The sequence below is a fragment of the Acidovorax sp. JHL-9 genome (assembly GCF_000426205.1).
Lineage (GTDB): Bacteria > Pseudomonadota > Gammaproteobacteria > Burkholderiales > Burkholderiaceae_C > Acidovorax > Acidovorax soli.
In genome coordinates, this window is record NZ_AUEX01000035.1 from 1 (window position 1) to 40,804 (window position 40,804).

Annotated in this window: 44 protein-coding genes, 2 tRNA genes and 1 pseudogene; 18 read left to right on the forward strand and 29 right to left on the reverse strand. The window is 62.9% G+C overall.

Features of this window, described 5'->3' with window-relative positions; translation table 11 throughout:
* Window positions 1–524 precede the first annotated feature (524 nt).
* Window positions 525–803: a hypothetical protein gene (locus tag K225_RS0117240; RefSeq protein ID WP_026437544.1), complete on the reverse strand. Its 279-nt coding sequence runs from the start codon at window positions 801–803 to the stop codon at window positions 525–527.
* Between the two features lie 72 nt (window positions 804–875).
* Between K225_RS0117240 and hemA the strand changes: the two genes are divergently transcribed.
* The 5 genes from hemA to K225_RS0117265 all read left to right on the forward strand — a co-directional run bounded on the left by hemA (window position 876) and on the right by K225_RS0117265 (window position 6,174).
* Window positions 876–2,183, forward strand: a complete 1,308-nt coding sequence (gene hemA, locus K225_RS0117245; protein ID WP_026437545.1) for a glutamyl-tRNA reductase — start codon at window positions 876–878, stop codon at window positions 2,181–2,183.
* A gap of 99 nt (window positions 2,184–2,282) precedes the next feature.
* Entirely contained in the window at window positions 2,283–3,371 is a 1,089-nt protein-coding gene (gene prfA, locus K225_RS0117250; RefSeq protein WP_026437546.1) for a peptide chain release factor 1, read from the forward strand.
* A gap of 76 nt (window positions 3,372–3,447) precedes the next feature.
* A complete protein-coding gene (prmC, locus tag K225_RS0117255; RefSeq protein WP_026437547.1) occupies window positions 3,448–4,290 on the forward strand; it encodes a peptide chain release factor N(5)-glutamine methyltransferase in 843 nt (280 codons plus the stop codon).
* A gap of 49 nt (window positions 4,291–4,339) precedes the next feature.
* Window positions 4,340–4,663: a Grx4 family monothiol glutaredoxin gene (grxD, locus tag K225_RS0117260; RefSeq protein ID WP_026437548.1), complete on the forward strand. Its 324-nt coding sequence runs from the start codon at window positions 4,340–4,342 to the stop codon at window positions 4,661–4,663.
* Window positions 4,664–4,833: 170 nt separating this feature from the next.
* Complete coding sequence (locus K225_RS0117265) at window positions 4,834–6,174, forward strand: hemolysin family protein (protein ID WP_026437549.1); 1,341 nt, start codon at window positions 4,834–4,836, stop codon at window positions 6,172–6,174.
* 28 nt (window positions 6,175–6,202) lie between these two features.
* Here the strand turns inward: K225_RS0117265 and K225_RS0117270 are convergent, their stop codons facing one another.
* Together K225_RS0117270 and K225_RS0117275 are read right to left on the reverse strand one after the other, a co-directional pair.
* A complete protein-coding gene (locus K225_RS0117270) occupies window positions 6,203–6,880 on the reverse strand; it encodes a lytic transglycosylase domain-containing protein (RefSeq protein WP_026437550.1) in 678 nt (225 codons plus the stop codon).
* On the reverse strand, window positions 6,877–8,619 hold the full coding sequence (locus K225_RS0117275; protein WP_026437551.1) for a proline--tRNA ligase: 1,743 nt from the start codon (window positions 8,617–8,619) through the stop codon (window positions 6,877–6,879). Before K225_RS0117275 ends, K225_RS0117270 begins: the two co-directional genes overlap by 4 nt.
* Before the next feature lie 91 nt (window positions 8,620–8,710).
* Between K225_RS0117275 and K225_RS0117280 the strand changes: the two genes are divergently transcribed.
* Window positions 8,711–9,391 carry an RNA pyrophosphohydrolase gene (locus tag K225_RS0117280; RefSeq protein WP_026437552.1) on the forward strand — a complete coding sequence of 227 codons (681 nt, stop codon included), beginning with the start codon at window positions 8,711–8,713 and terminating at the stop codon, window positions 9,389–9,391.
* A 107-nt stretch (window positions 9,392–9,498) separates the two neighbouring features.
* On the opposite strand, the gene proB is transcribed toward K225_RS0117280, so the two are convergent.
* The 4 genes from proB to rplU all read right to left on the reverse strand — a co-directional run bounded on the left by proB (window position 9,499) and on the right by rplU (window position 12,553).
* Window positions 9,499–10,638 (reverse strand): glutamate 5-kinase, encoded by a 1,140-nt coding sequence (proB, locus tag K225_RS0117285; protein WP_026437553.1) that lies wholly within the window; start codon window positions 10,636–10,638, stop codon window positions 9,499–9,501.
* A 93-nt stretch (window positions 10,639–10,731) separates the two neighbouring features.
* On the reverse strand, window positions 10,732–11,802 hold the full coding sequence (gene cgtA / locus K225_RS0117290) for an Obg family GTPase CgtA (protein ID WP_026437554.1): 1,071 nt from the start codon (window positions 11,800–11,802) through the stop codon (window positions 10,732–10,734).
* Window positions 11,803–11,968: 166 nt separating this feature from the next.
* The gene (gene rpmA / locus K225_RS0117295; protein ID WP_026437555.1) at window positions 11,969–12,226 is read right to left on the reverse strand and encodes a 50S ribosomal protein L27; all 258 of its coding nucleotides are present in this window, start codon (window positions 12,224–12,226) and stop codon (window positions 11,969–11,971) included.
* A 15-nt stretch (window positions 12,227–12,241) separates the two neighbouring features.
* The gene (gene rplU, locus K225_RS0117300) at window positions 12,242–12,553 is read right to left on the reverse strand and encodes a 50S ribosomal protein L21 (protein WP_005794184.1); all 312 of its coding nucleotides are present in this window, start codon (window positions 12,551–12,553) and stop codon (window positions 12,242–12,244) included.
* A gap of 230 nt (window positions 12,554–12,783) precedes the next feature.
* On the opposite strand from rplU, the gene K225_RS0117305 reads away from it, so the two are divergent.
* The 8 genes from K225_RS0117305 to K225_RS0117340 all read left to right on the forward strand — a co-directional run bounded on the left by K225_RS0117305 (window position 12,784) and on the right by K225_RS0117340 (window position 19,491).
* Window positions 12,784–13,713, forward strand: coding sequence for a polyprenyl synthetase family protein (locus K225_RS0117305; RefSeq protein ID WP_202900059.1), 930 nt, complete (start codon window positions 12,784–12,786; stop codon window positions 13,711–13,713).
* Window positions 13,714–13,758: 45 nt separating this feature from the next.
* A tRNA-Pro gene (locus K225_RS0117310) sits at window positions 13,759–13,835 on the forward strand.
* A gap of 125 nt (window positions 13,836–13,960) precedes the next feature.
* On the forward strand, window positions 13,961–15,697 hold the full coding sequence (gene pilB / locus K225_RS0117315) for a type IV-A pilus assembly ATPase PilB (protein ID WP_026437557.1): 1,737 nt from the start codon (window positions 13,961–13,963) through the stop codon (window positions 15,695–15,697).
* A 20-nt stretch (window positions 15,698–15,717) separates the two neighbouring features.
* Window positions 15,718–16,938, forward strand: a complete 1,221-nt coding sequence (locus K225_RS0117320) for a type II secretion system F family protein (RefSeq protein ID WP_026437558.1) — start codon at window positions 15,718–15,720, stop codon at window positions 16,936–16,938.
* Entirely contained in the window at window positions 16,935–17,804 is an 870-nt protein-coding gene (locus K225_RS0117325) for an A24 family peptidase (protein ID WP_026437559.1), read from the forward strand. The genes K225_RS0117320 and K225_RS0117325 overlap by 4 nt, the downstream gene beginning before the upstream one ends.
* Window positions 17,805–17,806: 2 nt before the next feature.
* Window positions 17,807–18,415, forward strand: a complete 609-nt coding sequence (gene coaE, locus K225_RS0117330; protein ID WP_026437560.1) for a dephospho-CoA kinase — start codon at window positions 17,807–17,809, stop codon at window positions 18,413–18,415.
* A gap of 88 nt (window positions 18,416–18,503) precedes the next feature.
* Entirely contained in the window at window positions 18,504–19,259 is a 756-nt protein-coding gene (gene zapD / locus K225_RS0117335; RefSeq protein WP_026437561.1) for a cell division protein ZapD, read from the forward strand.
* Window positions 19,260–19,272: 13 nt separating this feature from the next.
* Entirely contained in the window at window positions 19,273–19,491 is a 219-nt protein-coding gene (locus K225_RS0117340; protein WP_026437562.1) for a DNA gyrase inhibitor YacG, read from the forward strand.
* Window positions 19,492–19,573: 82 nt separating this feature from the next.
* On the opposite strand, the gene K225_RS0117345 is transcribed toward K225_RS0117340, so the two are convergent.
* From K225_RS0117345 to secA, 4 genes are all read right to left on the reverse strand, one after another.
* Complete coding sequence (locus K225_RS0117345; RefSeq protein ID WP_026437563.1) at window positions 19,574–20,047, reverse strand: NUDIX domain-containing protein; 474 nt, start codon at window positions 20,045–20,047, stop codon at window positions 19,574–19,576.
* The gene (locus tag K225_RS0117350) at window positions 20,025–20,897 is read right to left on the reverse strand and encodes an ATP-binding protein (RefSeq protein WP_026437564.1); all 873 of its coding nucleotides are present in this window, start codon (window positions 20,895–20,897) and stop codon (window positions 20,025–20,027) included. Before K225_RS0117350 ends, K225_RS0117345 begins: the two co-directional genes overlap by 23 nt.
* Before the next feature lie 54 nt (window positions 20,898–20,951).
* Window positions 20,952–22,181, reverse strand: coding sequence for a bifunctional glutamate N-acetyltransferase/amino-acid acetyltransferase ArgJ (gene argJ / locus K225_RS0117355; protein ID WP_026437565.1), 1,230 nt, complete (start codon window positions 22,179–22,181; stop codon window positions 20,952–20,954).
* 96 nt (window positions 22,182–22,277) lie between these two features.
* Complete coding sequence (gene secA, locus K225_RS0117360) at window positions 22,278–25,031, reverse strand: preprotein translocase subunit SecA (RefSeq protein ID WP_026437566.1); 2,754 nt, start codon at window positions 25,029–25,031, stop codon at window positions 22,278–22,280.
* Between the two features lie 368 nt (window positions 25,032–25,399).
* Here secA and K225_RS0117365 point away from each other — a divergent pair, with 368 nt between their 5' ends.
* Window positions 25,400–25,699 carry a DciA family protein gene (locus tag K225_RS0117365; RefSeq protein ID WP_026437567.1) on the forward strand — a complete coding sequence of 100 codons (300 nt, stop codon included), beginning with the start codon at window positions 25,400–25,402 and terminating at the stop codon, window positions 25,697–25,699.
* A 153-nt stretch (window positions 25,700–25,852) separates the two neighbouring features.
* Here K225_RS0117365 and K225_RS0117370 read toward each other — a convergent pair.
* From K225_RS0117370 to petA, 6 genes are all read right to left on the reverse strand, one after another.
* Window positions 25,853–25,928, reverse strand: a tRNA-Thr gene (locus K225_RS0117370).
* A gap of 51 nt (window positions 25,929–25,979) precedes the next feature.
* Complete coding sequence (locus K225_RS0117375; RefSeq protein ID WP_026437568.1) at window positions 25,980–26,498, reverse strand: ClpXP protease specificity-enhancing factor; 519 nt, start codon at window positions 26,496–26,498, stop codon at window positions 25,980–25,982.
* Window positions 26,499–26,538: 40 nt separating this feature from the next.
* Entirely contained in the window at window positions 26,539–27,150 is a 612-nt protein-coding gene (locus K225_RS0117380) for a glutathione S-transferase N-terminal domain-containing protein (protein WP_007854512.1), read from the reverse strand.
* A 99-nt stretch (window positions 27,151–27,249) separates the two neighbouring features.
* Window positions 27,250–28,011, reverse strand: a complete 762-nt coding sequence (locus tag K225_RS0117385) for a cytochrome c1 (RefSeq protein ID WP_026437569.1) — start codon at window positions 28,009–28,011, stop codon at window positions 27,250–27,252.
* An 18-nt stretch (window positions 28,012–28,029) separates the two neighbouring features.
* Window positions 28,030–29,445: a cytochrome b N-terminal domain-containing protein gene (locus K225_RS0117390; RefSeq protein ID WP_026437570.1), complete on the reverse strand. Its 1,416-nt coding sequence runs from the start codon at window positions 29,443–29,445 to the stop codon at window positions 28,030–28,032.
* 11 nt (window positions 29,446–29,456) lie between these two features.
* A complete protein-coding gene (gene petA / locus K225_RS0117395; protein ID WP_026437571.1) occupies window positions 29,457–30,053 on the reverse strand; it encodes a ubiquinol-cytochrome c reductase iron-sulfur subunit in 597 nt (198 codons plus the stop codon).
* A 144-nt stretch (window positions 30,054–30,197) separates the two neighbouring features.
* Here petA and mscL point away from each other — a divergent pair, with 144 nt between their 5' ends.
* Window positions 30,198–30,626, forward strand: a complete 429-nt coding sequence (gene mscL, locus K225_RS0117405; protein WP_026437572.1) for a large conductance mechanosensitive channel protein MscL — start codon at window positions 30,198–30,200, stop codon at window positions 30,624–30,626.
* Between the two features lie 79 nt (window positions 30,627–30,705).
* Here the strand turns inward: mscL and pdxA are convergent, their stop codons facing one another.
* Both pdxA and K225_RS0117415 read right to left on the reverse strand, forming a co-directional pair.
* Complete coding sequence (gene pdxA, locus K225_RS0117410) at window positions 30,706–31,734, reverse strand: 4-hydroxythreonine-4-phosphate dehydrogenase PdxA (protein WP_026437573.1); 1,029 nt, start codon at window positions 31,732–31,734, stop codon at window positions 30,706–30,708.
* Between the two features lie 96 nt (window positions 31,735–31,830).
* Window positions 31,831–32,580, reverse strand: coding sequence for a Nif3-like dinuclear metal center hexameric protein (locus K225_RS0117415; RefSeq protein ID WP_051249052.1), 750 nt, complete (start codon window positions 32,578–32,580; stop codon window positions 31,831–31,833).
* 369 nt (window positions 32,581–32,949) lie between these two features.
* On the opposite strand from K225_RS0117415, the gene K225_RS0117425 reads away from it, so the two are divergent.
* Window positions 32,950–34,095 (forward strand): S1C family serine protease, encoded by a 1,146-nt coding sequence (locus tag K225_RS0117425; RefSeq protein ID WP_026437575.1) that lies wholly within the window; start codon window positions 32,950–32,952, stop codon window positions 34,093–34,095.
* Window positions 34,096–34,251: 156 nt separating this feature from the next.
* On the opposite strand, the gene tatC is transcribed toward K225_RS0117425, so the two are convergent.
* The 10 genes from tatC to galE all read right to left on the reverse strand — a co-directional run bounded on the left by tatC (window position 34,252) and on the right by galE (window position 40,525).
* Entirely contained in the window at window positions 34,252–35,046 is a 795-nt protein-coding gene (gene tatC, locus K225_RS0117430) for a twin-arginine translocase subunit TatC (protein WP_026437576.1), read from the reverse strand.
* Window positions 35,047–35,099: 53 nt separating this feature from the next.
* Complete coding sequence (gene tatB / locus K225_RS0117435) at window positions 35,100–35,561, reverse strand: Sec-independent protein translocase protein TatB (RefSeq protein WP_026437577.1); 462 nt, start codon at window positions 35,559–35,561, stop codon at window positions 35,100–35,102.
* A gap of 20 nt (window positions 35,562–35,581) precedes the next feature.
* Entirely contained in the window at window positions 35,582–35,824 is a 243-nt protein-coding gene (tatA, locus tag K225_RS0117440) for a Sec-independent protein translocase subunit TatA (protein ID WP_026437578.1), read from the reverse strand.
* A gap of 88 nt (window positions 35,825–35,912) precedes the next feature.
* Window positions 35,913–36,269 carry a histidine triad nucleotide-binding protein gene (locus K225_RS0117445; protein WP_026437579.1) on the reverse strand — a complete coding sequence of 119 codons (357 nt, stop codon included), beginning with the start codon at window positions 36,267–36,269 and terminating at the stop codon, window positions 35,913–35,915.
* A 44-nt stretch (window positions 36,270–36,313) separates the two neighbouring features.
* Window positions 36,314–37,345, reverse strand: coding sequence for a patatin-like phospholipase family protein (locus K225_RS0117450; RefSeq protein ID WP_026437580.1), 1,032 nt, complete (start codon window positions 37,343–37,345; stop codon window positions 36,314–36,316).
* Window positions 37,338–37,724 carry a membrane protein gene (locus K225_RS0117455; RefSeq protein WP_026437581.1) on the reverse strand — a complete coding sequence of 129 codons (387 nt, stop codon included), beginning with the start codon at window positions 37,722–37,724 and terminating at the stop codon, window positions 37,338–37,340. The genes K225_RS0117450 and K225_RS0117455 overlap by 8 nt, the downstream gene beginning before the upstream one ends.
* Entirely contained in the window at window positions 37,721–38,119 is a 399-nt protein-coding gene (locus K225_RS0117460; protein WP_026437582.1) for a phosphoribosyl-ATP diphosphatase, read from the reverse strand. The genes K225_RS0117455 and K225_RS0117460 overlap by 4 nt, the downstream gene beginning before the upstream one ends.
* A gap of 5 nt (window positions 38,120–38,124) precedes the next feature.
* Window positions 38,125–38,523, reverse strand: coding sequence for a phosphoribosyl-AMP cyclohydrolase (hisI, locus tag K225_RS0117465; protein WP_202900060.1), 399 nt, complete (start codon window positions 38,521–38,523; stop codon window positions 38,125–38,127).
* A 112-nt stretch (window positions 38,524–38,635) separates the two neighbouring features.
* Window positions 38,636–39,436, reverse strand: a complete 801-nt coding sequence (gene hisF / locus K225_RS0117470; protein WP_026437584.1) for an imidazole glycerol phosphate synthase subunit HisF — start codon at window positions 39,434–39,436, stop codon at window positions 38,636–38,638.
* A 78-nt stretch (window positions 39,437–39,514) separates the two neighbouring features.
* Window positions 39,515–40,525 (reverse strand): UDP-glucose 4-epimerase GalE, encoded by a 1,011-nt coding sequence (galE, locus tag K225_RS0117475; RefSeq protein WP_026437585.1) that lies wholly within the window; start codon window positions 40,523–40,525, stop codon window positions 39,515–39,517.
* Between the two features lie 144 nt (window positions 40,526–40,669).
* Here galE and K225_RS22300 point away from each other — a divergent pair.
* Window positions 40,670–40,804: pseudogene (locus tag K225_RS22300) on the forward strand (IS110 family transposase); the annotation flags it as partial.

Below are 40,804 nucleotides of genomic sequence, written 5' to 3' on the forward strand. Positions count from 1 at the left end.
ACTTCGAGTGCGCTGAACCGATAGGACATTCACCAGCGACTCCCATCAGGGACCGTGGCTGGCGCCACAGAAAGTCCGGATATACGGGTGCAATCTTTACTGTCTTGACTTCAGTGAGTGAGGGCTTGGCTTATTCGGGGCGTCCATATAAGGCTCTTACGGCCAACTGGGCTTCAAACCGTCCGTTGCGCCCGCACATAGCCGGCAACCACGTCCAGCAGCTGGTCCAGGTGCTGCTGCGGCCGATGAGATGGATGAATTCGGGCGCGCAGGTGGTACCGTCGCGGTCGCCCAGCACTGCCTGGTGGAAAAAGACCTGGCGGCCGGCCGTATTGCCATTGCAGTGCGCAACCTGTGGTGATCGACCGTGGCTACTATCTGTGCCAGCCAGCCAGCGGGCCGGGCCGCCCCGGCCGCGTTGCAGGATTTTCGGCTGTGGCTGCTGGCACAGGCCCAACCAGGGTATGCATGGCCCCCGTGCGGCAGCAAGGCGAACGCAGCGAAACGGCCCCGAGACCCCGCCCCTACGCGCGCCAGCCGCGCACCAGCACCCATTGGCAACTGGCACAGGCCAGCACCAGCGCCGCATAGGTGAGCATCTTGCCGTCGCGGCCCAGCACCACCAGCCCGGCCACCAGCACAGCACAGCCAACCACGAAATTAATAGCTATCTGCGCCCGCCACATGAACATCGGCTGGCCTTTGGGCCGTATCCACCGTCCACCCAGCACCAGCAGCAGGGCCAGCGCCGCAGCGGGTGCCATGAAATTCACAGCGTGGTAAAGCGCGTCCAGAGGACCCATAGAACATGACCCAGATCAAGGCTTGAGCAGACACGGTGCCCGGTGCTGCGAACAATTTTATAATCGACGCTTATGGCAGTCTGGGCCCTCGGCATCAACCACACCACCGCGCCGCTCGACCTGCGCGGCCGGTTTGCGTTTGCGCTCGATCAGATCACACCCACGCTACAGGGCCTGCGCCAGTCGCTGGGCCAGAGCAGCCGCCACCCAGGCGTTGAAACCGCCATCATTTCCACCTGCAACCGCACCGAGATCTATTGCGCGGGCGAGCAGGCTGCCATGGACCACACACTGGGCTGGCTGGCGCAAAGCGGCGGCGTGAGCCCTGCGCTGCTGCGCTCGCACTCCTACACCCTCGAAGACAGCTTGGTGGCGCGCCACGCCTTTCGCGTGGCCAGCGGGCTCGACTCGATGGTGCTGGGCGAGGCCCAGATCCTGGGCCAGATGAAAAACGCCGTGCGCGCCGCCGAAACCGCCGGCGCCCTGGGCACCACGCTCAACCAGCTGTTCCAGCGCAGCTTTGCCGTAGCCAAAGAGGTGCGCACCAGCACCGAAATCGGCGCGCACAGCATCAGCATGGCCGCCGCCGCCGTGCGGCTGGCGGGCCAGCTGTTTGAAGACCTGTCCAAGATCCGCGTGCTGTTTGTCGGCGCGGGCGAAATGATCGAGCTGGCGGCCACGCACTTCGCCGCGCGCAACCCCCAATCGATTGCCATCGCCAACCGCACGCTGGAGCGCGGCGAGAAGCTGGCCACCCGTTTTGGCGGCGAGGTGATGCGACTGTCGGACCTGCCCGAGCGGCTGCACGAGTTCGACGCCATCATCAGCTGCACCGCCAGCACCCTGCCCATCATCGGCCTGGGCGCCGTGGAGCGTGCCCTTAAGAAGCGCCGCCACCGCCCCATGTTCATGGTCGACCTGGCCGTGCCGCGCGACATCGAGCCCGAGGTCAAGGCCCTGGGCGACGTGTACCTCTACACCGTGGACGACCTGGCCAGCGTGGTGCAGACCGCCCAGGCCAATCGGCAGGCGGCTGTAGCGCAAGCCGAGGCCATCATCGATGCCGGCGTGCAAAGCTTCATGCACTGGATGGAGCTGCGCAGCCCCATCGGACAGGTCGGCGGCGTAGTACCCCTGATCCAGCAGATCAACGCCCAGACCGACGAGTGGCGTACCCTGGAGATCGCCCGTGCCAAGAAGCTGCTGGCCAAGGGCGAGGATGTCGATGCCGTGCTGGAGGCCCTGTCGCGCGGCCTGGCCCAGAAGATGCTGCACGGCACCATGGCCGAGCTGCGGGCCGGCGACGCCGACATGCGCGCACAAACCGCGCAGACCGTCTCGCGCCTGTTCCTGCGCTCGCAAAGCAAGACCAGGCTGTAGCGGCGCCCGCCTGCTCCGAATTTCAAGCCAGATCAGCCCTGACGCCCGATCGACAGGCGCATTAAGCTACACATTCAGTAGCATTCACTTCCTCCTCGCATGAAACCCTTTCTCCGAAGCCAGCTGGAACGCTATGCACAGCGTCTGGGCGAACTGGACTTTCTGCTCTCGCGCGAGGACATCATGGCCGACATGGCGCAGTACCGCGCCATCTCGCGTGAGCACGCCGAGGTCACACAGATTGCGGGCCGCTATGCCCGCTACCAGCAACGCGAGGCCGACCTGGAGGGCGCGCGCGAGATGCTGGCCGACCCCGACATGGCCGAGATGGCGCAGGAAGAAATCACCTCCGCCGAGACCGAGCTGCTGCAGCTCGAAGACGAACTGCAGCGCCTGCTGCTGCCCAAGGACCCCGACGACGCACGCAATGCGTTTGTGGAAATCCGCGCGGGCACGGGCGGCGACGAATCGGCCCTGTTTGCCGGCGACCTGACGCGCATGTACACGCGCTACGCCGACCGCGTGGGCTGGAAAGTCGAAGTGGTCAGCGAGAACGCGGCCGAGCTGGGCGGCTACAAGGAAATCGTGCTGCGCATCGAAGGCGACCATGTGTATGGCGCCCTCAAGTTCGAGTCCGGCGGCCACCGCGTGCAGCGCGTGCCCGCCACCGAAACGCAAGGACGCATCCACACCAGCGCCTGCACCGTGGCCGTGATGCCCGAGCCCGACGAGACCGAGGCCATCCAGCTCAACCCGGCAGATCTGCGCATCGACACCTTCCGCGCGTCGGGTGCGGGCGGGCAGCACATCAACAAGACCGACTCGGCCGTGCGCGTGGTGCACTTGCCCACCGGCATCGTGGCCGAATGCCAGGACGGGCGCAGCCAGCACAGCAACAAGGCCAAGGCGCTGCAGGTGCTGCAGGCGCGCATCCAAGAAAAAGAACGCAGCGAACGCGCCGCCAAGGAGGCCGCGCTGCGCAAGGGCCTGATCGGCAGCGGCGACCGCAGCGACCGCATCCGCACCTACAACTTCCCGCAGGGGCGCCTGACCGACCACCGCATCAACCTCACGCTCTACAAGCTGCAGTACGTGATGGACGGCGACCTGGCCGACGTACTGCAGGCCCTGGCCCACGCACGCGAGGCCGAACAGCTCGAAGAGCTGGAGATGGGCGCCACGGGCTGACGCTCTTCCACCAATATTCGAATCAGACGGACCTCTGGCGCTCATTCACCAGGCGCCAACAGCTATCAAAACAAGAGTGACCGACACAACCTCCACCCTGGCGCAGGCACTGGACCAGGCCCGCACCCTGGGCCTGGAACGCATCGATGCCCAACTGTTGCTGCTGCACGCCCTGGCCCGCCCCGACGCCGGCCGCGCCTGGCTGCTGGCGCACGACACCGACGCCCTGGACCCCGCGGTGCACGCGCAGTTCCTGGCCCTGTGCCAGCGCCGCACCGCAGGCGAGCCCGTGGCCTACCTCACGGGTCGCAAGGAGTTTTACGGCCTGCCCCTGCAGGTGGACGCCCGCGTGCTCGACCCACGCCCCGATACCGAAACGCTGGTGGACTGGGCCCTGGAAGTGATCACCCGCCTGCCCGCCCCGAGCGTGCTGGACCTGGGCACCGGCAGCGGCGCCATTGCGCTGGCCCTGCAACACCAGTGCCCCACGACCCAGGTGCTGGCGGTGGATGCCAGCGCCGATGCACTGGCCGTGGCACAGGCCAATGCGCAGCGGCTGGCACTGCCCGTGCGGTTCCTGCAGGGCCACTGGCTGGCTGCAGTGCAAGGCCGGTTCGAGGCCATCGTTTCCAACCCGCCCTACATTGCTGCCGCCGACCCGCACCTGGCCGCGCTGACGCACGAGCCCCTGCAGGCCCTGGCCAGCGGTGCCGACGGCCTGGACGACATTCGCACCATCATCGCCCAGGCCCCGGCGCACCTGCAGCCAGGCGGCTGGCTGCTGCTGGAGCATGGCCATGACCAGGCCGGCGCCGTCAGAGCGCTGCTGCAGGCGCAGGGTTTTGCACAGGTGCAAAGCCGCAATGACCTCGCCGGCATCGCGCGTTGCACCGGCGGGCAGTGGCCAACAGTGAAATAATCCCCCCATTGCGGGCCTGCGCCCGTCAGCCCCTTCAAGGAGAACCCCCATGAGCGACACCCAACAACGCATCGACGCCCTCGTGAAGTCCAACGACATCCTGCTGTTCATGAAAGGCAATGCCAGCTTTCCGATGTGCGGCTTCTCGGGCCGCGCCATCCAGATCCTCAAGGCCTGCGGCGTGGACACCAAGGCGCTGACCACCGTCAACGTGCTGGAAGACGAGGAAATCCGCCAGGGCATCAAGGAATACAGCAACTGGCCCACCATTCCCCAGCTGTATGTGAAGGGCGAGTTCATCGGTGGCTCGGACATCATGATGGAGATGTACGAGTCGGGCGAGCTCAAGCAGGTGCTGGGCACCGAGGGCTGACAGCCCGCCGGGCCCTACCGCCCGCCCATCCTGCGCTGCAAGGCCGCCCCCGGGCGGCCTTTTGCATGATGGCAGCCACCGGTGCCGCACCGCAGGGGCCGCGCACGCGCGCCGCTACACTCACAGAGCCCCGTGGCAGCGCCGCCCGGAGTTGCCCGTTGTCCACCACCATGACCCTGACCCAAAGCCTGCTCGTCATAGGCCTGCTCATCGCGGCCAGTGCCTTCTTTTCGATGGCCGAGATTTCGCTGGCTGCAGCGCGCCGGCTGCGCCTGCGCCAGATGGCGGACGAGGGCGATGCCCGCGCCGACCGGGTGCTGCGCCTGCAAGAGCAACCGGGCGACTATTTCACCGTGGTGCAGGTGGGCCAGAACGCGGTGGCCATCCTGGGGGGCATTGTGGGCGAAGGCGCACTGAGCCCGCATTTCACGGCATTGCTCGGGCTCTGGTTGTCAGAGGGCAGCGCGCAGAACATCGGTTTTCTGGTGTCGTTCGTGGCCATCACCTCGCTGTTCATCCTGTTTTCCGACCTGTTCCCCAAACGCCTGGGCATGGCCGATCCAGAAAACACCGTGGTGCGGCTGGCGCAGCCCATGGTGTTTCTGATGACCTTGCTGCGCCCGCTCGTATGGTTCTACAGCAAGGGCGCAGATGCCCTGTTTCGCCTGCTGGGCATGTCCTCGCTGCGGGACGACCGCATCACCTCCGACGACATCCTGGCGATGATGGAAGCCGGCGCGCGCGCGGGCGTGCTGGCTGCGCGCGAGCAGCAGGTCATCACCAACGTGTTCGAGCTCGACACGCGCACGGTGTCCAGTGCCATGTCCCCGCGCGACCGTGTGGCGTTCTTCCTGCGCGATGAGCCCGACGCCGTCATCCGCCTGCGCATCGCGGCCGAGCCCTTCTCGACCTACCCGGTATGCGAGGGCGACATCGACCATGTGGTGGGTTACGTGGACGCCAAGGACCTGTTCCAGCGCGTGCTGAACAACCAGCCGATCTCGCTGGCCGACGACAGCCTGGTGCGCAAGGTGCTCATCGTGCCCGACCGGCTCACCCTGTCCGAGGTGCTGGAGCAGTTCCGCCAGGTGCACGAGGACTTTGCCGTGATCGTCAACGAATACAGCCTGGTGGTCGGCGTGGTCACGCTGAACGACGTGATGAGCACCGTGATGGGCGATCTGGTGGGCCCGGCCGATGAAGAGCTGATCGTGCGTCGCGACGAAAACTCGTGGCTCATCGATGGCGTCACCCCGGTGGAAGACGTGCTGCACGCGCTGGGTCTCGATGAACTGCCGCACAGCGACGAATACAAAACCCTGGCCGGCTTTCTGATGGTGATGCTGCGCCGCGTCCCCCGGCGCACCGACAGCGTGGTCTGGGGCGGCTACAAGTTCGAGGTGCTGGACGTGGACAGCTTCCGCATCGACCAGGTGATGGTGTCACGCCTGACGCCTGCGCCGGCAGGCAGTGGCAGCGCTGCGCCCCCTGCAGAGCCGGCGGCACCCTAGATCTTGCGCGCCGCTCCGCCCTGGTGCATCAGGCCGCTGCGGGGTTTTCGTTGAACAGCCAGTTGCGCTGCGCCCCAAACACGGCATCAGGATAGGGCGAGCGCCCCCGGCTGCCGTTGTAGCGCCCCAGCGCCATGAACAGGTCGCCCCGTTCGCGATCAATGTAGTGGCGCAGGATGACGCAGCCAAAGCGCAGGTTGGTCTGCATGTGAAACAGCTTGCCCGGATCGCCGTCGCCGATCACGCGCGTCCAGAACGGCATGACCTGCATGTAGCCCCGCGCACCCACGCTGGACACGGCAAACTTGCGAAAGGCGCTCTCTACCTGGATGAGCCCCAAGACCAGCGAGACATCCAAGCCCGCACGTTTGGACTCGTACCACACGGTCTGCAGAAAATCGCGACGCACTTCCCACTCGGGTTTGCGACGGCGCAGACGGTCGCTCATGGTGGCCAGCCAGCGCAGGTAGTGCAGCCGGGACTCGGTGGTGAAAAACTCCGGCTCGGGCGGCGCGTAGTTGCCCACGGCCGAGGTCAGCGCCGTGCGCACCGAATCCATCAATGGCTCTTCCAGCTGCCCGCCTGCGTGGGCCTGCGCCGGTGCCACCAGCCATGCAGCCGGCGCGGCCAGCGAAACCAGGCAGGCACGGCGGGACACGCCGTTCAGGGCGGATGCGCTGGCAGGCCGGTCTCGCTCACTCGTCATACGGCCATACGCCCCTTCACATGGGCCAGAATGTCGGCGACCGCCACCTTGGTGGCAGCCGCATCACGGCGGTGCTGGTACTCAACCACGCCGTCTTTGAGGCTCTTGTCGCCAATGGTCACGCGGTGCGGCACACCAATCAGTTCCCAATCGGCAAACATGGCACCCGGGCGCTCGCCACGATCGTCCAGGATCACGTCGACGCCGGCGGCCAGCAGACCGGCATAAAGCTGCTCGGCCGTGGCCTTGACGGCTTCGCTGCGGTCCATGCCCACCGGGCAGACCACCACGGTGAACGGCGCAATGGCGTCGGGCCAGATGATGCCGCGCTCGTCATGGTTCTGCTCGATGGCGGCGGCAGGCAGGCGCGTGACACCAATGCCGTAGCAGCCCATCTCCAGCGGCTGGGGCTTGCCGGTTTCGTCCAGGAAGGTCGCATTCATGGCCCGGCTGTACTTGGTTCCCAGGTAGAACACATGGCCCACCTCGATGCCACGCTCAATCGCCAGCTCCCCCTTGCCGTCGGGCGAGCGGTCGCCCGCCACCACGTTGCGCAGGTCGGCCACAGCATCCGGCTCGGGCAGGTCGCGGCCCCAGTTCACGCCGGTGATGTGGAAGTCGGGCGCATTGGCGCCGCAGATCCAGTCGGCCATCAGGGCGACTTCGCGATCCACCACGATCTTCAAAGGCTTTTTCAGGCCGATGGGCCCCAGATAGCCCGGCTTGCAGCCAAAGTGTTCGTCGATTTCACCCAGCGTGGCAAAGCGGAAGCCCGCCAGGCCGGGCACCTTGCCGACCTTGATCTCGTTCATGTCATGGTCGCCGCGCAGCAGCAGCAGCCAGACCTGGCTTTTGATGATCTCGCCCGCCTCGTTGGTCTCGTCGGTGGCCAGAACCAGCGACTTGACGGTGGTACTCAATGGCACGCCCAGCAGCTGTGCCACATCGGCACAGGTGGCCTTGCCGGGGGTGGCGGTCTTTTCCATCGCCTTGGCGGGTGCGGGACGCGGACCCGCGGGCGCCAGGGCCTCGGCCTTTTCCATGTTGGCAGCGTAGTCGCTCCCCGGGCAATAGACGATGGCGTCCTCGCCCGTGGCGGCGATCACCTGGAACTCTTCGGAGAGGTCGCCACCAATGGCGCCGCTGTCGGCGGCCACGGCGCGGTAGGTCAGGCCGAAACGGTCAAAGATGCGGCGGTAGGCCTGCGCCATGACCTGGTAGCTGGCCTTGGCGGCCGCCTGGTCCTTGTCAAAGCTGTAGGCGTCTTTCATGGTGAATTCGCGGCCGCGCATGAGGCCGAAACGCGGACGGCGCTCGTCGCGGAACTTGGTCTGGATCTGGTAGAAGTTCTTCGGCAACTGCTTGTAACTCTTGATCTCCTGGCGCGCAATGTCCGTGATCACTTCTTCGCTCGTAGGCTGCACCACAAAGTCGCGGCCATGGCGGTCCTGGATGCGCAGCAACTCGGGGCCCATCTTGTCAAACCGCCCCGTCTCCTGCCACAACTCTGCCGGCTGCACCACGGGCATGGTCAGTTCCACGGCACCGGCACGGTTCATTTCCTCGCGCACGATGGCCTCGACCTTGCGAATCACCCGAAGGCCCATGGGCATGTAGTTGTAGATGCCTGCGCCCAGCTTCTTGATCAGACCTGCCCGCATCATGAGCTTGTGGCTGACCACTTCAGCGTCGGCCGGGGCTTCCTTGAGGGTGGAAATGAAGAATTGGGAGGCTTTCATCGGGATCGGCTTCGGGCGGAACAGAATGGTCCACTTGCCGCACAGTAGGCGCCGTGCATAATGGACACAGTTTAAAAATTGGGGTTTGATTATGCTTGACCGGGACGGCTTTCGGCCGAACGTCGGCATCATCCTGCTCAACCAGAAGAACCAGGTGTTCTGGGGCAAACGCATTCGCACCCACAGCTGGCAGTTTCCGCAAGGTGGCATCGACCGGGGCGAAACCCCCGAGCAGGCCATGTTCCGGGAGCTGCACGAAGAGGTGGGACTGCATCCCAACCATGTGCGCTTGGTCGCACGAACACGGGACTGGTTGCGCTATGAGGTGCCTGACCGGTACATCCGGCGCGACGCGCGCGGACATTACAAGGGCCAGAAACAAATCTGGTATCTGCTGCAGCTCGTGGGCCATGATTGGGATCTGAACCTGCGGGCCACCGATCACCCCGAGTTCGATGCCTGGCGCTGGCACGACTATTGGGTTCCGCTGGATGTGGTGGTCGAATTCAAGCGGGGCGTCTATGAGATGGCCCTGACCGAGCTGGCCCGTTACCTTCCACGCCACGAGCAGCGCAACCGGTATCTGCGCAGCGGCATGCGCGCGCGCGACACGGAGCCGCAAGGCAGCCCCATGCACCGTGCGGGCTCCCTGCTGTTGAATCCAGGGGTGGAACTGCCTCCGGGCGCAAGTTTTGACCCGGATCCGCAAAACAGTGCGCCGGCAGAACTGGAAGCCCTGCCGCCCCCCAAGCTGGTACCGCGACCGGTCTAGGGAGACTGCCAGAAAGAGCCCGTCGGCATGCAGGGCCTGCCGAAAGGCCTGATGGCGGCCTCCCCTGCGGCAAGCTGACCCAGGCCCCCTGGGTCAACAGGGAACCATCAGCCTGTGGTGAGCACCAGGTTGTCGCGGTGCACCATTTCCGACTCGGCGACATAACCGAGCAGCTTTTCAAACTCGGAGGATGGCTTGCGGCACAAGAGCCGGGCCTCCGCACTGGCGTAGTTGGCCAGCCCGCGTGCGATCTCCCGCCCCGACGGATCACGCACGGCAATCACTTCGCCACGCGAGAAATCTCCCTCCACCGCCGTCATGCCGATGGGCAGCAAGCTCTTGCCCTCATCGCGCAGCTTGGCTGCCGCACCGGCATCGACCACAACGGCGCCCCGCATCTGCAGGTGATCGGCCATCCACTGCTTGCGGGCCTGCTTTTTGGCCGTCTGGGCCACCAGCAAGGTGCCCAGCGCCTCGCCATGCACCAGACGCAGCAGCACGTTTTCTTCCCGCCCCCACGCAATCACGGTGGAAGCCCCGGATCCCGCCGCCCGCTTGGCGGCCAGGATTTTGGTGATCATCCCACCTTTGCCAATGCTGGAGCCCGCCCCGCCGGCCATGGCTTCCAGGGCCGGATCACCCGCCTGGGCTTCGTGCACGAACTGCGCGGCCGGGTCTTTGCGCGGATCGGCCGTATAAAGACCTTTCTGGTCCGTGAGAATCACCAGCGCATCCGCCTCCACCAGATTGGCGACCAGCGCACCGAGGGTGTCGTTGTCGCCGAACTTGATTTCGTCATTGACCACGGTGTCGTTTTCGTTGATCACCGGCACCACCCCCAGGCGCAGCAGGGTCAGCAGGGTCGAACGCGCATTGAGATAGCGCTCACGGTCTGCGAGATCGGCGTGCGTGAGCAGCACCTGCGCACTGCCCATGCCCTGCTCGCGCAGCTTGGTCTCGTACATCTGCGCCAGCCCCATCTGTCCCACAGCGGCGGCGGCCTGCAGCTCGTGGACTTCCTGGGGGCGCACCGTCCAGCCCAGGCGCTTCATGCCCTCAGCGATCGCGCCGCTGGACACCATCACCACCTCGCGGTGCGCGCCGCCCTCTCCGCGCACCAGGGCCGCCAGCTGGCGGCTCCACTCGCCGATGGCGGCTTCATCCAGGCCACGCCCCTCGTTGGTAACGAGACTGGAACCCACTTTCACCACAATGCGGCGGGCATCGCGCAATACGCTGGCAACCATTTTTTGAGCAATCTTTACCACAAGCGCTTATGTGTAAAGCGCCAGCAGCTATTATAAATATAGCAAAATAGACAACACGGACAGCACATCCTGTCAGACGGGGGCATCTCCAGCAAACCGTGGATCCACTTCCTCCGGCTCGTTTTCGATGCGCTGTTCCGACTGCACATGGCGGAAGATGGCATGGATCAGTGGCTCGCAGCCTTCGCGTGTCAGCGCAGAGATCTCGAACACCGGCCCTTTCCACTTGAATCGCTTCACAAAATCTTTGACGCGGGCCTCCCGCTCATCGGCGGGCACCATGTCGAGCTTGTTCAGCACCAGCCAGCGTGGCTTGTCATAGAGCTGCTGGTCGTATTTCTTCAGTTCGTTGACGATGGCCTTGGCCTGGGCCACAGGATCCACTGCGTCGTCAAAGGGCGCCAGATCCACAATGTGCAGCAGCAGGCGGGTGCGCTGGAGGTGGCGCAAGAACTGGTGGCCCAGCCCCGCCCCTTCCGAGGCCCCCTCGATCAGACCAGGAATATCGGCCACCACAAAGCTCTGCTCGGGGCCCACGCGCACCACCCCCAGATTCGGGTGCAAGGTGGTGAAGGGGTAGTCGGCGATCTTGGGGCGCGCATTGGAAACCGCCGTGATGAAGGTGGACTTGCCCGCGTTCGGCATGCCCAACAGGCCCACGTCGGCAAGCACCTTCAGCTCGAGTTTCAGGTTTTTCTTCTCGCCCGGCCATCCGGGCGTCTTCTGGCGTGGCGCCCGGTTGATGGCGCTTTTGAAACGCATGTTGCCAAAGCCGCCATCACCGCCCTTGGCGATGGTGATGACTTCGCCGGGATTGAGCAGCTCATAGAGCACCTCGCCCGTTTCCGCGTCGGTGATGATGGTGCCCACAGGCATCTTCAGGGTGATGTCAGAGCCCGCCGCGCCAAACATGTCGGAGCCCATGCCGTGCTCGCCCCGCTTGGCTTCATAGCGGCGCGAATAACGGAAATCCACCAGCGTATTGAGATTGGGGTCGGCCACTGCAAACACATGCCCCCCGCGCCCTCCATCGCCCCCATTGGGACCGCCGAATTCCTTGTATTTTTCGTGCCGGAACGACACGCAGCCATTGCCGCCATCACCGGCAGCAATGTCAATATAGGCTTCATCGACGAACTTCATGGGGTATCCAGTTTACAAAAGAGCGCCAGCCAGGAAGCGAACCCTCCGGAAAGCACAAAGCCCCGTCCATGCGGGGCACGCGGGCCAGCACCATAGCACCGGCCAGCGCCTTAAACAACAAAGCCCCGACAGGGCGGGGCTTCGATTGCTGCCAGAGGAATCAACCTCAGGCGGGAGTCACATTGACCGTGTGCTTGGACAGCGCACCCTTGGTGCCAAACGACACATGGCCGTCCACCAGGGCAAACAAGGTGTGGTCCTTGCCCACGCCGACATTGCTGCCGGGGTGAAAGCGCGTACCGCGCTGGCGCACGATGATGGAGCCAGCGCTGATCAGTTCACCACCGAACGCCTTGACACCCAGCATCTTTGGCTTGGAATCGCGCCCGTTTCGCGTAGAGCCGCCGCCTTTTTTCTGTGCCATGACTAGCTCCTTCGATTAAGCAGCAATCGCACCGATTTGCAGTTCGGTGAACTGCTGGCGATGGCCTTGGCGTTTTTGATAGTGCTTGCGACGGCGCATCTTGAAGATGTGCACTTTGTCGTGCTTGCCGTGGGCCACGACAGTGGCTTTCACGGTTGCGCCGGACACCAGGGGAGTACCCACCTTCAGTTCAGCGCCGTTGCCGACAGCCAGAACCTGGTCGATCACAATTTCCTGGCCTACGTCCGCAGCAATCTGTTCTACTTTAATTTTTTCGCCGGAAGCAACGCGATACTGCTTGCCGCCGGTTTTTATGACCGCGTACATGTTGACCTCTTGATATGAGTTCTGCAGACGGATTTCCGCAGAGCCAAAAATTATACCACCAAGCACAAAAACAGCCAACCCCCGTGCGCACCGAACTGCCACGGCATTGGCAATGACCTGCCCCTGTGCGGTCCTTCCTATAATTCGCAGCACTTTCTGCGTGCCACTTCATCTTGACATCCCCCCTCACCCCCACCGCCACATCACCGCTGACGATCATCAACGACGACATGCGCGAAGTGGACCACGTCATAGCCCAGCGCTTGACATCCGGCGTGCCCCTGGTGGCGCAAATCTCCCAGTACATCATCGCCGCCGGAGGCAAGCGGCTGCGCCCGGCACTGCTGCTGCTGATATGCGGCGCTCTCGGCTATCGGCAGCACCACCGCTTCAGCATGGCCGCCGTAGTCGAACTGATCCATACGGCCACGCTGCTGCACGACGACGTCGTGGATGCATCCACCCTGCGCAGAGGGCGCGCCACAGCCAACCAGACCTTCGGCAACCCTGCGAGCGTGTTGGTGGGCGATTTTCTGCATTCACGTTCATTCCAGATGATGGTGGAGACGGGCAAGATGCGCGTCATGGAAGTGCTGTCCGAAGCCACCAATGTGATTGCCGAAGGTGAGGTATTGCAGTTGATGAACATGCACGATGCCTCCCTGGATGAGGCAGGTTACCTGCAGGTCATCCGCTCCAAGACCGCCAAGCTGTTTGAAGCCAGCGCGCGGCTGGGCGCCATTCTTGCCGAAAGCCCCCCCGAAATCGAAGAGGCCTGCGCAATCTATGGACAGGCCCTTGGCACGGCGTTCCAGATCATCGACGATGTACTGGACTATGACGGTGACACCCTGGAAATGGGAAAAAACCTTGGCGATGACCTGCGCGAAGGAAAGTCCACCCTGCCCCTCATCGTGGCCATGCAACGAGGCACCCCCGAACAGGCGGCTGTCGTGCGGCACGCCATTGAAGAGGGCTCCACCGACCGCCTTGACGATGTGGTGGCCATTGTGCGAACCACCGGAGCCCTGGAAGCAGCACGCACAGCAGCCTTCGCTGAAGCCCGTCGCGCAATGACTGCTGCCGAGCAACTGCCGAAGGGAGACTATTCAGCGAGCTTGCTACAATTGGCAGCGCAATTGCTTGAGCGCCGCGCCTGAATTCTGCCGAATCCAGCAGAATTTGTAATCAGCGGTGTCAATGCGCGGGGTGTAGCTTAGCCTGGTAGAGCGCTACGTTCGGGACGTAGAGGCCGGAGGTTCGAATCCTCTCACCCCGACCATTTTCCGCACCAATCAAGCGGCACTCCCCCACTGTGGCAATCCTGCCAATTCGGCAGCGCTGTACAGGGCACGAGTGTTCGGGGATGATAGGATGGTTTTTTTCACCACTAATTGCCCGGGTTAAATGGCCGTTGTCGATACCGCCCAGAAAGAAGCCTCCTCAGTAGCTCTCCCGGGATTGGGTCGCGCACTGATGTCTGCGGGAAAGCTGACACAAAAATCAGCCGAGGAAATTTACAAAAAGTCACAAATAAACCGCACCAGCTTTATCGCTGAACTGACCGGCTCTGGCGTTGTTTCGGCTGCGGATTTGGCACATACCGTTTCGGCTGTTTTTGGCGCTCCATTGCTCGACCTGGACGCCATAGACCCCCTGCGCCTTCCCAAAGACCTCCTGGATGCAAAGATTTGCACCGCCTATCGGGTGGTTGTTCTCAGCAAACGAAACAACCGACTGATCGTTGCCACGGCGGACCCCACAGATCAAGAGGCCGCCGAGAAAATCAAATTCACCACCCAAATGGGGGTGGACTGGATTATTGCAGAATACGACAAATTAAACCGCCTGGTTGAAATCAGCACCAAATCCACGGGTGAAGCCATGGATACGCTGATCAGCGCCGGGAGCGATTTTGAATTTGATGATGTGGCAGTGGAAGAGGCCACTGAGAGCGCTGATGCGGCAACCGAAGTTGAAGATGCTCCCATCGTCAAGTTTCTCCACAAGATGCTGCTGGACGCATTCAACATGCGGGCGTCCGATCTGCATTTCGAACCCTACGAGCACCAATACCGGGTACGTTTTCGCATTGACGGTGAATTGCGTGAAATCGCGTCGCCTCCCACGGCCATCAAGGACAAGCTGGCCTCCCGGATCAAGGTGATTTCCCGCCTCGACATTTCTGAAAAGCGGGTGCCCCAGGATGGGCGCATGAAACTGAAGGTGGGGCCAGACCGGGTCATCGATTTCCGCGTCAGCACCTTGCCTACCCTGTTTGGCGAGAAAATCGTGATCCGTATTCTCGATCCCAGTAGCGCAAAACTAGGGATCGATGCACTCGGCTATGAGGCGGCGGAGAAGGAACGCCTGTTGACAGCGATTGGGCGTCCTTACGGCATGATTTTGGTCACAGGCCCCACGGGGTCGGGCAAGACCGTTTCGCTCTATACATGCTTGAATCTGCTCAACAAGCCCGGCGTCAATATCGCCACGGCCGAAGACCCCTCCGAAATCAACCTTCCCGGGGTCAACCAGGTCAACGTGAACGAAAAGGCGGGACTCACTTTTGCCGTCGCCCTCAAGTCTTTTCTGCGCCAAGACCCTGACATTATCATGGTGGGTGAAATTCGGGATCTGGAGACCGCCGATATTTCCATCAAGGCAGCTCAGACAGGGCACTTGGTACTGTCGACCTTGCATACCAATGACGCCCCCACCACGCTGACGCGCATGCGCAACATGGGGATTGCCCCCTTTAACATTGCCTCCAGCGTCATACTGATCACCGCCCAGCGCCTGGCGCGTCGGCTTTGCCCTATTTGCAAGACACCTGCTGATATTCCACATGAGGCACTCGTGGATGCAGGCTACCCCGAGCATGAACTCGATGGCTCATGGGTCACCTATCGCCCCGTTGGCTGCTCTGCCTGTAACAATGGATACAAGGGCCGTCTGGGGATTTATCAGGTGATGCCGATTTCTGAAGAGATTCAGCGCATTATCCTGCGCGACGGCAGCGCGCTCGAAATTGCGGAACAGGCCAAGCAGGAGGGTGTGCGCTCCCTGCGCGAAGCCGGGCTGCATAAAGCAAAGTTAGGTCTTACTTCCCTGGAAGAAGTGCTGGCAGTGACCAACGAATAATTCAAGAACGAGGGAGCATCATGGCAACCGCAGTATCCAAACGCGAAATCAAGGACTTTGTCTTTGAGTGGGAAGGCAAAGACCGCAACGGAAAGACTGTCCGGGGAGAAACTCGCGCAGTTGGTGAAAATCAGGTGCAGGCCATGCTGCGGCGGCAAGGTGTTTTCCCCACCAAGATCAAGAAGCGCCGGATGCGCTCTGGCAAGAAGATCAAGCCCAAAGATATTGCACTGTTCACCCGCCAGCTCGCCACCATGATGAAGGCCGGAGTGCCTTTGCTGCAGGCATTCGACATCGTGGGACGAGGCAACACCAATGCCAGTGTGACCAAGTTGCTCAACGATGTGCGTTCGGACATCGAGACCGGCACCTCCCTGAATGGCGCATTTCGCAAATACCCCATGTATTTCGACAGCCTGTATTGCAACCTGGTCGAAGCGGGCGAGGCAGCGGGCATTCTGGAAGCGCTTCTCGATCGCCTGGCGCTTTATATGGAGAAGACCGAAGCCATCAAATCCAAGATCAAATCGGCACTGATGTACCCGATCTCGGTGGTGATCGTGGCATTTGTGGTGGTCACCGTGATCATGATTTTTGTGATTCCGGCTTTTAAGGAAGTATTCACCTCGTTCGGTGCTGATTTGCCTGCCCCAACCCTGTTCGTCATGGCGATCAGCGAAGTATTCGTCAAGTGGTGGTGGCTGATTTTCGGTGTACTGGGTGGAGGTTTTTACTTTTTCATGCAGGCCTGGCGCCGGAATGAGAAAGTCCAGATGTTCATGGACCGCCTGATGCTGCGCATGCCCGTTTTTGGTGAGCTGGTTGAAAAGTCCTGCGTGGCCCGCTGGACCCGTACCCTCTCGACCATGTTTGCTGCGGGCGTGCCCTTGGTGGAAGCTCTCGATTCCGTGGGGGGTGCAGCCGGCAACTCGGTCTACTCCATGGCGACCGACAAGATTCAGCAAGAAGTTTCTACCGGAACGAGCCTGACAGCAGCCATGGGCAATGCCAATATTTTTCCGTCCATGGTGCTGCAGATGTGCGCCATTGGGGAAGAGTCAGGGTCCATTGACCACATGCTGGGCAAGGCGGCCGACTTCTATGAAGCGGAAGTGGATGACATGGTGGCCGGACTGTCCAGCCTGATGGAACCCATCATCATCGTGTTTCTGGGCACGCTGATTGGGGGCATCGTGGTGTCGATGTATCTGCCGATCTTCAAGCTGGGTCAGGTCGTTTGATCGTGGAAATCTTGGCAGAACCCGCCATTGCGGGCCTTGTGGGTCTGCTGCTGGGCAGCTTTCTCAATGTGGTGATTCACCGCTTGCCCCAGATGATGGAACGTCAATGGGCGCAGGAGCACGCGGCATTCGCGGCCGGCACGGATGCCCCAGCAACGCCAGGCACCGAGGCGGCCTTCAATCTGTGCACGCCCCGCTCGCGTTGTCCGGCCTGCGGGCATGTGGTGCAGTGGTATGAAAACATCCCGGTGCTGAGCTATCTTTTACTGCGGGGTCGCTGCTCTGCGTGCAAGGTGCGCATCAGCGCACGCTACCCCCTGGTGGAGATCCTGACCGGTGTGCTGTTCGCATTCTGCGCCCACCGCTGGGGCCTCACTGCCACAGGTCTGGCATGGGCCGGTTTTTCCGCCGCCATGGTGGCGCTGGCGTTCATCGACTGGGATACCACCCTGCTGCCTGACGACATCACCCTGCCCCTGCTGTGGGCTGGTTTGATCGCGTCGGCCATGCACTGGATCGACGTTCCCCTGCTGGCGTCCGTGACGGGTGCCGCTGCGGGCTACCTCTCCCTGTGGCTGGTGTACTGGGCCTTCAAGCTGGCCACCGGCAAGGAAGGCATGGGATATGGCGACTTCAAGCTCTTTGCCGCCCTGGGCGCCTGGTTCGGCTGGCAGGCCCTGGTTCCCATCATTTTGATGTCTTCCGTGATCGGGGCACTGACAGGGATCGGCCTCAAGATATTCAACAACCTGCGTGAAGGCGGTTATGTTCCTTTCGGCCCCTTCCTCGTAGGTGCCGGCCTGACGGCCATGGTGTTCGGGCCCCAGGCCATTTTGCAAACGGTGCTGAACCTGTTCGGGTTGTGACCATGCAGCGGCCAGTGCATGTGGGCCTGACCGGGGGCATTGGCAGCGGCAAAAGCACGCTGGGGCAGATGCTGCAGTCCTGCGGGGCAGCGCTGATGGATGCGGATGCCATCGCCCGCTCGGTTACCGCATCCGGGGGAGCTGCCATTGCCGACATCCGGGCGGCCTTCGGGCCGGATGCCATCGATGCCACTGGCGCCATGGACCGCGCCCGCATGCGCGCACTGGCCTTTTCCAGCCCCCAGGCACGCGCCCAGCTCGAAGCCATCGTGCATCCCTGGGTGACCCGGCTGAGCGAGCAGCAAGCCCGGGACGCCACGGCCGCCGGACATCGCGCCATCGTCTTCGACATCCCCCTGCTGGTGGAATCGGGCCGCTGGGTGCGCAAGCTCGACGCCGTGGTGGTGGTGGATTGCAGCACCGAAACGCAGATCCACCGTGTCATGGCGCGCAATGGGCTGCAGCGCGCGGCAGTACAGGCCATTCTGGATACGCAGGCATCCCGCCAGGCCCGCCGGGCCGCAGCCGATGCCATCGTTGTGAACGATGGCATTTCGCTGGAGGCACTGCGCGGCCATGCAATGCAGCTTGCTCGCCTGTTCGGGCTATGATGATGCGTTGGAGCCTGTTTGTGCTGCCTTTCCATGCCGTGCGCCACCGGCGTCAGAACATCCACTGAGCCCCCAGGAATCCGCCAGCGTGATCCTTTACGAATACCCTTTCAACGAACGCATCAGAACCTACCTGCGACTGGAACAGTTGTTTCGCAGGCTGGGTGAATTGATTCCCCGCCAGCACCCGCTGGACCACCACTTTGCCCTGGTCACCATCTTCGAAATCATGGACGTGGCGGCGCGTGCCGACCTGAAATCCGACGTTCTCAAAGATATCGACAAACACAAGCACCAGCTCGACAGCTACCGGGGCAATCCCTCCATTTCCGAGGCGGCACTGGATGCGGTGGTCGCTCAGCTGGACCACTGCTTCACATCGCTGAACCAGCAAACCGGCAAGGCAGGCCATGCCCTGACCGAAAACGACTGGCTGATGAGCATCCGCAGCCGCGTGGGCATCCCTGGCGGCACCTGCGGGTTTGATCTGCCGGCCTACTACACCTGGCAACACAAAGAAGTGGCGGTGCGCCAGCAGGCACTGGAGCAATGGGCCTCCACCCTTGCACCGCTGGCCGAGTCGATTTACGTGCTGCTCAAGCTGTTGCGGGACTCGGGGGTGCCACAAAAGGTGGCCGCCGAGCGTGGCCAGTTCCAGCAAAACCTTCCGCAGGGCCGCACATTCCAGCTGCTGCGCCTGCGCATCGACCCCGCACTGGAGATGATCCCGGAGATCAGCGGCAACCGCCTCATTGTGTCGGTGCGCCTGATGCGGCAGGAACCCGATGGACACCTGCAATCGTCCACCGACGATGCCGCGTTCGAGCTCACGCTCTGCGCCTGAAGGAGACCTGCCAATGGCAACCCAACTTCCGCCGGGTGAAGTCACCCGCCATGTCACCTGCCCCCAGTGCGGCGGCGGCAGCATCTACAGCACGCAAAACCCCTTCCGGCCCTTTTGCAGCGAGCGCTGCAAGCAGATGGACCTGGGCGCCTGGGCCAGCGAGGACTTCCGCATGCCGACCGAAGCGCCGCCTGACGACGCACCGTATGGCGATCCCCGCCTGCAGCACTGAGGGCTATCGACTGCATACAGCGCTGAAGTAACAGAAAAATCAGGCGCTAGCGCTTATTCACCATGCGCTTGAAGCTATTTATTTAATAGCAATCCAAAGAAAACTTCTGACCCCGCTCTTCGGCCAGCCATTGCAGTACCGGGTACGCACCGGGCAACACCGGCGCCACGGTCAGTGGCATCTGCTGCCAGGCCATGGTCTGGCCTTCGCGCATCTCGAATGCACCCGACCACTCCCGCACCTTGCACCAATGCAGGCGCACCAGGGCGTGCGGGTAGTCGTGCTCGGTCACCTTCCAGATGCTGGCGGGGCCGATGGTCACGCCGAGCTCTTCGATCAGTTCGCGGCGCAGCGCCTGCTCCACCGTCTCGCCCGCCTCCAGCTTGCCGCCCGGAAACTCCCAATAGCCCGCATAGGGCTTGCCGGGCGGGCGTGTGGACAGGAGCATCGCGCCATCTGCCCGCAGCAGGATGCCCACGGCCACCTCGGTGTGCGCGCGGTCGGCAGCACCGGCCGCATCAGGATGAACCGTATCAGCCACCGTGCCGCCCCGCATAGTCGCGCGCAAACTGGTAGGCCACGCGGCCGCTGCGCGAACCGCGCTCCAGCGCCCAGACCAGCGCCTCGGGTCGGGCCGCCGTGATGGTGGCCGCCGGCACGCCGAGCGATGCCAGCCACTGGGCCACGATGGTCAGGTATTCATCCTGGCTGAACGGATAGAAGCTCACCCACAGGCCAAAACGCTCCGACAGGGAAATCTTTTCCTCGACCGCCTCGCCAGGATGCACCTCGCCGTCGTCGGTGCGCGTGTAGGTGCGGTTTTCTGCCATGTACTCGGGCACCAGGTGGCGCCGGTTGCTGGTGGCATAGATCAGCACATTGGGCGTGGCGGCGGCCACCGAGCCATCGAGGATGGACTTGAGCGCCTTGTAGCCCGGCTCGCCATCTTCAAAACTCAGGTCATCGCAGAAGACGATGAATTTCTCGGGCCGCTCCGACACCACGTCCACGATGTCGGGCAGGTCGGTGAGGTCGGCCTTGTCCACCTCGATCAGGCGCAGACCCTGGGCCGCATAGGCATTCAGGCAGGCCTTGATCAGCGAAGACTTGCCCGTGCCCCGCGCGCCGGTCAGCAGCACGTTGTTGGCCGGTTTGCCCTGCACGAACTGCTGGGTGTTGCGCTCGATCTTTTCTTTTTGCCCGTCGATCTCCTGGAGGTCGGCCAGCTGCATGGCCGCCACATGGCGCACGGGCTCCAGGCTGCCATGGCCGCTGCTGCGCTTGCGATAGCGCCAGGCGATGGAAGCCGACCAGTCGGGCGCACCCAGAGGCTGCGGCAGCACGGACTCGATGCGGGCGATGAGCTGCTCGGCGCGCTCGATCAGGTGTTCAAATTTTTGATTCATTTTGGCATCAAGCGCTTATCCACCAAGCGCCAGCAGCTGGCAAGACAGGGGTAATCAGGAGCGGTAGTCCGCATTGATGGTGACGTATTCGTGGCTGAAATCGCAGGTCCACACCGTGTCCGCCGCACCGCCGCGGCCCAGCAGCACACGCACGGTGATTTCGCTTTGCTTCATCACGCGCTGGCCGTCTTCCTCGCGGTAGGCGGGGTTGCGCCCGCCATGCACCGCCACATGCACGTCGTCCAGGTAGAGATCGATGCCGGTCTGGTCCAGGTCTTCGATGCCCGCGTAGCCCACTGCCGCCAGGATGCGGCCCAGGTTGGGATCGCTGGCGAAGAACGCCGTCTTGACCAGCGGCGAATGGGCGATGGCATAGGCCACCTTGCGGCACTCCTCGCCTGTCTTGCCACCTTCGACACGCACGGTGATGAACTTGGTGGCGCCTTCACCGTCGCGCACGATGGCCTGGGCCAGCTTTTGCGCCACGCCCAGCATGGCCGCCTTCAGGGCCTGACCCTCGACGCTGGCCAGCGTGGTGACTGGGCTGTGCGCCGCCTTGTTGGTGGCCACCACCACGAACGAATCGTTGGTGGAGGTGTCGCCGTCGATGGTGACGCGGTTGAACGAGCCATCGGCCAGTTCGCGCGCCAGCTGCTGCATCACGGCAGGCGCAACGCAGGCGTCCGTGGCCAGAAAGCCCAGCATGGTGGCCATGTTGGGGCGAATCATGCCCGCGCCCTTGCTGATGCCGGTGATGGACACGGTGACCCCACCGATCTGCACCTGGGCCGAGAAGGCCTTGGGCAGGGTGTCGGTGGTCATGATGCCCTCGGCCGCGCGCGCCCAGTGGCCGGGCTGCGCATCGGCAATGGCAGCGGGCAGACCGGCTTCAATGCGGTCGTTGGGCAGCGGCTCCATGATCACGCCGGTGGAGAACGGCAGGATCTGCTCGGGCGCCACGCTCAGCTGGCGTGCCAGCGCTATGCAGGTGGATCGTGCGCGCGCGAGGCCGTCGGCACCGGTGCCCGCGTTGGCGTTGCCCGTGTTGATGACCATGGCGCGGATGGATTGACCGCTGCCCAGATGCTCGCGGCTGATCTGCACCGGGGCCGCGCAAAATCGGTTCTGCGTGAACACGCCAGCCACGCTGGCGCCTTCGTCCAGCAGGAACACGGTGAGGTCCTTGCGGCTGGCTTTGCGGATACCGGCTTCGGCAACGCCGATACGGACGCCGGCAATCGGGTGCAGATCGGCGGCAACGGGGGCAAGTAGATTGACGGGCATGGTGGTCTTTCTCAAAAACTGCGTTGGATTATCCGGAAAACCGTGGCGCGCAAATGAAGACACGGGCCGCGGCCCGTGTCGTTTGGTTCCATTCAATCAGGCCAGCTTGCCGTGGCACTGCTTGTACTTCTTGCCACTGCCGCAAGGGCAGGGATCATTGCGCCCCACGCGAACGCCTTGCGGCAAGGCCTGGCCCACCGTCTGGGCATCGACCGTGGTCTCCGCCTCCCCCGTTTCGGTGGGCGCCGTGTAGGTTACGTTGGCGATGCTTTCGGCACGGCTTTCCATGTCCTGTGCGGCCTGGTCCAGTTGCGCTGGCGACTGCACCTGCACGGTCATGAGGATCTTGGTGACTTCGTTCTTGACCTGGTCGATGAGCTGGCGGAACAGCTCGAACGCCTCGCGCTTGTATTCCTGCTTGGGCTGCTTTTGCGCATAGCCGCGCAGGTGGATGCCCTGGCGCAGGTAGTCAAGCGCGCTCAGGTGGTCGCGCCAGTTGGAGTCAAAACTCTGCAGCAGCACCACGCGTTCGAACTGGGTGAAGTTGTCGCGCCCCACCTGCTCGATCTTGGCGTCGAACGACGCATGCGCGGCCTGCAGCACCTTGTCCAGAATCTCGTCGTCGGTGATGCTGTGCGCGCCCTCCACTTCCTTCTGCAGCGCAATCGAGACCTGCCATTCGTCGGCCAGGACCTTTTCGAGGGCTGGCAGGTTCCACTGTTCCTCCACCGACTCCGCGGGAACATACTGGCGCACCAGATCGGTCATGCAGTCCTCGCGCATGGCGGCAATCACGTCGGACAGTTCGGTGGCATCAAGGATGTCGTTGCGCTGCTGGTAGATGACCTTGCGCTGGTCGTTGGCCACATCGTCGTACTCCAGCAATTGCTTGCGGATGTCGAAGTTGCGGGCCTCGACCTTGCGCTGGGCCGACTCGATGCTGCGCGTGACAATGCCCGCCTCGATGGCCTCGCCATCAGGCATCTTCAGGCGGTCCATGATGGCCTTGACGCGGTCGCCCGCGAAGATGCGCATCAGCGAATCGTCAAGGCTCAGGTAAAAGCGCGAGGAACCCGGGTCGCCCTGGCGACCCGAACGGCCCCGCAATTGGTTGTCGATGCGGCGTGACTCATGGCGCTCCGTGGCGATGATGCGCAGGCCGCCCAGTTCTTTCACCTTCTCGTGGTCACGCGCCCATTCGGCGCGCACTTCGGCGATGCGGGCCTGCCGGGTGGCTTCGTCCAGTGTCTCGTCCGCCTCCACGGCAGCCACCAGCTTTTCGATGTTGCCCCCCAGCACGATGTCGGTGCCGCGGCCCGCCATGTTGGTGGCAATGGTGATCATGCCGGCGCGTCCGGCCTGGGCCACAATGTCCGCCTCGCGGGCATGCTGCTTGGCATTGAGCACCTGGTGGGGCAGGTTTTCCTTGTTCAGAAGCTGGTCGATGATCTCGGAGTTCTCGATCGACGTGGTGCCTACCAGCACGGGCTGGCCGCGCTCATGGCACTCGCGGATGTCCTTGATGGCCGCCTCGTATTTCTCGCGCGTGGTCTTGTACACGCGGTCGAGCTGGTCATCGCGCCGGCTGGGGCGGTTGGGTGGAATGACCACGGTTTCCAGGCCGTAGATTTCCTGGAACTCATAGGCTTCGGTGTCGGCCGTTCCGGTCATCCCGGCGAGCTTGCTGTACAGGCGGAAGTAGTTCTGGAACGTGATGGACGCCAGCGTCTGGTTCTCGGCCTGGATGGCCACGCCCTCCTTGGCTTCCACGGCCTGGTGCAGGCCTTCGCTCCAGCGGCGGCCCGACATCAGGCGGCCGGTGAACTCGTCCACGATGACGATCTCACCGTTCTGCACCACATAGTGCTGGTCGCGGTGGTACAGGTGGTTGGCCCGCAGCGCCGCATACAGGTGGTGCATCAGCGTGATGTTGGCCGGGTCGTACACCGACGCGCCTTCGGCGATCAGGCCCTGGGCAGCCAGGATGCGCTCGGCGCTTTCATGGCCCTGCTCGGTCAGGAATACCTGGTGGGTTTTTTCGTCCAGCGTGAAATCGCCGGGTTTGGTCACACCCTCGCCCGTGCGCGGATCGGCTTCGCCTTCCTGGCGCACCAGCAATGGCACCACCTTGTTCATGGCGATGTACATCGCCGTATGGTCCTCGGCCTGGCCGCTGATGATGAGCGGCGTGCGCGCCTCGTCGATCAGGATGGAGTCCACCTCGTCCACGATGGCGAAGTTGAGGCCATGCTGCACGCGGTCCCGTGCCTCATAGACCATGTTGTCGCGCAGGTAGTCGAACCCATATTCGTTGTTGGTACCGTAGGTGATGTCTGCAGCGTAGGCGGCCTGCTTTTCTTCGCGCGGCATGTTGGGCAGATTGATGCCCACCGTCAGCCCCAGGAAGTTGTAGAGGCGACCCATCCACATGGCATCCCGGTTGGCCAGGTAGTCGTTCACCGTGACCACGTGAACGCCCTTGCCTGACAGTGCATTCAGGTAGACCGGCAAGGTTGCGGTGAGGGTCTTGCCCTCACCCGTGCGCATTTCCGCGATTTTCCCGTAGTGCAACGCCATGCCACCGAGCAGCTGCACATCGAAATGGCGCATCTTCATGATGCGCTTGGAGCCCTCTCGCACCACGGCGAATGCCTCCGGCAACATGTCGTCAAGCGACTCACCCTTGGCCACACGCTCCTTGAACTCCAGCGTCTTGGCGCGCAGCGCGTCATCGGTCAGCTTCTCATAGTCGGGCTCCATCGCATTGATGCGAGCAACCGTTTTGCGATATTGCTTGAGGAGCCGGTCATTGCGGCTGCCGAATAATTTGGTAAGGAAGTTGGTGGCCATGCGAACAGGACCGCCTGACATGCGCCGAAAAGCATGTGAGGCGACCGAAACCCCTAAGATGAATTGATTTCAGGTGGGTCGGCTGCCCCCGATTGCAAGCACTGCAATGCCAGGCAACAAACTCCGGACCGATGATTTTACCTGCCTGCTGCCGAGGCCCCCGGCACCGCAGCAGAAGGCGCTGCGTGGGCACCTGCGACCGGGGTGCAGGGATCCATTGCACCCACATCGGAAATTCCCGACGCACCCGAAAAGCCACCCCGATTCCAAGCACCAGCGGGCCAACGGGTTGAACGACAACGCGCGCACCAGGCGTCCGCGATAATCCGATGCCGTCCCGCCCTGCCCGGCTCCATCACACCATCCCCATGAATCGCCGCCACTACGCCATCACACTGCAGCAAGCCAGCGAGGACTCCCCGACGCTGGCCAAGCTGGCGGCGCTCACACGAGATTCCAGTGAACGGCTTCAGGCGATTGAACGGCTGATCCCTTCAGCCCTGCGCTCGACGGTGCAAGCAGGCCCCATCGATGGAGGCAACTGGTGTCTGCTGGTGAAAAGCAACGCTGCGGCGGCAAAAATACGCCAGTTGCTGCCGGCGTTGCTGGCGCACTTGCGCAGCCGGGGGTGGGAGGTGGACTCCATTCGCCTCAAGATTCAGGCCTGATACGGTGTTGGCACCTGCTCATACCAACAGATATGCCAACAAAAATGCTGGCTTTGATGGCATCTGACGGAACGTCTTGGAACAAGAAAAAGCCCGCAACGCTATGATGCGTGCGGGCTTTGGGGCTTCTCGGGATTTCCTGAAACCCTTGTGTGGTGCCGATTGTCGGAATCGAACTGACGACCTACCGCTTACAAGGCGGTTGCTCTACCAACTGAGCTAAATCGGCGAAGGCCGCATTTTATCCTGCAAAAACAGCGTCTCTTGCGATGTGTGGTGGCTATTTGATGCGCTTGAGAGAGGGACGCACACTTCTGCCCGAGGTGCGCGGGGGATGGGGATCGTCGCCACCCTCTTCGGCGGGCATGCCATCGCCGGGCACCAGTTGCACCACACGGTCTTCGGCATCCTCGCCCGGCACTGGCGGGGGCACAGCAGTTGGAACAAGGCCTCCGTCGAGTACGGCAGCATCCACGTCCACCGGTGCAGGAAATGCCATGCCTTGCCCATTCTCACGCGCATAAATGGCAATCACCCGCCCCACGGGCACCAGGATCTCACGCGGCTTGCCGCCAAAGCGTGCCTTGAACTCGATGAAGTCGTTGCCCAGCCGCAAGGAGCTCGTCGCGTCATAGCTGATGTTCAGGACAATTTCGCCATCCTTCACATATTCACGCGGTACCTGAACGGACCCATCCACACGCACCGCCACGTAGGGTGTGAACCCGTTGTCGGTGCACCACTCATAAAGCGCCCTGATCAGGTAAGGGCGTGTGGAGGTGGAGTCCTGGGCATTCATGGTGTCGCTACGGTGCAAGTGTCGGTACAAGCAGATGGGCTTACTTGCGCATCACCTTCTCAGATGGCGTGAGCGCCTCAATGTAGGCAGGACGCGAGAAAATCCGCTCTGCATATTTGAGCAATGGCGCCGCGTTCTTGCTGAGATCGATGCCGTAGTAATCCAGGCGCCACAGCAGTGGAGCAATGGCGACATCGAGCATCGAGAAGTTGTCACCCAGCATGTATTTGTTCTTGAGGAACACGGGGGCCAGCTGCGTCAGGCGGTCACGGATGTGGGCGCGGGCCTTTTCCAGCGCCTTTTCGTTGCCCTTGGTGGCGCGCGACTCCAGGATGTTCACATGCACGAACAATTCCTTCTCGAAGTTGAGCAGGAACAGGCGCACGCGGGCACGGTCCACAGGGTCACCCGGCATCAGCTGAGGGTGGGGAAACCGCTCGTCGATGTACTCGTTGATGATGTTCGACTCGTACAGGATCAGGTCACGCTCCACCAGGATTGGCACCTGACCATAGGGATTCATCACGCTGATGTCTTCGGGCTTGTTGTACAGGTCCACATCGCGGATCTCGAAATCCATGCCTTTTTCAAACAGGACAAAGCGGCAGCGGTGGGAGAAGGGACAGGTCGTACCCGAATAAAGCACCATCATGGTGGGAGGCTCCTAAAAATCAAAAGAGTGGGACGCAAAAAGCGCCCACTCTGTAAAGTTCCGCCGCGCCAGCGGGCGCGCGGTCAGCGGATCCGAGGTTTACTTGACGTCTTTCCAGAAGGCTGCGTTCAGCCTCCAGGCGATGACCGTGAAGAAGCCCAGGAAAATCAGTACCCACACGCCCACCCGCACGCGGGTATTTTGTGCCGGCTCGCCCATCCACTGCAGGTAGTTCACGAGGTCGCCAATGGCTTGGTCATACTGCAGGGGCGTCATGGTACCGGGAGTGATTTGCTCCCAGCCCTTGAAGATCTGAGTCGTCTGTCCATGGCTCTCATGCGCCTCGAACACGGGACGGCGGTCGCCTTGCAACTCCCACAACACATGGGGCATGCCCACATTCTGGAACAACAAATTATTCCAGCCGGTCGCCTTGGCTTCATCACGATAGAACGTGCGCAGGAACGTGTAAAGGTAGTCCGCACCCGTGCCACCGTGGCCTGCACGCGAGCGTGCGATCACGGTCAGATCGGGTGGGTTGGCACCGAACCATTCCTTGGCCTGCTTGGGATCGATGGAGGCCTTCATGGTCTCACCGATTTTTTCCGTGGTGAACAGCAGGTTGTCCTTGATCTGCTGATCGGTCAGGCCAATGTCACGCAGGCGGTTGAAACGCATGAACGCGGCCGAGTGGCAGCTCAGGCAATAGTTCACAAACACCTTGGCGCCGTTTTGCAGCGAAGCCAGGTCGTTGGTCTTGTTGGGAGCCTTGTCCCAGGCAATGGTGCTGCCACCGGCGGCATGCGCAGCACCGGCTGCCAAGCCCAGTGCAGCAACCAGCGTGAGGATGAGTTTCTTCATTGTTGTTATCTCCAGGGCTCAATGCGCAGTGAAGTTGACACGGTCAGGCACTGGCTTGGTTGCACCGATACGGCTCCACCAGGGCATCAGCAGGAAGAAACCGAAATAGAACAGCGTGCCCACCTGCGAAACGCGCTCACCCACGGGCGATGGCGGCTGCACGCCCAGGTACCCCAGAATCAGGAAGTTGACCACGAAGACGGCATACAGATACTTGTGCCAGTTGGGGCGATAGCGGATGGACTTCACTTCACAGGCGTCCAGCCATGGCAGGAAGAACAGGATGATCACGGCCCCGCCCATCACCACCACGCCCCAGAACTTGGCATCGATCGCCAGCATGAGCAGCACCGCAATCACGGCGGCAATCACAATGCCACCCTTGAGGAATCCAGGCAGCCGGGCCTTGACCACGCCGAAGAAAGCGCCCGCCAGCACGCAGGCGATCAGCGCATACATCATCTCGCTGGTGATGGCACGCAGCATGGAGTAGAACGGCGTGAAATACCAGACAGGTGCAATGTGCAGCGGCGTCACCAGCGGATCTGCCGGGATGAAATTGTTGTACTCCAGGAAATAGCCACCGAACTCGGGTGCAAAAAACACCACTGCCGTGAAAGCCATGAGGAACATGCTCAGCGCGAAGATGTCATGCACCGTGTAGTAGGGATGGAACGGCACGCCGTCGAGCGGTTTGCCCTTGGCATCCTTGGGCGCGTTGGGCGCCTTGATTTCCACGCCATCGGGGTTGTTGGACCCCACATCGTGCAAGGCCAGCAAGTGGGCTACCACCAAGCCGAGCAGCACCAGCGGCACAGCAATCACGTGGAAGCTGAAGAAGCGGTTGAGCGTCGCATCGCCGACCACATAGTCGCCACGAATCAGCAGTGCCAGGTCAGGACCAACGAAAGGAATGGCGGCAAACAGGTTGACGATCACCTGCGCACCCCAGTACGACATCTGCCCCCAGGGCAGCAGGTAGCCCATGAAGGCTTCAGCCATGAGCGCCAGGAAAATCGCGCAGCCAAAGATCCAAACCAGTTCACGCGGTTTGCGGTAGCTGCCATAGATCAGGCCACGGAACATGTGCAGGTAGACGACGATGAAGAACGCCGAGGCCCCCGTAGAGTGCATGTAGCGGATCAGCCAGCCCCAGGGCACATCACGCATGATGTACTCGACCGATGCAAACGCCAGCGCTGCATCTGGCTTGTAGTGCATCACCAGGAAGATCCCGGTGACGATCTGGATCACCAGCACCACCAGTGCCAGCGAGCCAAAGACGTACCAGAAGTTGAAGTTCTTCGGAGCGTAGTACTCCGACATGTGCACGCGGTAGGCATCGAACGCCGTTGGAAAACGGTTTTCGAACCAGTTCGTGACCTTGGCACCGGTCGAGGCGTTGGGGGAGATTTCTTTGAATTCGTGGGCCATGTAGTACTCCTTCAGGCCTTCTTGTCTTCGCCGATGACCAGACGTGTATCCGAGAGATACATGTGCGGCGGCACCTCAAGGTTGTCAGGCGCGGGCTTGTTCTTGAACACACGGCCGGCCAAATCAAACGTGGAGCCATGGCAGGCGCAGAGGAAGCCGCCATGCCAGTCATCCGGCAGGGACGGCTGAGGACCGGCCTGGAACTTGTCCCCGGGCGAGCAACCCAGATGCGTGCAGATGCCCACGCCAACGAATACCTCGGGTTTGATCGAGCGGTGCTGGTTCTTGGCGTACTCCGGGGTGGGATAAGCCTTGCGATCCGACTTGGGATCAGCCAGCTGGGGCTCGGTCTGTGCGAGGGATTCCAGCTGCTCGGCGGTGCGCTTCATGATCCACACGGGTTTGCCGCGCCACTCCACGGTGATTTTTTCTCCGGGTTTGAGGGCGGAGATGTCCACCTCGACGGCGGCACCTGCGGCCTTGGCTCGCTCGGAGGGCTGGAAAGAACTCACGAAAGGTACGGCAGCTGCCACGCCGCCCACCGCACCAGCGCAGGCAGACGTGATGATCCACGTCCGCTTGCTGGAGTCGATTGGAGTGTCACTCATGGGGATCCTCGATGAACATCGCTAGATTGGGGTCAACGTCGAATTGTAGCGGAGTGAAAATGGGCAATTCAATGTGCAGGCCCGCCTTGACAGGCCTGTGAACTGAGCAATACTTGCGCATCCGCAATTAATCGAGAAATAACCATGGGCATGATGCAAGAGTTCCGCGAGTTTGCGATCAAGGGCAACGTGATCGACCTGGCCGTCGGCGTGATCATCGGTGGCGCTTTCGGCAAGATTGTCGATTCGGTGGTTTCCGACCTGATCCTGCCCCTGGTGGGCCTGGTGTTTGGCAAGCTCGATTTTTCCAACATGTTCATCGCGCTGGGCGAGGTTCCGGCGGGTACGGCGCAGACGCTGGATGCCATCAAGAAGGCCGGTGTCCCGGTATTCGCTTACGGCAACTTCATCACCGTGGCGGTGAATTTCCTGATCCTTGCGTTCATCATCTTCATCATGGTCAAGCAGATCAACCGCCTCAAGCGCGAAGCGCCCGCAGCGCCAGAAGCCCCTGCGGCACCCGCTGAAGACATCGTTCTGCTGCGCGAAATCCGCGACAGCCTCAAGCGCTGAAACGCGTTCATGGGCACGCGGCGCCCTTGCCGCTCCACCATTGCCAGCGCCCTCAGCACCTGCTGAGGGCGTTTGTTTTTTATTGAACCATCTGGCGCGCAACCCGGACCGCCTCCACCAGGCTTGCAGCATCGGCAACACCCTGGCCGGCAATGTCGAAAGCGGTGCCGTGGTCTGGACTGGTGCGCACCAGCGGCAGGCCCAGCGTCACGTTCACCCCCTTGTCCACCCCCAGATATTTCACGGGGATCAAGCCCTGATCGTGGTACATGGCCAGCACCACATCGAACTCCCCGGCATGCTGCGGCGCATGGCGCGCGCGCATGAACACCGTGTCGGGCGCCAACGGGCCATGTACATCCATGCCCAGCGCACGCGCATCGGCGACGGCGGGCACGATGCTGTCGATTTCCTCGCGCCCGAACAAGCCCCCTTCGCCGGCGTGCGGATTGAGGCCCGCCACCGCCATGCGCGGCGCACGCCCCAGGCTTCGCAGCAACGCGGCGTGGGTGATCTGCAGGGTCTGCAAGACGTTGCCTCGTGTCACGGCCGCAATGGCGTCGCGCAGCGACAGGTGGATGCTGACCAGCACCGTGCGCAGTTCGTCACTGGCCAGCATCATGCGCACCGGCATGGCAGCCAGCGGCACGCCCTGATGGGCCGCCGCCTCGGCCTGCAGCAACTCGGTATGGCCGGGAAAGGCAAGCCCCGCGGCAGACAGCGCCTCCTTGTGCAATGGCGCCGTCACCAGGGCCGCAATGCGGCCCTGCAGGGCGGCTCGCGCTGCCCACACCACGCAGTCGGCGGCAGCACGGCCGGCCGCGGCACTCACCTGGCCCCACGGCACGGGGCCAGGCAAGCCAGGCAGTTGCAGCACCGGCATGCAGCGCGATGGCGCCTGCCAGGCCTCATCGGGCGAGGCGATCAGCGCCACCGGCAACTCCGGCACACCGGGGCGCACGATGCACTGCGCAGCGCGGCGCAGGGTCGCCAGATCGCCCACCGCAAAGCAGCCGCGCAGCACGTCGGGAGCGTCGCGAAAGGCCTTGGCAACGATTTCGGGGCCGATACCGGCCGGGTCCCCCTGGGTGATGGCAATGGTTTGCATGATGAAAGTTTGGGTCAAATCAGCCGCCAGTGCCCTTCAGTAAAGCACCAGAAGCTATCAAGTAAATAGCATGAAGCATGGGGCACCACACTCCGCTTACGCCGGGTTGTCAATCTCGATGAAATGGTGCTCCACCCCCAACTGCTGCGCCACCCGCGCGGCAGCGGCAGGGGCACCATAGCGCTCGGTGGCATGGTGGCCTGCGGCAATGAAGGCCACACCCGTTTCCCGCGCCAGGTGGGCCTGGGGCTCCGAGATTTCGCCGGTGATGAAGGCATCAGCCCCTGCGGCAATGGCCGATTCGAAATAGCCCTGCGCCCCGCCCGTGCACCAGGCCACACGCTGGATGCGCCGCGCCGCGGGCTGCACCAGCGTCACGGGACGGCCCAGCGCCCGGGCCACATGGTCTGCCAGCGCCTGCGCGCCATCCAGCGCGGCCGGCCCGGCAAAGCCCAGGTCCTGCTCACCAAAGCGCTGGTCGGCCGTCCAGCCCAGCACCCGCCCCAGCTGCGCGTTGTTGCCCACTTCGGGGTGCGCATCGAGCGGCAGGTGGTAGGCAAACAAGTTGATGTCATGCGCCAGCAGCAGGCGCAGGCGTTCGCGCATCCAGCCAGTAATGCGGCCATCCTGCCCGCGCCAGAACAGGCCGTGGTGCACAAAAATGGCGTCGGCCCGGCGCGCAATGGCGGCTTCGATCAACGCCCGGCTGGCCGTCACGCCGCTCACGATGCAGGCAATATCGGCTTTGCCCTCGACCTGCAGGCCATTGGGGCCGTAGTCCTTGAAACGCTCGGGTTGCAGCAGGCTGTCAAATGCCTGCACGAGTGTGGTGCGGGAAATGCTCATCACGGTATTGTCACCGCCGCCCGCACGCCATGGCGCTGGTCTTGGCGGCAAGAAACATCCATTCTTTGGCCACGCCAAAGGTGCGCTGCCGGCAGCGCTGCCGCCAGCACAATGCCGCAGACGCGCCCACGGCCGTCGCCCCGGGATTGGGTGATTCGGCCAGGCCCAAGTGGGTTTACACCATGCGCAACACGGCAACAACGGTGAATAAAATTTCACGATCACTCCTCTCGCAAAGCAGAGAACCGCCCTCACAACTGAAGGCAGCCGTGCGCAGGAAACTGACCGTTCAGCGACAATCATCGGCGGTCCGCCAACAATGTGGACACGGCTTTCCCGGCACCCACTCCCAGAGTCACTCAAAACACCATGAAGCGCATTTGGCTCCTCTTTTCCCAGTCCGTGACGGTGCTCGTTGCCGCCTACTTTGTTGTCGCCACCCTGCAGCCGGACTGGCTGGGCCGGGGCACTACGCGCTCGGGTGCAGGCATTGCGCTGCTCGAGGCGCCCGCCACAAGTTCCGCGCAACCGGAACCGGGAAGCCTCAGCAGCGCCGCCCGCAAAGCCGCGCCTGCCGTGGTCAGCATCAACACCAGCAAGGAAGTGCGGCACCCGCGCAGCAACGATCCGTGGTTCCAGTTCTTCTTTGGCGACCAGGGCAGCCAGTCCCAGACCGGACTGGGCAGCGGTGTGATCATCAGCCCCGACGGCTACATCCTCACCAACAACCATGTGGTCGAGGGCGCCGACGAGATCGAGGTCACGCTCACCGACAGTCGCCGTGCCCGGGCCACCGTGATCGGCACTGACCCCGACACCGATCTGGCCATTCTCAAGGTGGAACTCGACAAGCTGCCCGTCATCGTGCTGGGCAACTCCGACCAGGTCGCCGTGGGCGACCGGGTGCTGGCCATCGGCAATCCCTTTGGCGTGGGCCAGACGGTGACCAGCGGCATCATCAGCGCGCTGGGCCGCAGCCAGCTGGGCATCAACACCTTCGAGAATTTCATTCAGACCGATGCAGCCATCAACCCCGGCAACTCGGGGGGAGCGCTGGTGGACGTCAATGGCAACCTGCTGGGCATCAACACGGCCATCTATTCGCGCTCCGGTGGCAGCATGGGCATCGGCTTTGCCATTCCCGTGTCCACCGCCCGGCTGGTGCTCGACGGCATCGTGAAAGACGGTCAGGTGACCCGGGGCTGGATTGGCGTGGAGCCCAACGAACTCTCGCCCGAACTGGCCGAAACCTTTGCCGTGAAAGCCACCGAGGGCGTGATCATCACCGGCGTGCTGCAGGACGGCCCCGCCGCGCAGGCCGGCCTGCGGCCCGGTGACGTGATCGTGCGCGTCGATGGCAAGGCCGTTACCAACGTCTCCGAATTGCTCACGGCCGTGGCGGCCCTCAAGCCCGGCACCGCCACACCCTTCGCAGTGCAGCGCGGCGATGCCATGGTGGATCTGAAGGTCACCCCCGGCATTCGTCCCCGGCCGCAGCGTGCCGTGAAGCGCTGACAAGGCGCTGCGGAAGCGCTGGCGCTACTGGCCATCGGTGTATGGGTGTTGCCGCACACGCGCTGATGCTCCCAAAAATAGCTTTCAGAGCCTGCTGGTGCAGCGTTGGAAGCTATTTCTGCTTCAGGCCAGCACCGGCATCCGATTGCGCGGCAATCAGGACGAGGAGGATGCCGCCTCTTCGGTGTCTTCGGGTGCCTTGGTGTGCTTGATGAAGATCTGGGCCGCCCAGATACCTACTTCGTAGAGCAGGCACATCGGAATGGCCAATGCCAGCTGGGACACCACATCCGGCGGCGTGACCACGGCCGCGATGATGAACGCGATCACGATGAAATAACCCCGAAAGCTCTTGAGCTTGTCCACACTCACAATGTTCATGCGGGCCAGCACCACTACCGCGATGGGCACCTCGAATGCCATGCCGAACGCCAGGAACATGGTCAGCACGAAGCCGAGGTAGGCCTCGATGTCCGGCGCCGCCGTGATGCTCTTGGGCGCGAAGCCCTGGATAAAGCTGAACACCTGCCCGAAGACGAAGAAGTAGCAAAAAGCCACCCCGATGAAAAACAGCACGGTGCTCGATACCACCAGGGGCAGCACCAGCTTCTTTTCGTGCGAATAGAGGCCAGGCGCCACAAACGCCCACAGTTGCCACAGCACGACAGGCAATGCCAGCAGAAATGCCGACATGAGCAATATCTTGAGCGGCACCATGAAAGGCGAGATCACCGAGGTGGCGATCAGCGTGGCTCCCTTGGGCAGATGGGCCACCAGCGGCGCCGCCAGAAAGTCATAGAGCGCGCCAGGGCCGGGAAAGAAGAACAGCAGCGCTGCCGCCACACCGACGGCGATGATGGCCTTGACCAGGCGGTCGCGCAGCTCCATGAGGTGCTGCACAAACGGCTGCTCGGTGCCGGCCAGTTCGTCTTGGGAGGGGGTTTCGGACATGTTGGAATTTCGCGGGCGTCAGCAACGCCCCCGCTGCGCGGCAGGATGCAGCATCAATGGAATTTCTGTGGCCGGTAGCGCGCAACGCGCGCCGCGCCCGACAGGGCCTTGGTACGTACGCCGCTGCGCGCCTTGTACCACTGGGGCATGGCGCCCTTTTTCAGGCGCCAGTTCTTGCCCGGGTGCCGGTAGGCGGGCACCACGGCGAACGGATCATGCAGGTCGGCACCGGCCGTACCACTGGCCTGGGCCAGGTCCTTTTCGAATTCGCTGGCGCTGGTCTGGATGGATTGCTCCACATCCCGGGCCGCGTTTTCGACCGTGTCCTTCATCTTCTTGAGCTCGTCGAGCTCCATGGACCGGTTCACCTCGGACTTCACGTCCGCCACGTAACGCTGCGCCTTGCCCAGCAAGGCGCCCACCGTGCGGGCAACGCGCGGCAGCTTCTCGGGCCCGATGACAATGAGTGCCACCACGCCAATCAGCGCCATCTTGGACAGGCCAATATCAATCATGGAAGCGCCAGCGCCCGAACTCAGCTCTTTTGCTTGGCTTCGACATCGATGGTGGTCTTGTCGGCGGCGGCCTGGTTGGCTACCTGACCGGCGGGCGGCGTGGCAGCGCTGGTGTCGGGCGAGGAGCCATCCTTCATGCCGTCCTTGAAGCCCTTGACGGCGCCTCCCAGGTCAGAACCCATGTTCTTGAGTTTCTTGGTGCCAAACACCATCACAACGATCAGCAGCACGATCAGCCAGTGCCAGATGGAAAAAGAACCCATGGAATATCTCCTAACGAATTGGAATCATTTTAGACGGCGGCCGCGACAGGAGTTCAAAGCGCCTGTACAGCCCCCAGGGGAAAGGCATTCAGCCCTTGAGCCAGGGGCGCGGACCACCGATCACATGCATGTGCAGATGGTGGATCTCCTGCCCGCCTTCAAGCCCCGTGTTCGCCACGATGCGAAAACCACCCTCTGGATACGGATTGCAGCCCTGCTCCAGGGCCAGGCGCGGCGCCAGCGCCAGCATGCGGCCCAGCAGGCCGGCATGCTCGGGCGTGACCTGCGCCATCGAGGGGATGTGCAGCTTGGGCACCATCAAAAAGTGCACCGGCGCCCAGGGGTGGATGTCATGGAAGGCAAAGATTTCCTCGTCTTCATAGACCTTCTTCGAAGGAATCTGGCCTGCGATGATTTTGCAGAAAAGGCAGTTTGGATCGTGCATGGTGAAAAAGAAGGCTGGCTCAGCGCCCAAAGGCACACGGACAGTTACACATTGTCGGCGATGTTCAGGGAGGGGCGCACACCCACATCGCGGTGGTGCGCTTTCAGCCAGTCCTGGCCTGCCGTGCGCCCGAGCGCGAACAGCTTGCGCACAAAGGCCATGTCCGCGCGCAACTTGCTGTCTGCGCCAAATGGGGCCAGCACCGCCCCGCCGTCAATGCGGTGCATGCGCACATTCTTGTAGCGGCGCGCATCCAGCTTGCCCTCGGCCAGCAGGCGCCGCACGAACTCGATGGCCCGGAGTTCGGCCAGCAGGCTGGCATTGAAGGTCACCTCGTTCATGCGCTCCAGGATTTCGGGGGCCGTGTCGGGCAGCTCGTGGTGCTCGGTCGGATTGATCTGCACCAGCAGGATGTCGGCGGTGTCGGTCTGGTAGATCAGCGGGTGCAGCGCGGGATTGCCGGAATAACCCCCATCCCAGTAGCGTTCGCCCTCGATCTCCACGGCCTTGAACAACAGCGGCAGGCAGGCCGACGCCATCACCGCGTCGGCGCTGAGCCGTGCGCCCGAGAAGATTTCGCCGCGCCCGGTGCGCACATTGGTGGCACACACAAACACCTTGGGGCCGGAGGCGCCCTTGGCGGCGCACAGCAGGTCGAAATCCACCTCGCGCTCCAGCAGCCGGCGCAGGGGGTTGATGTCCAGGGGATTGGTCTGGTAGGGCGACAACCAGCGGTTCATCATGCCCAGCAGCGGGTTGGCGGCTGCCAGCGGCGTGCCCCACATCAGGCTGCCCAGCGTCCCGACGCCTTCCCATAGCCGCGTCAGCGCAGCGCGGGCCAGTTCGCAGCCGGCCGCGTGGGCTTCTTTCGGATCTTTATGCTGCTGGGCCGCCTGCGCAAAACCATGCGCCACCGCCACGGCATTCATGGCTCCGGCGCTGGTGCCGCTGATACCGTCGATCATCAGGCGCCCATCTTCGAGCAGCGCGTCCAGCACGCCCCAGGTCAGCGCGCCATGCGAGCCGCCGCCCTGCAGCGCCAGATTGATGGGCGCCAGCGTGCCGCGCTCAGGCATCGATGGCCTGGCTGTTGTTCATGGTGACCATGCCGCGCACGATGCGGTACAGGAACCAGATGGAGATCAGGCCCCAGGCCACCCAGCCGGGAAAGAAGAACAGCAGCCACAGCGGCGCCGTGACGATGTACAGCACCCCCGCCCACAACACCGTGCGGATGCGCCAGGCAAAGTGGCTGGCCTGCCAGGTGCCCGCGCCCTCGCCCTGTTTCACCAGGTCGATGACCAGCGCGATGATGAGCAGCGCCGCGCCCGGCTGCGCCCCCGGAATGACGGCCCCCACCGCCACGATCAGGTGCAGCACATAGCTGACCCAGCCCCAGGCCTTGAGGCCCTCGGCCTTCTCGTCGTTGGTCTGCACATCGATGATGTCGTTCATGGCGATTTTTCCTGGGCTGCACGCGCAACCGCCTTGCGCAAGGCTTTTTCCTCGATGCCGCTGGTGCCCTCGCGGCGCTCCAGCTCGGCCAGCACATCGGCGGGCGCGAGGCCATAGTGGGCCAGCGCGATCATGGAGTGGAACCACAGGTCGGCCACTTCGTAGACGATTTTGGCCTTGTCGGCGCCGTGGTCCACGTCCTTGGCTGCCATGACCACCTCGGTAGCCTCTTCGCCGATCTTCTTCAGGAACGCATCCGGCCCCTTGTGCAGCAGGCGAGAAACATAGCTCTTTTCCGGGTCGCCGCCGTTGACCGGCTTGCGGCTTTCGATGACGGCAGCCAGACGCGCCAGCGCGTCCTGCGAAGTCGGGGCCAGGGAATCGTTGGAACTCATGGGTGTTATCTGTAGATGGATTCAGGGTCTTTCAAGACCGGCTCGACCGCCTGCCAGGCGCCGTCCTTGAGCACGCTGAAGAAACAGCTGTGGCGGCCCGTGTGGCAGGCAATGCCGGGTTCGTGCCCGAGCTGGGTGATCTTGAGCAGCACCACGTCGTTGTCGCAGTCGAGGCGGATTTCATGCACCGTCTGCACATGGCCCGACTCCTCGCCCTTGAACCACAGTTTTTTGCGCGAGCGGCTGAAGTACACGGCCCGGCCCAGCTCTGCCGTTTTTTGCAGCGCCTCGCGGTTCATCCAGGCAAACATCAGCACGTCGCCCGTACCCTGCTCTTGCGCGATCACGGGCACCAGGCCCTGCGCATCCCACTTCACTTCGTTGAGCCAGTTCATGGGTGCGATTGTCGATGATTTGGGTGACGGCGCGGTGCGCCCACCCAGGCCTTGAAGCCTTTTGAGGCTCTGGCGCTTATATATCAAGCGCAAAAGCTATCAAACAGTGAGCAGATGACGATCACAGACGCACCGGAATCCCGCGCTCTGCCATGTGCTGCTTGGCCTGCAGCACCGTGAACTCGCCGTAGTGGAAGATGCTGGCGGCCAGCACGGCATCGGCGCCGCCGATCTGGATGCCATCGGCCAGATGGTCGAGGTTGCCCACGCCACCCGAGGCAATCACGGGCACGCTGACAGCGTCGCTCACGGCGCGCGTGAGTGCCAGATCAAAGCCCGCCTTGGTGCCGTCGCGGTCCATGCTGGTCAGCAGGATCTCGCCGGCACCGCGCCGCGCCATCTCGCTCGCCCAGGCCACGGCATCCAGGCCGGTGTTCTTGCGCCCACCGTGGCTGTAGACATCCCAGCCGGGGCCCACGGCCCGGCCATCGTGCCCCTGGCGCCGCGCATCGTCTTCGGAGCGGCGCTTGGCATCGATGGCCACCACGATGCACTGCGCGCCGTAGCGGGCCGATGCCGCGCTGATCACGTCGGGATTGGCAATGGCGGCCGAGTTGAAGCTGGTCTTGTCGGCCCCCGCGTTGAGCAGACGGCGCACGTCCTCGACCGTGCGCACGCCCCCGCCCACGGTGAGCGGAATGAAGACCTGGCTGGCCACGGCCTCGATGATGTGCAGGATCAGATCGCGCCCGTCGCTGGTGGCGGTGATGTCCAGAAAGGTGAGCTCGTCCGCCCCCTGGGCGTTGTAGCGCGCGGCGATCTCGACCGGATCGCCCGCATCGCGCAATTCGACAAAGTTGACGCCCTTGACGACACGACCGCCGGTCACGTCAAGGCAGGGGATGATGCGTTTGGCAAGCATAGAGGAAAAGCGCTGTCGGCAAAACTGATTGGGGCGACAAGATACCACGCACGCCACCGCCAGTGCGCGGCGCCACCTTCACCCCAGCGCGCGCGCCACCCCGTTTTGCCAGCGCCACACATCGGCGCACATGCGCTCCACCCCGTGGCGGGCGCGCCAGCCCAGCAGCCGCTCGGCCAGTGCCGGGTCGGCCCAGCACTGCGCCACATCACCCGGCCGCCGCGCCACCATCTGGTAGGGCACGGCACGGCCGCTGGCCTGCTCGAAGCCGCGCACCATCTCCAGCACCGACACCGGCCGCCCGGTGCCCAGGTTCACGGTGAGCAGCCCGGCGTGCTCGCGCAGATAACGCAGGGCGGCCACATGGCCCTCGGCCAGATCGCACACATGGATGTAGTCGCGCACGCCCGTGCCATCGGGCGTGGGGTAGTCGTTGCCATACACGCTCAGGGATGCGCGCTGCCCGGCCGCCACCTGCGCCACATAGGGCATCAGGTTGCCCGGCTCGCCCTGGGGGTCTTCGCCGATGAGCCCGCTCTCGTGCGCGCCCACGGGGTTGAAATAGCGCAGCCGCGCAATGCGCCACTGGCCAGGCTCGGCGTGGTCCACATCCGCCAGCACCTGCTCCATCATGAGCTTGCTCCAACCGTAGGGGTTGGTGGCCGACAGGGGAAAATCCTCGCGGATCGGTACCGTCGCAGGCTCGCCATAGACAGTAGCCGACGAGGAGAACACCAGCGTGTGCACGCCCGCCGCCTGCATGGCGCGCAGCAAGGTCACCGTGCCAGCGACGTTGTTGTCGTAATAACGCAAGGGCTCGCGCACCGATTCCCCCACGGCCTTGAGCGCGGCAAAGTGGATAACCCCCTCGATGGGATGCTGCGCGAACACCCGCGCCAGCCCCTGTGCATCGCGCACATCCCCCTCGATGCACAAGGGCGGCATGCCCGTGATGCGCCCCAGGCGCTCCAGCACCGAGCGGCGGCTGTTGCAAAAATTGTCCAGAATCAGACAGGGAATGCCCGCCTGGGCCAGCGCCACGCAAGTGTGCGAGCCAATAAAGCCGGCGCCGCCGGTTACAAGAATCATCTAAAGCACCACTTCCATGAAACGACGGGAATCGATCGGCCCGTTCTTTGAACCAATGGGATGGACGCCCCCGCCCTAAACGGCATCGAAAGTGCCACAGTGGAGACGTTAGTTATTCCACTTGAACCAGCAGGAGCGTCCACCATGAAGATTACAACCATTGGCATCGATTTGGCCAAGAATGTGTTTCAGGTTCACGGCGTCGATGAGCACGGCAAGACGGTGTTCAACAAACCGCTCAAGCGCGAGCAGATGGCAAGTTTCTTTGTCAATCTGCCC

Bases quoted from the DNA above. Each gene is read 5' to 3' on its own strand.
- hemA (WP_026437545.1), top strand. From the start codon at position 876: ATGGCAGTCTGGGCCCTCGGCATCAACCACACCACCGCGCCGCTCGAC.
- K225_RS0117365 (WP_026437567.1), top strand. From the start codon at position 25,400: ATGAATCGCCGCCACTACGCCATCACACTGCAGCAAGCCAGCGAGGAC.
- K225_RS0117375 (WP_026437568.1), bottom strand. From the start codon at position 26,498: ATGAATGCCCAGGACTCCACCTCCACACGCCCTTACCTGATCAGGGCG.
- K225_RS0117460 (WP_026437582.1), bottom strand. From the start codon at position 38,119: ATGAGTTCCAACGATTCCCTGGCCCCGACTTCGCAGGACGCGCTGGCG.
- K225_RS0117280 (WP_026437552.1), top strand. From the start codon at position 8,711: ATGCTTGACCGGGACGGCTTTCGGCCGAACGTCGGCATCATCCTGCTC.
- galE (WP_026437585.1), bottom strand. From the start codon at position 40,525: ATGATTCTTGTAACCGGCGGCGCCGGCTTTATTGGCTCGCACACTTGC.
- K225_RS0117265 (WP_026437549.1), top strand. From the start codon at position 4,834: ATGACCCTGACCCAAAGCCTGCTCGTCATAGGCCTGCTCATCGCGGCC.
- mscL (WP_026437572.1), top strand. From the start codon at position 30,198: ATGGGCATGATGCAAGAGTTCCGCGAGTTTGCGATCAAGGGCAACGTG.
- K225_RS0117450 (WP_026437580.1), bottom strand. From the start codon at position 37,345: ATGCCTGAGCGCGGCACGCTGGCGCCCATCAATCTGGCGCTGCAGGGC.
- K225_RS0117425 (WP_026437575.1), top strand. From the start codon at position 32,950: ATGAAGCGCATTTGGCTCCTCTTTTCCCAGTCCGTGACGGTGCTCGTT.
- grxD (WP_026437548.1), top strand. From the start codon at position 4,340: ATGAGCGACACCCAACAACGCATCGACGCCCTCGTGAAGTCCAACGAC.
- rplU (WP_005794184.1), bottom strand. From the start codon at position 12,553: ATGTACGCGGTCATAAAAACCGGCGGCAAGCAGTATCGCGTTGCTTCC.
- K225_RS0117270 (WP_026437550.1), bottom strand. From the start codon at position 6,880: ATGACGAGTGAGCGAGACCGGCCTGCCAGCGCATCCGCCCTGAACGGC.
- rpmA (WP_026437555.1), bottom strand. From the start codon at position 12,226: ATGGCACAGAAAAAAGGCGGCGGCTCTACGCGAAACGGGCGCGATTCC.
- K225_RS0117275 (WP_026437551.1), bottom strand. From the start codon at position 8,619: ATGAAAGCCTCCCAATTCTTCATTTCCACCCTCAAGGAAGCCCCGGCC.
- K225_RS0117305 (WP_202900059.1), top strand. From the start codon at position 12,784: ATGCGCGAAGTGGACCACGTCATAGCCCAGCGCTTGACATCCGGCGTG.
- petA (WP_026437571.1), bottom strand. From the start codon at position 30,053: ATGAGTGACACTCCAATCGACTCCAGCAAGCGGACGTGGATCATCACG.
- K225_RS0117415 (WP_051249052.1), bottom strand. From the start codon at position 32,580: ATGAGCATTTCCCGCACCACACTCGTGCAGGCATTTGACAGCCTGCTG.
- proB (WP_026437553.1), bottom strand. From the start codon at position 10,638: ATGGTTGCCAGCGTATTGCGCGATGCCCGCCGCATTGTGGTGAAAGTG.
- pilB (WP_026437557.1), top strand. From the start codon at position 13,961: ATGGCCGTTGTCGATACCGCCCAGAAAGAAGCCTCCTCAGTAGCTCTC.
- tatB (WP_026437577.1), bottom strand. From the start codon at position 35,561: ATGATTGATATTGGCCTGTCCAAGATGGCGCTGATTGGCGTGGTGGCA.
- argJ (WP_026437565.1), bottom strand. From the start codon at position 22,181: ATGCCCGTCAATCTACTTGCCCCCGTTGCCGCCGATCTGCACCCGATT.
- pdxA (WP_026437573.1), bottom strand. From the start codon at position 31,734: ATGCAAACCATTGCCATCACCCAGGGGGACCCGGCCGGTATCGGCCCC.
- K225_RS0117380 (WP_007854512.1), bottom strand. From the start codon at position 27,150: ATGATGGTGCTTTATTCGGGTACGACCTGTCCCTTCTCCCACCGCTGC.
- hisF (WP_026437584.1), bottom strand. From the start codon at position 39,436: ATGCTTGCCAAACGCATCATCCCCTGCCTTGACGTGACCGGCGGTCGT.
- K225_RS0117350 (WP_026437564.1), bottom strand. From the start codon at position 20,897: ATGAATCAAAAATTTGAACACCTGATCGAGCGCGCCGAGCAGCTCATC.
- K225_RS0117455 (WP_026437581.1), bottom strand. From the start codon at position 37,724: ATGAACGACATCATCGATGTGCAGACCAACGACGAGAAGGCCGAGGGC.
- coaE (WP_026437560.1), top strand. From the start codon at position 17,807: ATGCAGCGGCCAGTGCATGTGGGCCTGACCGGGGGCATTGGCAGCGGC.
- K225_RS0117340 (WP_026437562.1), top strand. From the start codon at position 19,273: ATGGCAACCCAACTTCCGCCGGGTGAAGTCACCCGCCATGTCACCTGC.
- K225_RS0117240 (WP_026437544.1), bottom strand. From the start codon at position 803: ATGGGTCCTCTGGACGCGCTTTACCACGCTGTGAATTTCATGGCACCC.
- tatC (WP_026437576.1), bottom strand. From the start codon at position 35,046: ATGTCCGAAACCCCCTCCCAAGACGAACTGGCCGGCACCGAGCAGCCG.
- K225_RS0117390 (WP_026437570.1), bottom strand. From the start codon at position 29,445: ATGGCCCACGAATTCAAAGAAATCTCCCCCAACGCCTCGACCGGTGCC.
- prfA (WP_026437546.1), top strand. From the start codon at position 2,283: ATGAAACCCTTTCTCCGAAGCCAGCTGGAACGCTATGCACAGCGTCTG.
- K225_RS0117320 (WP_026437558.1), top strand. From the start codon at position 15,718: ATGGCAACCGCAGTATCCAAACGCGAAATCAAGGACTTTGTCTTTGAG.
- tatA (WP_026437578.1), bottom strand. From the start codon at position 35,824: ATGGGTTCTTTTTCCATCTGGCACTGGCTGATCGTGCTGCTGATCGTT.
- K225_RS0117385 (WP_026437569.1), bottom strand. From the start codon at position 28,011: ATGAAGAAACTCATCCTCACGCTGGTTGCTGCACTGGGCTTGGCAGCC.
- K225_RS0117445 (WP_026437579.1), bottom strand. From the start codon at position 36,269: ATGCACGATCCAAACTGCCTTTTCTGCAAAATCATCGCAGGCCAGATT.
- secA (WP_026437566.1), bottom strand. From the start codon at position 25,031: ATGGCCACCAACTTCCTTACCAAATTATTCGGCAGCCGCAATGACCGG.
- cgtA (WP_026437554.1), bottom strand. From the start codon at position 11,802: ATGAAGTTCGTCGATGAAGCCTATATTGACATTGCTGCCGGTGATGGC.
- K225_RS0117345 (WP_026437563.1), bottom strand. From the start codon at position 20,047: ATGCGGGGCGGCACGGTGGCTGATACGGTTCATCCTGATGCGGCCGGT.